Source organism: Streptomyces sp. NBC_00237, assembly GCF_026342435.1.
Taxonomy (GTDB): domain Bacteria; phylum Actinomycetota; class Actinomycetes; order Streptomycetales; family Streptomycetaceae; genus Streptomyces.
In genome coordinates this window covers 2089535-2146441 of the sequence record NZ_JAPEMT010000001.1, presented here as the reverse complement: position 1 = coordinate 2146441, position 56907 = coordinate 2089535, and the positions used below count along the sequence as shown (strand labels likewise).

52 protein-coding genes (2 of these 52 only partly in view) are annotated in these 56907 nt (G+C 72.3%); 33 read left to right on the top strand and 19 right to left on the bottom strand.

From position 1 onward, the window contains the following. Window positions 1–1190: the 5' portion of a hypothetical protein gene (locus OG897_RS09490; RefSeq protein WP_266656698.1), read on the bottom strand. It extends 979 nt beyond the left edge of the window; 1190 of the gene's 2169 nt are visible here — the first part of the coding sequence; the start codon lies at window positions 1188–1190; the stop codon falls past the left edge of the window. A 314-nt stretch (window positions 1191–1504) separates the two neighbouring features. On the opposite strand from OG897_RS09490, the gene OG897_RS09485 reads away from it, so the two are divergent. The 6 genes from OG897_RS09485 (at window position 1505) to OG897_RS09460 (ending at window position 11317) form a co-directional block, all read left to right on the top strand. Next, on the top strand, window positions 1505–3040 hold the full coding sequence (locus tag OG897_RS09485) for a leucyl aminopeptidase (protein WP_266654746.1): 1536 nt from the start codon (window positions 1505–1507) through the stop codon (window positions 3038–3040). Window positions 3041–3331: 291 nt separating this feature from the next. Continuing rightward, window positions 3332–4720, top strand: a complete 1389-nt coding sequence (gene lpdA / locus OG897_RS09480; protein WP_266654744.1) for a dihydrolipoyl dehydrogenase — start codon at window positions 3332–3334, stop codon at window positions 4718–4720. 64 nt (window positions 4721–4784) lie between these two features. Further along, window positions 4785–6572, top strand: coding sequence for a 2-oxoglutarate dehydrogenase, E2 component, dihydrolipoamide succinyltransferase (sucB, locus tag OG897_RS09475; RefSeq protein ID WP_266654742.1), 1788 nt, complete (start codon window positions 4785–4787; stop codon window positions 6570–6572). A gap of 157 nt (window positions 6573–6729) precedes the next feature. Then, a complete protein-coding gene (locus OG897_RS09470) occupies window positions 6730–7353 on the top strand; it encodes a GntR family transcriptional regulator (protein ID WP_189821807.1) in 624 nt (207 codons plus the stop codon). 235 nt (window positions 7354–7588) lie between these two features. Further along, window positions 7589–10261 (top strand): pyruvate dehydrogenase (acetyl-transferring), homodimeric type, encoded by a 2673-nt coding sequence (gene aceE / locus OG897_RS09465; protein WP_266654739.1) that lies wholly within the window; start codon window positions 7589–7591, stop codon window positions 10259–10261. An 84-nt stretch (window positions 10262–10345) separates the two neighbouring features. Then, a complete protein-coding gene (locus OG897_RS09460; protein ID WP_266654738.1) occupies window positions 10346–11317 on the top strand; it encodes a YafY family protein in 972 nt (323 codons plus the stop codon). 115 nt (window positions 11318–11432) lie between these two features. Here the strand turns inward: OG897_RS09460 and OG897_RS09455 are convergent, their stop codons facing one another. Together OG897_RS09455 and OG897_RS09450 are read right to left on the bottom strand one after the other, a co-directional pair. After that, the gene (locus OG897_RS09455) at window positions 11433–12356 is read right to left on the bottom strand and encodes an SDR family oxidoreductase (RefSeq protein ID WP_266654737.1); all 924 of its coding nucleotides are present in this window, start codon (window positions 12354–12356) and stop codon (window positions 11433–11435) included. A 98-nt stretch (window positions 12357–12454) separates the two neighbouring features. Further along, the gene (locus OG897_RS09450) at window positions 12455–14476 is read right to left on the bottom strand and encodes a hypothetical protein (protein WP_266654736.1); all 2022 of its coding nucleotides are present in this window, start codon (window positions 14474–14476) and stop codon (window positions 12455–12457) included. A gap of 295 nt (window positions 14477–14771) precedes the next feature. Between OG897_RS09450 and OG897_RS09445 the strand changes: the two genes are divergently transcribed. Further along, window positions 14772–15290 (top strand): DUF4240 domain-containing protein, encoded by a 519-nt coding sequence (locus tag OG897_RS09445; RefSeq protein ID WP_266654735.1) that lies wholly within the window; start codon window positions 14772–14774, stop codon window positions 15288–15290. Between the two features lie 154 nt (window positions 15291–15444). Here the strand turns inward: OG897_RS09445 and OG897_RS09440 are convergent, their stop codons facing one another. Both OG897_RS09440 and OG897_RS09435 read right to left on the bottom strand, forming a co-directional pair. Further along, window positions 15445–15582, bottom strand: coding sequence for a hypothetical protein (locus tag OG897_RS09440; RefSeq protein ID WP_266654733.1), 138 nt, complete (start codon window positions 15580–15582; stop codon window positions 15445–15447). Window positions 15583–15728: 146 nt separating this feature from the next. Next, the gene (locus tag OG897_RS09435; RefSeq protein ID WP_266654731.1) at window positions 15729–16505 is read right to left on the bottom strand and encodes an SDR family NAD(P)-dependent oxidoreductase; all 777 of its coding nucleotides are present in this window, start codon (window positions 16503–16505) and stop codon (window positions 15729–15731) included. A gap of 156 nt (window positions 16506–16661) precedes the next feature. Here OG897_RS09435 and OG897_RS09430 point away from each other — a divergent pair, with 156 nt between their 5' ends. Beyond that, window positions 16662–17312 carry a TetR/AcrR family transcriptional regulator gene (locus OG897_RS09430; protein ID WP_266654729.1) on the top strand — a complete coding sequence of 217 codons (651 nt, stop codon included), beginning with the start codon at window positions 16662–16664 and terminating at the stop codon, window positions 17310–17312. Window positions 17313–17338: 26 nt separating this feature from the next. Here OG897_RS09430 and OG897_RS09425 read toward each other — a convergent pair whose 3' ends face one another. Beyond that, window positions 17339–18478, bottom strand: coding sequence for a PP2C family protein-serine/threonine phosphatase (locus tag OG897_RS09425; protein ID WP_266654727.1), 1140 nt, complete (start codon window positions 18476–18478; stop codon window positions 17339–17341). Window positions 18479–18636: 158 nt separating this feature from the next. Then, a complete protein-coding gene (locus OG897_RS09420) occupies window positions 18637–19173 on the bottom strand; it encodes a GNAT family N-acetyltransferase (RefSeq protein WP_266654725.1) in 537 nt (178 codons plus the stop codon). 56 nt (window positions 19174–19229) lie between these two features. Between OG897_RS09420 and OG897_RS09415 the strand changes: the two genes are divergently transcribed. Both OG897_RS09415 and OG897_RS09410 read left to right on the top strand, forming a co-directional pair. Next, the gene (locus tag OG897_RS09415) at window positions 19230–20135 is read left to right on the top strand and encodes a TIGR01777 family oxidoreductase (RefSeq protein ID WP_266654723.1); all 906 of its coding nucleotides are present in this window, start codon (window positions 19230–19232) and stop codon (window positions 20133–20135) included. Window positions 20136–20383: 248 nt separating this feature from the next. Beyond that, window positions 20384–21763, top strand: coding sequence for an NAD(P)/FAD-dependent oxidoreductase (locus OG897_RS09410; RefSeq protein WP_266654721.1), 1380 nt, complete (start codon window positions 20384–20386; stop codon window positions 21761–21763). Between the two features lie 158 nt (window positions 21764–21921). On the opposite strand, the gene OG897_RS09405 is transcribed toward OG897_RS09410, so the two are convergent. Then, window positions 21922–23382 (bottom strand): regulator, encoded by a 1461-nt coding sequence (locus OG897_RS09405; protein WP_266654719.1) that lies wholly within the window; start codon window positions 23380–23382, stop codon window positions 21922–21924. Window positions 23383–23623: 241 nt separating this feature from the next. On the opposite strand from OG897_RS09405, the gene lipB reads away from it, so the two are divergent. The 4 genes from lipB (at window position 23624) to OG897_RS09385 (ending at window position 26677) form a co-directional block, all read left to right on the top strand. After that, window positions 23624–24421: a lipoyl(octanoyl) transferase LipB gene (gene lipB, locus OG897_RS09400; protein ID WP_266654717.1), complete on the top strand. Its 798-nt coding sequence runs from the start codon at window positions 23624–23626 to the stop codon at window positions 24419–24421. Between the two features lie 112 nt (window positions 24422–24533). Continuing rightward, window positions 24534–25499, top strand: coding sequence for a lipoyl synthase (lipA, locus tag OG897_RS09395; protein ID WP_266654715.1), 966 nt, complete (start codon window positions 24534–24536; stop codon window positions 25497–25499). A 265-nt stretch (window positions 25500–25764) separates the two neighbouring features. After that, window positions 25765–25959 (top strand): hypothetical protein, encoded by a 195-nt coding sequence (locus tag OG897_RS09390; RefSeq protein WP_266654713.1) that lies wholly within the window; start codon window positions 25765–25767, stop codon window positions 25957–25959. Between the two features lie 19 nt (window positions 25960–25978). After that, window positions 25979–26677: a DUF4191 domain-containing protein gene (locus OG897_RS09385; RefSeq protein ID WP_266654711.1), complete on the top strand. Its 699-nt coding sequence runs from the start codon at window positions 25979–25981 to the stop codon at window positions 26675–26677. Between the two features lie 90 nt (window positions 26678–26767). On the opposite strand, the gene OG897_RS09380 is transcribed toward OG897_RS09385, so the two are convergent. Beyond that, a complete protein-coding gene (locus OG897_RS09380; protein WP_266654709.1) occupies window positions 26768–27235 on the bottom strand; it encodes an RDD family protein in 468 nt (155 codons plus the stop codon). A 222-nt stretch (window positions 27236–27457) separates the two neighbouring features. Here OG897_RS09380 and glnA point away from each other — a divergent pair, with 222 nt between their 5' ends. Then, entirely contained in the window at window positions 27458–28867 is a 1410-nt protein-coding gene (glnA, locus tag OG897_RS09375) for a type I glutamate--ammonia ligase (protein WP_266654707.1), read from the top strand. 83 nt (window positions 28868–28950) lie between these two features. On the opposite strand, the gene OG897_RS09370 is transcribed toward glnA, so the two are convergent. Beyond that, window positions 28951–30213 carry an MFS transporter gene (locus tag OG897_RS09370; RefSeq protein ID WP_266654704.1) on the bottom strand — a complete coding sequence of 421 codons (1263 nt, stop codon included), beginning with the start codon at window positions 30211–30213 and terminating at the stop codon, window positions 28951–28953. 196 nt (window positions 30214–30409) lie between these two features. On the opposite strand from OG897_RS09370, the gene OG897_RS09365 reads away from it, so the two are divergent. From OG897_RS09365 to OG897_RS09340, 6 genes are read left to right on the top strand one after another with little or no spacing between them, the layout of a single operon-like run. Next, window positions 30410–31435, top strand: a complete 1026-nt coding sequence (locus tag OG897_RS09365) for an ABC transporter substrate-binding protein (protein WP_266654702.1) — start codon at window positions 30410–30412, stop codon at window positions 31433–31435. After that, window positions 31422–32537: an iron ABC transporter permease gene (locus OG897_RS09360; RefSeq protein ID WP_266654700.1), complete on the top strand. Its 1116-nt coding sequence runs from the start codon at window positions 31422–31424 to the stop codon at window positions 32535–32537. The genes OG897_RS09365 and OG897_RS09360 overlap by 14 nt, the downstream gene beginning before the upstream one ends. Beyond that, a complete protein-coding gene (locus tag OG897_RS09355) occupies window positions 32534–33364 on the top strand; it encodes an ABC transporter ATP-binding protein (RefSeq protein WP_266654698.1) in 831 nt (276 codons plus the stop codon). The genes OG897_RS09360 and OG897_RS09355 overlap by 4 nt, the downstream gene beginning before the upstream one ends. Continuing rightward, the gene (locus OG897_RS09350; RefSeq protein WP_266654696.1) at window positions 33355–34170 is read left to right on the top strand and encodes a DUF364 domain-containing protein; all 816 of its coding nucleotides are present in this window, start codon (window positions 33355–33357) and stop codon (window positions 34168–34170) included. Before OG897_RS09355 ends, OG897_RS09350 begins: the two co-directional genes overlap by 10 nt. After that, a complete protein-coding gene (locus OG897_RS09345) occupies window positions 34167–35297 on the top strand; it encodes a GHMP kinase (RefSeq protein ID WP_266654694.1) in 1131 nt (376 codons plus the stop codon). The genes OG897_RS09350 and OG897_RS09345 overlap by 4 nt, the downstream gene beginning before the upstream one ends. Further along, window positions 35218–36228: a pyridoxal-phosphate dependent enzyme gene (locus OG897_RS09340; protein ID WP_266654692.1), complete on the top strand. Its 1011-nt coding sequence runs from the start codon at window positions 35218–35220 to the stop codon at window positions 36226–36228. The genes OG897_RS09345 and OG897_RS09340 overlap by 80 nt, the downstream gene beginning before the upstream one ends. A 127-nt stretch (window positions 36229–36355) precedes the next feature. On the opposite strand, the gene OG897_RS09335 is transcribed toward OG897_RS09340, so the two are convergent. Then, the gene (locus OG897_RS09335) at window positions 36356–36643 is read right to left on the bottom strand and encodes a hypothetical protein (RefSeq protein ID WP_266656696.1); all 288 of its coding nucleotides are present in this window, start codon (window positions 36641–36643) and stop codon (window positions 36356–36358) included. A 173-nt stretch (window positions 36644–36816) separates the two neighbouring features. On the opposite strand from OG897_RS09335, the gene OG897_RS09330 reads away from it, so the two are divergent. Next, entirely contained in the window at window positions 36817–37176 is a 360-nt protein-coding gene (locus OG897_RS09330; protein ID WP_266654690.1) for an arsenate reductase family protein, read from the top strand. Window positions 37177–37179: 3 nt separating this feature from the next. On the opposite strand, the gene OG897_RS09325 is transcribed toward OG897_RS09330, so the two are convergent. After that, window positions 37180–38091 (bottom strand): Gfo/Idh/MocA family protein, encoded by a 912-nt coding sequence (locus tag OG897_RS09325; protein WP_266654688.1) that lies wholly within the window; start codon window positions 38089–38091, stop codon window positions 37180–37182. A gap of 197 nt (window positions 38092–38288) precedes the next feature. Between OG897_RS09325 and glnII the strand changes: the two genes are divergently transcribed. From glnII to OG897_RS09285, 8 genes are all read left to right on the top strand, one after another. Further along, window positions 38289–39308 (top strand): glutamine synthetase, encoded by a 1020-nt coding sequence (gene glnII / locus OG897_RS09320; RefSeq protein WP_266654686.1) that lies wholly within the window; start codon window positions 38289–38291, stop codon window positions 39306–39308. A gap of 183 nt (window positions 39309–39491) precedes the next feature. After that, window positions 39492–40163, top strand: a complete 672-nt coding sequence (locus tag OG897_RS09315) for a hypothetical protein (RefSeq protein ID WP_266654684.1) — start codon at window positions 39492–39494, stop codon at window positions 40161–40163. 86 nt (window positions 40164–40249) lie between these two features. Beyond that, the gene (locus tag OG897_RS09310) at window positions 40250–40372 is read left to right on the top strand and encodes a hypothetical protein (RefSeq protein ID WP_266654682.1); all 123 of its coding nucleotides are present in this window, start codon (window positions 40250–40252) and stop codon (window positions 40370–40372) included. A gap of 131 nt (window positions 40373–40503) precedes the next feature. Continuing rightward, window positions 40504–41199 (top strand): winged helix-turn-helix domain-containing protein, encoded by a 696-nt coding sequence (locus tag OG897_RS09305; protein ID WP_266654680.1) that lies wholly within the window; start codon window positions 40504–40506, stop codon window positions 41197–41199. Between the two features lie 144 nt (window positions 41200–41343). Continuing rightward, on the top strand, window positions 41344–42612 hold the full coding sequence (locus OG897_RS09300; RefSeq protein WP_266654678.1) for a histidine kinase: 1269 nt from the start codon (window positions 41344–41346) through the stop codon (window positions 42610–42612). Further along, window positions 42597–43241: a response regulator transcription factor gene (locus OG897_RS09295; RefSeq protein WP_266654676.1), complete on the top strand. Its 645-nt coding sequence runs from the start codon at window positions 42597–42599 to the stop codon at window positions 43239–43241. The genes OG897_RS09300 and OG897_RS09295 overlap by 16 nt, the downstream gene beginning before the upstream one ends. Window positions 43242–43416: 175 nt before the next feature. Continuing rightward, on the top strand, window positions 43417–44220 hold the full coding sequence (locus tag OG897_RS09290) for a serine protease (protein WP_266654674.1): 804 nt from the start codon (window positions 43417–43419) through the stop codon (window positions 44218–44220). 142 nt (window positions 44221–44362) lie between these two features. Beyond that, window positions 44363–45811: a DUF1996 domain-containing protein gene (locus OG897_RS09285; RefSeq protein ID WP_266654672.1), complete on the top strand. Its 1449-nt coding sequence runs from the start codon at window positions 44363–44365 to the stop codon at window positions 45809–45811. 27 nt (window positions 45812–45838) lie between these two features. On the opposite strand, the gene OG897_RS09280 is transcribed toward OG897_RS09285, so the two are convergent. Then, entirely contained in the window at window positions 45839–46309 is a 471-nt protein-coding gene (locus OG897_RS09280; RefSeq protein WP_266654670.1) for a hypothetical protein, read from the bottom strand. Window positions 46310–46441: 132 nt separating this feature from the next. Between OG897_RS09280 and OG897_RS09275 the strand changes: the two genes are divergently transcribed. The 3 genes from OG897_RS09275 to OG897_RS09265 all read left to right on the top strand — a co-directional run bounded on the left by OG897_RS09275 (window position 46442) and on the right by OG897_RS09265 (window position 49389). Continuing rightward, window positions 46442–47035, top strand: coding sequence for a rhomboid-like protein (locus OG897_RS09275; protein WP_266654668.1), 594 nt, complete (start codon window positions 46442–46444; stop codon window positions 47033–47035). Between the two features lie 78 nt (window positions 47036–47113). Continuing rightward, complete coding sequence (locus OG897_RS09270) at window positions 47114–47947, top strand: tyrosine-protein phosphatase (protein WP_266654666.1); 834 nt, start codon at window positions 47114–47116, stop codon at window positions 47945–47947. 731 nt (window positions 47948–48678) lie between these two features. Beyond that, on the top strand, window positions 48679–49389 hold the full coding sequence (locus tag OG897_RS09265; RefSeq protein WP_266654664.1) for a DUF4230 domain-containing protein: 711 nt from the start codon (window positions 48679–48681) through the stop codon (window positions 49387–49389). Window positions 49390–49432: 43 nt separating this feature from the next. Here the strand turns inward: OG897_RS09265 and OG897_RS09260 are convergent, their stop codons facing one another. The 6 genes from OG897_RS09260 to pulA form a co-directional block, all read right to left on the bottom strand. Beyond that, complete coding sequence (locus OG897_RS09260) at window positions 49433–50161, bottom strand: TetR/AcrR family transcriptional regulator (protein ID WP_266654662.1); 729 nt, start codon at window positions 50159–50161, stop codon at window positions 49433–49435. A gap of 83 nt (window positions 50162–50244) precedes the next feature. After that, the gene (locus OG897_RS09255) at window positions 50245–51360 is read right to left on the bottom strand and encodes a PDR/VanB family oxidoreductase (protein WP_266654660.1); all 1116 of its coding nucleotides are present in this window, start codon (window positions 51358–51360) and stop codon (window positions 50245–50247) included. A 3-nt stretch (window positions 51361–51363) separates the two neighbouring features. Continuing rightward, entirely contained in the window at window positions 51364–52293 is a 930-nt protein-coding gene (locus OG897_RS09250) for a metal-dependent hydrolase (protein ID WP_266654658.1), read from the bottom strand. A gap of 114 nt (window positions 52294–52407) precedes the next feature. Next, window positions 52408–54375: a hypothetical protein gene (locus OG897_RS09245; RefSeq protein ID WP_266654656.1), complete on the bottom strand. Its 1968-nt coding sequence runs from the start codon at window positions 54373–54375 to the stop codon at window positions 52408–52410. A 60-nt stretch (window positions 54376–54435) separates the two neighbouring features. Continuing rightward, window positions 54436–56490 carry an NB-ARC domain-containing protein gene (locus OG897_RS09240; protein WP_266654654.1) on the bottom strand — a complete coding sequence of 685 codons (2055 nt, stop codon included), beginning with the start codon at window positions 56488–56490 and terminating at the stop codon, window positions 54436–54438. A gap of 196 nt (window positions 56491–56686) precedes the next feature. Continuing rightward, on the bottom strand, window positions 56687–56907 hold the 3' portion of the coding sequence (gene pulA, locus OG897_RS09235) for a pullulanase-type alpha-1,6-glucosidase (RefSeq protein ID WP_266654652.1). 5116 nt of this gene lie beyond the right edge of the window; the window shows 221 of its 5337 coding nt (coding positions 5117–5337); its start codon lies beyond the right edge, outside the window; it ends in the stop codon at window positions 56687–56689.

The following is a 56907-nucleotide window of genomic DNA, read 5'->3' as shown; positions in this document are numbered from 1 at the left end:
TTGGAGATCTCGGCGCGGCTCATCCACAGGGTGTTGCCCGCCGCGTCGGTGGCGCACTTCCACGGCACGACGGTGTTGTCCTGCGTGCAGCCGAGGAAGGGGTGCGTGTAGGTGTGGTTGATCCACCGGTACTGGGCGCGGTCGGCGACGAGCCGGTCGGCGAGGGCGTCGACGTTGCCGTTCTCCGCCTTCCACTCCTCGCCCGCTCCGGCGTTGTACACCATGTCGAGCTTGAAGCCGCTCTGCTGCTGCCACTGCGCCGCGTAGGTCGCGTCGGCCGCCGTCATACGGACCGGATTCGCACTCTCTCCCTCACCTCCCGCACAGTCGAAGTCGCCCGGGGTGCAGTTGAGCCCGCTGTTCCACCGAGCGTCGGGGGCGAAGACGTCGTCGACGTGAACGGAGAAGTAGTTGCGGCTCTGCCCCAGGTGTACGCCCTGCGTCAGCCACTCCACGACGCCGCGCGCGAGCACCCGGAACTGCTTCTGGTACTTGTTGTACGCGAACGTCACGACCAGCTCGCGCCGCCCGTCGTTGACGTACTCCCCGACCAGGCTGCCGCGCGTCGCGCCGGTCCCGGTCGGCATGTCCAGATAGCTCGTGTACCCGGCGCGCGGCCGGGCCGCGTATCCGTAGCTCTCCATCACCGACGGCGAGTTGTCCTCGAACTTCAGCGGCCCGTCGAGGTACCCGAAGGGCCCCGCCTTCCCGGCGGCGGTGACGGTCGCGTCCACGCCGTCCAGCTGGCCCGCGTACCCCTCCTGGTCGGTGTAGTCGAGCCCGACGCCCGGATGCGCCCAGGTGTACGCGTCGACCTGGCGGATCCCGAAGCTCTTCTCGTACGCCGTCAGCGCCGCGGACTCCGCGGAACCAGCGCCGAACGGGGCCTCGTTGGGCAGCACCACGCCCTGGAACTTGGCGCGCGGACGCCCGCTCACCGTGTCGCTCAGGAACGCCGCGTCGATCACCGGCCGCCCGGCCTCGCCGAGCTTGACGGTGGTGAACGGCACCCCGGTGTTGCGCAGTTCGTCGGTGACGGCCCCGACGGCTTCCCCGCCGTCGTCCACCACCAGCACCCTCAGATCGACCCTCGGCAGCTCGGCGGCGACCGCGCCGGCGGGCGGCAGTGCCAGTACCGTGCCGAGCAGTCCCGCGCTGAGCAGGACCGCTCCCGCTCTGCCTGCGCGCATCGCGCCCCACGTGTTGTTTCCGTACGCCACGGCGTACTCCCCTCCCCCTAGAAGGCTCTCCGTCTACAGCATCTCCATGGACACCGGACGGGAGATATGTGCAAGCCATGCGAAGCAATCCCCTGATCCCTTGCATGCGCTGTGAAGAGTGTGACGCACGGTTTACGCTCCGCGCTCCTAAAACCTCGGAGAGACACCACTGATGAGTGAACCGGTCTCCGCAGTGATCGAAGTGCCCAACCGCGCGTAGGCTCGTCCGATAGGCGCACATTCCCGCCACCACCAGGAACCCAGGAAAGCGAGATTTCACCACCGTGACTGCTCTCACTCTCAGCACCTCCGGTGCCGCGACGCTGCGCGCCGACGCGCTCGTCGTCGGCATCGCCAAGGGACCCAAGGGCCCGGTCGTCACCGCAGGCGCGGAGGCCGTGGACAAGGCGTTCGACGGCAAGCTGGCCTCCGTCCTGGAGACCCTGGGCGCTTCGGGTGCCGAGGGTGACGTGACGAAGCTGCCCGTACTCTCCGGCCTCAAGACGCCGCTCGTCGTGGCCGTGGGCCTCGGCCCGGTTCCGGAGAAGGACGACGCGTTCGCCGCCGAGTCGCTGCGCCGCGCGGCGGGCAACGCCGCCCGTGCCCTGCACGGCGTCAAGAAGGCCGGTTTCGCGCTGCCGATCGAGTCCGTCGAGGACGCGGAGGCCATCGCGGAGGGCGCCCTGCTCGGCGCGTACAGCTTCACCGCGTACCAGGACCAGGCGGGCACCGACGACAAGGCCGCCAAGAAGGACGCCAAGCTGCCGCTGGGCGAGGTCGCCCTGCTCGGCGCCAAGCCGCGTGACAAGGCGTTCAAGGCCGCGGCCGAGCGGGCGACCGCGCTGGCCGAGGAGATCAACCGGGCCCGCGACCTGGTGAACACCCCGCCGAACGACCTGTACCCCGAGTCGTTCGCGGCCGTGGCGCAGGCCGCCGCCAAGGAGCACGGCCTCAAGATCCAGGTCCTCGACGAGAAGGCGCTGGCCAAGGGCAACTACGGCGGCATCCTCGGCGTCGGCCAGGGCGCGGCGCACGGCCCCCGTCTGGTGAAGATCTCGTACACGCACGCCAAGGCGGAGAAGTCGCTCGCCTTCGTCGGCAAGGGCATCACGTACGACTCGGGCGGCATCTCGCTGAAGCCCGCGGGTCACAACGAGACGATGAAGTGCGACATGGCCGGTGCCGCCGCCGTGTTCGCGGCCGTCGTCACGGTCGCCCGCCTCGGCCTGAAGGTGAACGTCACCGGCTGGCTGGCGCTCGCCGAGAACATGCCCTCGGGTACCGCGACGCGTCCGGGTGACGTGCTGCGCATGTACTCCGGCAAGACCGTCGAGGTGCTCAACACCGACGCCGAGGGCCGTCTCGTCCTGGCCGACGCGCTGACCCGCGCCTCGGAGGAGAACCCGGACGCGATCGTCGACGTCGCCACGCTGACCGGCGCGATGATGATGGCGCTGGGCAACCGCACCTTCGGCATCATGGGCAACGACGAGTCCTTCCGCACCGCGATCCACGAGATCGCGGAGGAGGTCGGCGAGCAGTCCTGGCCGATGCCGCTCCCCTCGGAGCTGCGCAAGGGCATGAACTCCGACACCGCCGACATCGCCAACATGGGCGAGCGGATGGGCGGCGGCCTGGTCGCCGGTCTGTTCCTCCAGGAGTTCGTCGGCGAGGACATCGCCTGGGCGCACCTGGACATCGCGGGCCCGGCCTTCCACGAGGCCGCGCCGTTCGGCTACACCCACAAGGGCGGCACCGGCTCCTCGATCCGCACCCTGGTCAAGCTGGCGGAGCGCACCGCCGACGGCGACCTCGGTTAGTCACACCCCGCTACGGCCCCGGGCTCCGCGCCCGGGGTCGTACGTGCGTGTACGTACGGTTTCGCCCTCAACGAAATATTTGTACGTACGTACGCGTTGGTAACCCCCGAGGCGCGTGGTGAGCCCCGTCTCGGAACCCGGCCCGGCGTCCCGCCATCCGTGAACAAGTGCGAAGATGGTTTACCGGCAGGACAGGGCCCCCACCACAGGGCCGAACAACAAGCGGCCGTACACCCCCGCCGCCCGGTCATCGATGACCGGCGACCGGCGCACATGCATGGAGGACGTGACGTGGCGAACGACGCCAGCACCGTTTTCGACCTAGTGATCCTCGGCGGTGGCAGTGGCGGTTACGCCGCGGCGCTGCGCGGAGCCCAGCTGGGCCTCGACGTCGCACTGATCGAGAAGAACAAGCTCGGCGGCACCTGCCTGCACAACGGCTGCATCCCGACGAAGGCCCTGCTGCACGCGGGCGAGATCGCCGACCAGGCGCGCGAGTCCGCGCAGTTCGGCGTGAAGGCGACCTTCGAGGGCATCGACATCGCGGGCGTGCACAAGTACAAGGACGAGGTCATCTCGGGCCTGTACAAGGGCCTCCAGGGCCTGGTCGCCTCCCGCAAGGTGACGTACATCGAGGGTGAGGGGCGGCTCTCCTCCCCGACCTCCGTCGACGTGAACGGCCAGCGTGTCCAGGGCCGCCACGTCCTGCTGGCGACCGGCTCCGTGCCGAAGTCGCTGCCGGGTCTGGAGATCGACGGCAACCGCATCCTCTCCTCGGACCACGCGCTCACCCTGGACCGCGTCCCGGAGTCGGCGATCATCCTGGGCGGCGGCGTCATCGGCGTCGAGTTCGCCTCGGCGTGGAAGTCCTTCGGCTCCGAGATCACGGTCATCGAGGGTCTCAAGCACCTCGTGCCGGTCGAGGACGAGAACAGCTCCAAGCTCCTTGAGCGCGCGTTCCGCAAGCGGGGCATCAAGTTCAACCTGGGCACCTTCTTCCAGAGCGCCGAGTACACCGAGAACGGTGTCAAGGTGACGCTGGCCGACGGCAAGACCTTCGAGGCGGAGGTGCTGCTGGTCGCGATCGGCCGAGGCCCGGTCTCGCAGGGCCTCGGCTACGAGGAGCAGGGCGTCGCGATGGACCGCGGCTACGTCCTCGTCGACGAGTACATGCGCACGAACGTCGAGACCATCTCGGCCGTCGGCGACCTCGTCCCGACCCTCCAGCTCGCGCACGTCGGCTTCGCCGAGGGCATGCTGGTGGCGGAGCGTCTGGCCGGTCTGAAGACCGTTCCGATCGACTACGACGGCGTGCCGAAGGTGACGTACTGCCACCCCGAGGTCGCCTCCGTGGGCATCACCGAGGCCAAGGCCAAGGAGATCTACGGCGCGGACAAGGTCGTCGCCCTGAAGTACAACCTGGCCGGCAACGGCAAGAGCAAGATCCTGAAGACCGCGGGCGAGATCAAGCTCGTCCAGGTCAAGGACGGTGCCGTGGTCGGCGTCCACATGGTCGGTGACCGGATGGGCGAGCAGGTCGGCGAAGCGCAGCTCATCTACAACTGGGAGGCCCTGCCGGCCGAGGTCGCGCAGCTCATCCACGCGCACCCGACCCAGAACGAGGCCCTCGGCGAGGCCCACCTGGCCCTGGCCGGCAAGCCGCTGCACTCCCACGACTAATAGCTTTAGTCATGGGCGCGACGACCACTTCCCCGCACCACATCCGATAGGAGCAACTGAAACCATGTCGGTTTCCGTAACCCTGCCGGCGCTCGGCGAGAGCGTCACCGAGGGCACTGTCACCCGCTGGCTCAAGGCCGAGGGCGAGCGCGTCGAGGCCGACGAGCCGTTGCTTGAGGTCTCGACCGACAAGGTCGACACCGAGATCCCGGCCCCGGCCGCGGGCATCCTGGCCTCCATCAAGGTCGCCGAGGACGAGACCGTCGAGATCGGCGCCGAGCTGGCGATCATCGACGACGGTTCCGGCGCTCCGGCTGCCGCCGAAGAGGCCCCTGCCGCCGCCGAAGAGGCTCCGGCCGCTCCGGCTCCCGTCGCCGAGGCGCCTGCCGCTCCGGCTCCGGCCGCCGAGGCCCCGGCTGCCGCTCCGGCCGCTGCCGGCTCCGCCGAAGGCACCGACGTCACCCTCCCCGCGCTCGGCGAGAGCGTCACCGAGGGCACCGTCACCCGCTGGCTGAAGGAGGTCGGCGAGGAGGTCACCGAGGACGAGCCGCTGCTCGAGGTCTCGACCGACAAGGTCGACACCGAGATCCCGGCCCCCGTCTCCGGCGTTCTCCTGGAGATCGTCGTCGCCGAGGACGAGACCGCCGAGGTCGGCGCGAAGCTCGCCGTCATCGGCGCGAAGGGCGCGGCCCCGGCCGCCGCCCCGGCTGCTCCGGCCGCGCCTGCCGCCGCTGCTCCGGCCCCGGCCGCCCCGGCCGCTCCCGCCCCGGCTCCGGCCGCCCCCGCGGCCCCGGCTGCTCCGGCCGCCCCGGCTCCGGTCCAGGCCGCGCCCGCCGCTGCCGCCCCGGCTCCGGCTGCCGCGCCCGCGCCCGCTCCCGCCGCCCCGCAGGCCCCGGCTCCGGCCGCGACCTCCGGTGACGACGGCGCGTACGTGACCCCGCTGGTCCGCAAGCTGGCGTCCGAGAACGGCGTCGACCTGGGCCAGGTCAAGGGCACCGGCGTCGGCGGTCGCATCCGCAAGCAGGACGTCGTGGCCGCCGCCGAGGCCGCCAAGGCCCCCGCACCGGCCGCCGCAGCCCCGGCTGCTCCGGCCGCCGCGTCCAAGGCTCCGGCCCTGGAGGTCTCGCCGCTGCGCGGCCAGACCGTGAAGATGACCCGCATGCGCAAGGTCATCGGCGACAACATGATGAAGGCCCTGCACTCGCAGGCCCAGCTCACCTCGGTCGTCGAGGTGGACATCACCAAGCTGATGAAGCTCCGCGCCGCCGCGAAGGACTCCTTCGCCGCCCGCGAGGGCGTCAAGCTCTCCCCGATGCCGTTCTTCGTGAAGGCGGCGGCCCAGGCGCTGAAGGCCCACCCGGTCGTCAACGCCCGGATCAACGAGGACGAGGGCACCATCACCTACTTCGACTCGGAGAACGTCGGCATCGCCGTGGACTCCGAGAAGGGCCTGATGACCCCGGTCATCAAGGGTGCCGGTGACCTCAACCTGGCGGGCATCTCCAAGAAGACCGCCGAGCTCGCGGGCAAGGTCCGCGGCAACAAGATCACCCCGGACGAGCTGTCCGGTGCGACCTTCACGATCAGCAACACCGGCTCGCGCGGTGCGCTGTTCGACACGGTCATCGTGCCGCCGAACCAGGTCGCCATCCTGGGCATCGGCGCCACCGTCAAGCGTCCCGTGGTCATCAACCACCCGGACCTGGGCGAGACCATCGCGATCCGCGACATGACCTACCTGTCGCTGTCGTACGACCACCGCCTGGTGGACGGCGCCGACGCGGCCCGTTACCTGACGGCCGTCAAGGCGATCCTGGAAGCGGGCGAGTTCGAGGTCGAGCTCGGTCTGTAACAACGTGGCGGCCCCGCGAGGGGCCGAGGATCGCGACGAGGTCGAATGCGGCCTCTGAGGCTCCCCAGCAGTACGTGTGCGCCCCCGCCCGGGTTTCCGGGCGGGGGCGTCGCCGTATGGTCTTCCCAGCGCGTCGGTATTTCCTGAAGGAGCACCCATGAACCCGCCCGTCGTCCACTCGCTCCGCGAACAGATCCGCGAGCACATCGTGGAGGGGATCGTCAGCGGGCGCTGGAAGCCGGGCGAGCGCATCGTGGAGCGCCGCATCGCCACCGAGTTGCAGGTCAGCCAGACGCCCGTACGGGAGGCCCTGCGCGAGCTGGAGACGCTGCGGCTGATCGAGTCGGCCCCCAACAAGGGCGTACGCGTACGCAACCTCACGGCCGCCGACCTGGAGGAGAGCTATCCGGTACGGGCGGGCCTGGAGCAGATCGCCGCCGAGCTGGCCGCCCCCGTGCTCGCCGACGACGTATCGGCCCTGGAACCGCACGTGGTGGCCCTGTACGCGGCCGACCGGGCGGTCGACGGGACCGCGCAGGTGCGGCACACGGTGGGCTTCCACCGGGAGCTGGTGCGGGCGGCGGGCAACGGCGTGCTGCTGCACACCTGGGAGGGCCTGGGCATCGAGGTCTTCACCGCGCTGTCGATCAGGTGGCTGGGGACCGTGCAGAAGTCGTACGCGGAGGAGCACGAGGATCTCGTCGAGGCGTTCCGTCGGCGTGATCCCCGGATCGGTGAACTGGTGAAGGCACACGTGCTCGGATGTGCACCCCGAGCCTGAATTGCCCCTTATGCACCTTTCATCACTGACACTTCGTGCCCTTTTCCGTGGCACGGAATGCCTACTTTGTGCTGCGGAAGGATTTTTTCGGCTCAAACTTTGATCGATCATCGATCAGTCCTTACAGTCGACGGCGGACCTCATCAAGGTCCCGTCAAAAAGCACCACCGGGTCCCGTCCTGCCAGACACAGACCCCCCTCTCTCTCCACCCCCTCCTTCCCGGAAGGCGGCGTCATGACCGACCCCGTACGCAAGGCTCCGAGCGAGCTCGACCAGCTCCCGGACCGCGACACCGAAGAGACCGCCGAATGGGCGGCCTCCCTCGACGCCGTCGCCAAGGCCGCAGGCTCCAACCGGGCCGAATACCTGATGCGTCGCACCCTCCAGCACGCCGAGGCCGCCGGTCTCGCGCTGCCCAAGCTGCTGGAGACGGACTACGTCAACACCATCCCGACCTCCTCCGAGCCCGCCTTCGACGGCGACCTGGAGATGGAGAGCCGGATCACCGCGTGGAACCGCTGGAACGCGGCGGCCATGGTGACCCGCGGCTCGCGCTTCGGCGTCGGCGGTCACATAGCCACCTTCGCTTCGGCCGCCTGGTTGTACGAGACCGGCTTCAACCACTTCTTCCGCGGCAAGGAGGGTGACGGCTCCGGCGACCAGCTCTACATCCAGGGCCACGCCTCCCCCGGCATCTACGCCCGCGCCTTCCTCGACGGCCGCCTCTCCGAGCAGCACCTCGACAACTTCCGGCAGGAGGCGGGCGGCGACGGCCTCCCCTCCTACCCGCACCCGCGCCGTCTCCCCTGGCTGTGGGAGTTCCCCACCGTCTCCATGGGTCTCGGCCCCCTCTCCGCGGTCTACCAGGCGCGCTTCAACCGCTACCTGGAGAACCGCAACATCAAGGACACGTCGAACTCCCACGTGTGGGCGTTCCTCGGCGACGGCGAGATGGACGAGCCCGAGGCGACGGCGGCCCTCACGCTGGCCGCCCGTGAGGGTCTCGACAACCTGACCTTCGTCATCAACTGCAACCTCCAGCGCCTGGACGGCCCGGTCCGCGCCAACTTCCGCGTCGTGCAGGAGCTGGAGGGCGCCTTCCGCGGCGCCGGCTGGAACGTCGTCAAGTCGCTGTGGGGCACCGCCTGGGACGAGCTGTTCCAGCTCGACACCACGGGTGCGCTGCTGCGCCGTCTGCGGGCCGTCCCGGACGCCCAGTTCCAGACGTACGCGACGCGTGACGTGGCGTACATCCGCGAGCACTTCTTCGGCGCCGAGCCCGCGCTCCAGCAGCTCGCGGCCGTGCTGAGCGACGCGAAGATCGCCGAGTGCTTCCACACCTCGCGCGGCGGCCACGAGGCCCGCAAGGTGTACGCGGCGTACAAGGCGGCCGTCGAGCACAAGGGCCAGCCGACCGTGATCCTGGCCCAGACGGTCAAGGGCTACACGCTCGGCCCGACCTTCGAGTCGCGCAACGCCAACCACCAGATGAAGAAGCTCACCGGCAAGGAGTTCCGCGCCATGCGCGACCTGCTTGAGCTTCCGATTCCGGACGCGAAGCTGGACGACTCCCTCGTCCCGTACGGCCACCCGGGCGCCGACTCCCCCGAGGTGCGCTACCTCCAGGAGCGCCGCGCGGCCCTCGGCGGCCCCGCCCCGGCCCGTCGCGTGCACCCGGTCGCACCCCTCCCGCAGCCCGCCGAGAAGTCCTTCGCCGCGCTGAAGAAGGGCTCCAAGCAGGGCATGGCCACCACCATGGCGTTCGTCCGCCTGGTGAAGGACCTGATGCGGGACAAGGAGACCGGCAAGCGCTGGGTGCCGATCGTCCCCGACGAGGCGCGCACCTTCGGCATGGAGGCGCTCTTCCCCTCCGCCGGCATCTACTCGCCGCTCGGCCAGACGTACGACCCGGTCGACCGCGACCAGCTCATGTACTACAAGGAGGCCAAGGACGGTCAGGTCCTCAACGAGGGCATCACCGAAGCCGGGGCCATGGCGGACTTCATCGCCGCGTCGACCGCGTACTCCACGCACGGCGAGACGATGATCCCGTTCTACATCTTCTACTCGATGTTCGGCTGGCAGCGGACCGGCGACCAGATGTGGCAGCTCGCCGACCAGCTCGGCAAGGGCTTCATCGTCGGCGCGACCGCCGGTCGTACGACGCTGACGGGTGAGGGCCTCCAGCACGCGGACGGCCACTCGCACCTGATCGCCGCCACCAACCCGGCGTCGCTGAACTACGACCCGGCGTTCGCGTACGAGGTCGCGGTGATCGTCCAGGACGGTCTGAAGCGGATGTACGGCGAGAAGCCGGAAGACGTCTTCTACTACCTGACGGTCTACAACGAGCCGATGCCGCAGCCCGCGATGCCCGAGGGCGTCGAGGAGGGCATCGTCAAGGGCCTCTACAAGTTCAAGGACGCCCCGGCGGCCACCTCGCCGGACGCCCCGCGCGCCCAGCTGCTGGCCTCCGGCACCGCGATCCACTGGATCCTGGAGGCGCAGGAGCTCCTGGCGGCCGACTGGAACGTCTTCGCCGACGTCTGGTCCGCCACCTCGTGGGGCGAGCTGCGCCGCGACGCGCTGGAGGCCGACGAGGCCGCGCTGAAGGGCGAGTTCCGCACCCCGTACGTGACCAAGGTGCTGGCCGACGCGCCGGGCCCGGTCGTCGCGGTCAGCGACTGGATGCGTCAGGTCCCGGACCAGATCAGCCAGTGGGTCGAGCAGGACTACACCTCGCTGGGCACGGACGGCTTCGGTCTCTCCGACACCCGTGAGGCGGCCCGCCGTCACTTCGGCGTCGACGCGCAGTCGATCGTCGTGGCGACGCTGGCGCAGCTGGCGAAGAAGGGCTCCGTCCCGGCTTCGGCGGTCAAGGAGGCGCGGGAGCGCTACGGCCTGTAGGGCTTCACTCTGTACGGCCGGTGCCTCGCACGCCTTCGGGTGTGCGGGGCACCGGCCGTTTCGCGTTCCCGCATGATGTGGGGCATGCGTGCTGCCCGGTTGATCAAGATGGTGCTGCTGCTCCAGTCCCGGCCGATGATGACGGCCGCCGAACTGGCGCAGGAGCTGGAGGTGTCCGAGCGGACCATCACACGGGACGCCCAGGCGCTCTCCGAGGCGGGCGTGCCCGTGTACGCGGACCGGGGCCGGGCGGGCGGCTACCGCCTGATCGGCGGCTACCGCACGCGCCTGACGGGCCTCGGGCGCAGTGAGGCGGAGGCGCTCTTCCTGTCCGGGCTGCCGGGCGCGCTGCGGGAGATGGGGCTTCAGGACGCGGCGTCGGCGGCCCGCCTGAAGGTGTCGGCGGCGCTGATGCCGTCGCTCCGGGACGCGTCGGCGAATGCCGCGCAGCGCTTCCACCTGGACGCGCCCGGCTGGTACCAGGAGCCGGTGACACCGGAGTCGCTGCCCGCCGTGGCGGAGGCGGTGTGGGGCGACCTCGTCGTCGAGGCGCGGTACCAGAGACGGTCCAACCGCACGGTCGAACGCCGTCTGGAGCCGTACGGCCTGGTCCTCAAGGGAGGCATCTGGTACGTCTGCGCACGGGCGGAGTCGGGGGACTTCCGGGTGTACCGGCTGGACCGCTTCACGGCGGTGACGGTGACCTCTTCGGGCTTCATCCGGGACGAGGACTTCGACCTGCCTGCCTTCTGGGAGTCCCGGGCGGCGGAGTTCTCCCGCTCGCTCCTGCGGATGGAGGCGGAGCTGCGGCTCTCCCCGGCGGGGGTGCGGGGGCTGCCGCGCGTCATGGACCCTCCGGTCGCCCGCGAGGCGCTGGCCGTGGCGGGACCGCCGGACGTGGAGGGGTGGGTGCGGGTCACCGTGCCGATGGAGTCGGTGGAGGTCGCCACCTCCCAACTCCTCCCGCTGGGCGCGGAGGCGGAGGCACTGGGCCCGCCGGAACTGCGGTCGGCGCTGGCCGATGCGACGAGGGGACTGTACCGGCTGTACGGGTGAGGGCCTGTACGGGTGAGGGCGCCGGTGGGGCTCAGCCGGTGTCGGGCGCGGGGAGCTGCGCGACCAGCCACGACGGTCCCGCACGGGACCGAGACCGCCCCGCCCCCGGCAGGGCTCAGCGGTATTCGTCCACCGACACCCCCTCCTCCCCCGCGCCGACCCGCGCCAAGTACCCCCACGCGTCCGGCTGCGACCCGTCCGCGTCCCGCACCCCGTACGCCACCGCCAGGTCCCTGCTGGACAGCGACCGGCCGTTCCACCGCCCCCGCCCGCCGTCCGCCGCCAGCCGTGCGATCCCCCGTCCCACGTACACCGGCGACTCCGCGATCGCGAAGGTCGGCTCCTTCTCGATCGCGTCGCGCCAGTTCGCCTCCGTCACTCCGAAGTGGTCGAGCATCTGCTCGGAGCGCAGGAAGCCGGGGGTGACGGACACCGCCGTCCCGCCCACGTCCGCCAGGTCGTGGGACAGGTTCGACGCCATCCGGATCGGCGCGTTCTTGGCGAGGTCGTAGTAGAAGTTCTCCCGGAACCCCTTGTTCGACTCGGCGGTGCCGTCGGTGATCTCGACGACGAGCCCGCCCTCGTGACGCACCAGCAGCGGCAGCGCGCAACTGCTGGTGATGATGTGGGACGTGACGCCGAGGTCGAGCATCCTCAGCCCGTGTTCGAGCCCCGTCTCCCACATCTTCTTGCCGAACTCGATCAGGTGCTCCCCGCCCCAGATGTCGTTGACGAGGACGTCGAGCCGCCCTCGCTCCCGGTCGATCCGCTCGACCAGCGCCCGTACCTGCTCCACCTCCAGGTGGTCCGTCGGCACGGCGACGCCCTCGCCGCCCGCCGCCGTCACCAGTTCGGCGGTCTCCTCGATGGTCTCGGTCGTCCGGCCGACCTCGCTGACCTTCGTGCGGGTGGTGCGCCCGGTGACGTACACCGTCGCGCCGAGCGCACCCAGCTCCACGGCGATGGCGCGGCCCGCGCCCCGGGTCGCGCCCGCCACCAGGGCGATGCGGCCGGTCAGGTTCGGCTGGTCGGCATTCATGTGCGGCTCCTTCGTCGTCCCGGACGTCCCGTACGAAAGAGAATGCCGTCCATACCCGACAGCCACTGTCTGGATTTACGGCGCGGCTCAGGGCTTCTTCAGTGCAGGCCCTCCAGCGTCGAGCCGTCCGCCATCTTCGCCTTCAGTTCCGCCCGTGCCCCCTGGGGCGCCCGCACCGCCATCGTCGGCCCGTCGGCGTCGGCCTTGACCCCGCCCGTGGCCTCGATGGAGAGCACCTTGCGGCTGCCCGCCGCGAGGAGGTACCAGGTGCCCGACTTCGGGGCCCGCCAGCCCGCCCCCGCCAGCACGTGCTGGCCGAACCGGCTGCACGACGCCGTGTCCTCGGCGGTGGCGACCGCCGTGCCGAGGGCGGTCGGGGCGGTGGACGGCAGGTGGAGCTGGACCATGACCCGGCCGGGTCCGCGCCACGTGTCGGCCCGGGTGCAGACCCAGTCCGCCCGGCCGCCCGCCTCGGGCAGCGTCTGCTGCGCGTACACCCAGTTGTTGACCGCGCGCACCCCGAAGCCGCGCATCGAGGGGAGGTGGCAGGCGCTGTGCGCCCAGGTCTGGAGGGCGGCGGTGCTCGTCGCCTCGCGGGGCTGGCGCGCGGGGGCGCCGCTGCCGGGCGGCGGGGTGTAGGTGAGGTGGACGGGGGCGAGGTCGCCCAGGTCGGTGAGGAGGAAGGCGTGCTTCTCGACGATCAGCTCGGAGGAGCGGAGCTGGAGGACCGGCCAGGAGTCGCACGTACCGCCCGCTCCCGGGCGTCGGACGGGGTCCGTCACACCGTCGCCGCGCACGCCCAGCTTGCCGCCCGGGGAGTTCGGCTTGAGGAGGTCGCGGGTGGTGGTCTCGTCGATCCAGGGGGCGAGCAGGAAGCGGGTGCCGGCACCGTCCCTCGTCACCACCAGGGCCGCGCCCGTCACCACGTCCGCGTCGTCGGTACGGGCGAAGTCGAGCGCCGGGGGCTCCTCGCTGTCGGCGGGCTCGGCGTAGCGGACCGTACGGTCGCCGTCGTTGAGGAGGACCACGGCCGTGCCGTCGACGTCTCCCGCGTACAGCAGACGGGGCGGGGCCGTGGGCGGCTGGGTGCCCGCACCGGGCGTGCTGGAGATCCGTACCGTACGGGCCGGACTCGCCCACACCTTCAGTGCGCGGTCGAGCAGCGGGAGGTCGTCGCGGCGCTCGCCCCGGGCGGGCCAGACGGTGAAGTCGACGCGGGAGGTGTCCGCCCATGCGTCGTCGGCGGAACGCACCAGGTTGCGGGGATCCAGGACGCGCCCCGCTATGGAGGCGTTGACGGTGCCGGTGGCGGCCGTGCGCTCCGGCGGGCCGGGGGCGTCGCCGAGCACGACGGGCAGGACTCCGGCGGCGACGGCCGCGACGACGAGTGCCGCTCCTGCGGTACGGACGCGATGGCGGCGGCGCAGGAGGTCGGTGGGGCGCGTGTGCACGAAGCAGGGGTCGAACTCGCCGGAGAGGAGGGGGTGTCGTACCCCCTCGCCCGGCTCGCCGAGCACCTGCCGTCCGATCCGTTCGGCGGTGCGCAGGGCGAGGGCGGGCTCGGCGACACCTGCCTCGGCGAGGCGCTGCCGGGTCTCCTCCTCGCCCAGGCCCTCCACCCGGTGCAGGGCGAGGGCGGCGCGGGTGGCGGAGTCGACACCCGACAGGGCCTGTTCCAGGGCGAGTTCGTCGGCGCCGCCGGCGGCGGGGAAGAGGCGCAGGCCCCACACGGTGGGGAGGAGGGGGCGCAGGCGCTCGGGCCCGGGTCCGCGCCGGGGCCACCAGCCCGGCCGCTTCCCGTACACCAGCGCTTCGCGCAGCACCCGGGCGCGCAGCGTGACGTACGCACTCTCCACGGGTGCGGTGCGCTGGGCGGGGAGGGCGGGCGGGGCGGGTGCGGCGGCGGTGCGACCGACCCGGGTCCGGACGGACGGGAGGGCGCGCTGCACGAGTCCGTGGGCGGCGAGGACCCGGCGGTGGCGTCCGAGGGAGGGCGGAAGGGTGATAAAGGCGAGTCTGACGAGGCGCGGATAGTGCTCGACCAGCGCGGCTTCGGCCCGCGCCACGCTCAGCGGGGCCCCGTGGGCCCCGACGGGTTCCGTACGGTCTTGCGTGTCCATGGCGAGGGCAGCTCCCTTGAGGGTGCGAGTGGGTGAGAGTGCGTGCGTCGCTTGCCCTTCAAACGAGTGAATCATCGGACGGTCACACGGGACGTGGACCTGCGGGAACGGGGAGCGCGGGGTGGGTCCGGAAGAACGCCGACAGCCGGACCCGTGTACGTGCACGAAGCACGCGTACGGGTCGGGGTGAGCGGCGCCGGGGGTCGCGCGGGTAACGAGCGCGGGTAACGAGAAGGCCCTCATCCGGGCGCTCCGCGTGCGCCGCACCCCCGCAAGCCCGATGCTGGAGCACGTGATGGACGAGACGGAATTCTGGGAGATCGTCGACAGGACCCGCGCGGCCGCCGAGGGCGACCCCGAGGACCATGCCGACCTGCTGGTCGAGCGGTTGCTCCAGTTGGACCCCGACGCCGTGCTCGACTTCGCCAGACACTTCGAGGTGCGCTACAACCGCGCGTACCGGTGGGATCTGTGGGGGGCCGCGGTCGTCATGATGGGCGGCGCGAGCGACGACGCGTTCGACTACTTCCGGTGCTGGCTGATCGGCCAGGGCCGGGAGGTCTTCGAGGGCGCCCTGCACGAGCCGGACGACCTGGCCGGGCTCCTGGACGACTTCGACGACGAGATCGACGGGGACGGGGAGGAGCTGGGGTACGCGGCGGACGAGGCGTACGAGCAGCTGACGGGGTCGGTGGCACCGGACCTGGGGGTGCCCGCGCAGGCGGCGGAGCCCGAGGGCACGGCCCTCGACCTGGACGACGACGGTGCTCTGGCGGATCGTTTCCCTCAGCTGTGGGAGAGGTTCGGCGACTAGCGGCTATTCCAGCCCGTCCGACTCCAGCACGCCCGGCTCCAGCACGCCCGACTCCAGCACGCCCGGCTCCAGCCCTTCCGGCGCTTGAGGACGCGCGGGCGAAGCCCGTGCGGGGGCCGAGGGGCGTAGCCCCCATCCGTAACCCCAGTTCCACTCAGCCCAGGTTGAGGGCAGGGCTGGAGCGGCTCGGCACCCTGCCCGTCCGGCCAGGGAGCACCGCATCCAGCATCTCGGGCTGAGGGACGGCCCAGGAGGCCCCACCCGGGGCGGGAGTGGATGCGGTGCTGGTCATGGGGCTCAGCGCTTTCAGCTCGGTGTTCGACGAGACGTCCGGCTCGGTGGTCGTCGCGGGAGGGCGCCCGGCCGGACGCACCGGCCGGAGAGCGGGCGGGGGTGTGCTGGGCCGGGCCCCGGCCCAGCACACTCCTTCGGCCCCGCTCAGTAGTGCGTGCCGCCGTCGATGCGGATCTCCGTGCCCGTGATGAACGCCCCGTCCTGCGAGCCGAGCATCGCCACGACGCCCGCGACGGTCTCCGGTCCCGCGAAGCCCTGGCCGAGGGCGGGGGCCAGCTTCATGAAGAGCGTCATGTCGGCGTCCTCGGGCAGGCCCGGGCCCTTGCCGCTGGTCATGTCGGAGGCGATCGAGCCCGGTGCGACGGCGACGACGCGCAGGCCCTGCTTGCTGTACTCGGCGGCCAGGGCGTGGGTCATCGACTGGATGCCGCCCTTGCTGGCCGCGTACGCCGACATGTACGGGTGGGCGAAGGAGGCGGAGGTCGAGGAGAAGTTCACTATCACCGGCTTGTCGCCCGCCAGCAGGGCCGGTATCGCCTCGCGGATCATCAGGAAGGTGCCGGTCAGGTTGACCGCGATGATCTTGTTGAAGAAGTCGAGCGTGGTCTCGTGCGTGTGCGAGGAGCGCAGGATTCCGGCCGCGTTGACCAGGACGTCCAGGCCGCCCAGGGCTTCCACGGCTCCGGCGACCCCGGCCTTGACTGCGGCTTCGTCGGAGATGTCCAGCACCTCGGTGCTCAGGCGCCGCGCCGCCTCGACGGAGGTGGCGGCGGCCTGCTCGGCGGTCTCCTTCAGCCCCGCCTCGTTGACGTCGACGGCGAACACGCGGCCGCCCTCGGCGAGTACGCGGTGCACGGTCGCCCGGCCGATGCCCGATCCGGCACCGCTGATCAGAACGCGACGGCCCTCGTAACGCTGCATGGTCTTCCTCTTCCGCAGTCTTCGGTCCTCGTCCCCCTCCGGATCGGATTCCTTCGGGATCACTCTTCACGTTACGCCCAAGTGGCACGATTTGTCACTAGGTCATTTCGTGCACCCCCGCCGGTGTGCGGACCTTCCTGGGCGTACGCTGCCCAGGTGAGCACCGAGCCCCAGCAGCCCAAGACACCACAGCCCAAGCCCTCCCTCACCGAGCGCCGCAAGGCCGCCACCCAGCTCGACATCGCGCGCGCCGCCGCCGAACTGTTCGCGGAGCACGGTCCCGACGGCACCACCGCCGAGGCCATCGCCACCCGCGCGGGGGTCGCGCTGCGCACCTTCTACCGGTACTTCCGCAGCAAGCAGGACGCCGTCGCCCCGCTGCTGTCCGGCGGCGGCGACCAGTGGCTGGCCCTGCTCGCCTCGGCGGAGCCGGGCTCCGGGGTGCTGAGCAACCTGGAGCGGGCCGTCACCGAAGTCCTCTCCACCCCCGACCCGCGGGCCGCCGAACAGCTCGACTGGACCCGGGGACTGCTGCGCGCCGCCGACCGGGACCCGGCGCTGCGGGCCGTCTGGTACCGGGTGAACCAGGAGGGCGAGGAGAAGCTGCTCCCGGTGCTGACCGCGCTCGCCGGACCGGGGGCCGACCCCCTGGAGGTACGGCTCGCCGGGGCCGCCGCGACGGCTGCCATCCGTACGGCACTGGAGGAATGGGCGCGTACCGACGCCCCCGCACAGGGCCCGGGATCGCCCGCCGAGCTCGCCGCCCGGTGCCTGAAGGAGCTGACCCGGGGCATGAGCCTGTCCTGACCCCCCTCCCGGACCACGGCACGCTCTCAGGCGGCGGGGCCGCTCCCCCTCGCCGCCTCCGGCCCGTCCGGGCAGTTGTCCGAGTCCGGCTCCACCAGCAGCAGTGCGACGTCGTCCTCCACGTTCTTCGCGAACCGCACCAGGTCGCGCTGGACCGCCTCCGCCAGGTCGGCCAGCTCCCCCTCGGACGGGTCGAGTGCCGCGAGGCGCTCCCGCAGGGGATAGAAGGCGCCCTCGGCGTTCCGCGCCTCCGTGATGCCGTCGGTGTGGGCCAGGATGCGGTCGCAGGGCTCCAGCGGCACGACGGTGACCTGGGGCGGGCCGAACCCGGTCAGCCCGAGGCCCAGCGGCGGCGCGGGGTCGAGCCGCAGCTCGCTGACCCGGCCGTCCCGCAGCAGCAGCGGCGGCGGGTGCCCGCAGGAGACCACCCGCACCGAAAGGCCGTCCTCGGCGAACTCCATGAGCACGGCGGTCGCGAACAGCTCGGCGTGCTCCACCGCCGCCGAGTCGACCACCAGCCGCCGGTCCAGCCGCGCGGCCACCGCGGGCAGGTCGGCGTCGTCGAGCGCGGCCTCCCGGAAGGCCCCGAGGAGGGCGGAGACCGTGGCGACCGCGCCGGGCCCGTGCCCCTCCACGTCGGCGACGACGGCACGCACCCCGTTCGGCCCCGCCCGCACGTCGTACAGGTCGCCGCTCACCAGCGCACCCAGTTCCGCCGCCCGGTAGAGGCCGAAGCAGTGCACCCGGCCCACCACGGCGGGCAGCGGCGGCAGCACCGCGAACTGCGCCACCTCCGCGGCCGTCCCCACGGTCACCAGCAGGGCTTCCCTGCGCGTGCGCGACCAGGACACCACCACACTCGTCACGCAGAGCAGCACCAGGGAGAGCAGCACCCCGTCCTGGTGCGCGAAGTCGCCGGTGTCGTACTGCGCGTAGAACAGCACCGCCGCCCCCATGAGCGCGGTGCTCACCGGCCCGTACAGCAGGGCGGCGAGCGGCGGCAGGGCGGCGACGAAGTAGCTCAGCTCCACGTCGTCCGGGGTGATCCGGTCGGCCAGCGCCAGCAGCACCAGCACCACCAGGGGAAGCAGCCGCAGCCACAGCGGGGCCTTCTCGCCCCTCTGCCACCGGGGAACCTGTCCCTGGCGGGCGCGGACCGAGCTCATCGCGCTTCGGCTCCTCGGGGCAGACGACAAGGGCTGCGTGCGAGCACCCGCACGGCGCTCCGTGCGCGTACCCCTGTCGATCACTATGCCCGCAGTGCCCCTTTCGCGCCGTTCGGACCCGGGAGTCCGCTCCCTCCCCGGCCGCCGCGCACGGGGCCTCAGTCGGTGAGCGCCCGCCCCATCAGCACGTCGTCCAGGTACTCCCCGCGCAGGAAGAACTCCTGCGGGAGCACCCCTTCCACCGCGAACCCCTCCGCCTCGTACAGGGCGCGTGCGGGGGTGTTGTGGCAGAGCACCCGCAGGGTGATCCGGCGGCCTCCCCTGCGCAGCACCTCCGCGCAGGCCGCCCGCACCAGGGTGCGGCCGATGCCCCGGCCGCGTGCCTCTTCGGCGACCGCGAAACCGTTGATCTGGAGGACGTGCGCGTTGCAGGCGAGCGGGGTGGGCGGCACGAGCCGCACATAGCCGAGCAGGCGGCCGTCCTCCTCGGCGACCAGGACGTCCTCGGGGAAGTGCCGTTCGTCGAAGTACGGCCCATACGGCGGCTCCGGCGGGGGTGTCACGGCGCTCAGCGGCGACCAGGTGTCCCTGTCCAGGGCACCCAGTGCCAGGTCGTCCGCGAAAGTGGCGGCCCGTACGGTCACCGTGTCGACGGGGGTCACGGGAGTGTCGGGGCTTTCATGCGTCTCCGGCATGGCGACACTGTGCCACGCGGCGCGCACCTGCCCCTCCCCGGGGCAGGATGGTCGTCATGGACGCCATGCGGATCGCAGTCACGGGCTCTACGGGCCTCATCGGTACGGCACTTGTGCGCTCGCTGCGCGCGGACGGGCACGAGGTCGTACGCCTGGTGCGACGGCCCGCCAGGACCGGGGGCGAGGTGACGTGGGACCCGAAGAGGAGTTACGTCGACGCCCGGGGCCTCGTCGGGTGCGAGGCGGTGGTGCACCTGGCGGGCGCGGGCATCGGCGACCACAGGTGGACGGACGCGTACAAGCGGGAGCTGCGCGAGAGCAGGCTGCTGGGCACCTCCGCGCTCACCGAGGCGATCGCCTCGCTGGACGTACCGCCCCGGGTCCTGGTCAGCGGCTCCGCGCTGGGCTTCTACGGGGAGACGGGCGACCGGCGGGTCGACGAGGAAGCCCCTCCCGGCGACGGGTTCCTGCCGTCGCTGTGCGTGGACTGGGAGGAGGCCGCCGCACCGGCGCAGGAGGCGGGCATCCGGACGGTGTTCGCGCGGACCGGTCTGGTAGTGGCGCGCGGCGGCGGGGCCTGGGGAAAGCTCTTCCCGATCTTCAGGGCGGGCCTGGGCGGGCGGCTCGGCGACGGCAGCCAGTACTGGAGCTTCATCGCACTGCACGACGAGGTGGCGGCGCTGCGGCACCTGATCGACACCGAGTCGCTGTCGGGGCCGGTGAACCTGACCGCACCCGAGCCGGTCACCAACAAGGAGGTGACGGCGGCGATGGGGCGGGTGCTGCACCGGCCGACCCTCTTCCCCGTACCGAAGGTGGCACTGCGTGTCGCGCTCGGGGAGCTGGCGGGGGACGTGCTGGGCAGTCAGCGGGTGGTGCCGACCCGCTTGCTGGAGTCGGGGTTCTCGTTCGCGTTCCCGACGGTGGACGACGCGATCGGGGCGGCGCTGCGGCCGGAGTAGGCGCGGCGCTACGACCGGAGCAGGCGCGGCGCCGTGGCCCGAGCAGGCGCGGCGCTACGACCGGAGCAGGCGCGGCACCGCGGCCCGCGCAGGTTCCGTGCGACCGCCGTGCATCGGTGCACGGGAGGTGCGCGCCTGCCGGAGAAGCTGTGCCGACTTCTACGCTGCACGTCCAGTACGGGTATCCCGTACGGCTGTCGAGGGCATAGGCCCTGCACCACAGCCGCGCCGACCTCGGGGAGGGGCACGTGCGTAACCCAGCGCACCACGCGGACGTCGTCATCGTAGGAGCAGGGGTCGCCGGACTCTGTGCCGCCCACCAGCTCATACGGGCCGGTGTAACAGTCAGTGTCCTGGAGGCCGCCCCTTACGTCGGGGGGCGGATGTCCACCGAGCGGATCGACGGATTCCGGCTCGACCGGATCGGCCAGGTGCTCAGCAGCGCCTACCCCGAGCTGCTCCGCACCCCGGGTCTCGAAGACCTCGCCCTGCGCCCGTTCGCCCCGGGAGTCCTGGTGCACAGCGGAGGCCGCCACTACCGGGCGGGCGAGGTCGCGGGAGTACGGGGCTCGGGGGTACGGGGCGCGAGGGGCGCACTCACCGCAGCGCGCGCCCTCGCGAGCGCCCCCAGGAACGGAACCTCGCTCGGGCTCACCGCCGCCGCCCCCACGTCGCCCACCTCCCGCCCCCTCGGCGGCGCCCTCGACCAGGCCCGGCTGAGCGCCGCGCTGGCCCGCTTCGCCACCACCCCCGTCGACAAGCTCCTCGCCCGGCCCGAACTCCCCGCGCTGGACGCCCTCTTCAGCCGGGGCCTGCCGTCCCGCACGGTCGACGGCTTCCTGCGCCCGCTCCTGTCCGCCCTGCTTTCCGACCCCGACCTCACCACGTCCAGCCGGTGCGCCGACCTCGCCCTGCGCGGCTTCGCCAGCGGTCGGCTCTGCCTGCCCGAGGGCGGCGCCGACACCCTGCCGCAGCTCCTCGTCGCCGCTCTGCCGCCGGGCACCGTCCGTACCGGAGTGCACGTCACGGGCGCTTCCATCTCCTCCGTCACCACCAAGGAGGACGGCGAACTGGGCTGCCGCTCCCTGCTCCTGGCCACCGGGGCGCGTGCCGCCGCCGAGCTGCTGCCCGGCCTGCGCGTGCCCGACTTCCACCCGGTGACCGTGCTGCACCACACCGCCGCCACGGCTCCCGCGACCGGCTCGGCCCTGGTCCTGGAGGCCGACCGGAGCGGCCCCGTGTCGCACACCGCCGTCGTCAGCGCGGTCGATCCCACGCGTGCGCCCGACGGCAGGGTGCTGATCTCCTCCACGGTCCTCGGCAGTCCCCCGCCGGACCTGGACGACGGGGTCCGCTCCCACCTGTCGAGGCTGTACGGCACGTCCACCGACGACTGGGAACTCCTGGCCGTCCACCACGAGCCGGACGCCGTGCCCGCGATGCCCGCACCCCACGACGTGCGCCGCCCCGTCCGGCTGCTCTCCGGTCTGTACGTGTGCGGAGACCACCGGGAGACGAGCACCGTGCAGGGCGCACTGCACTCGGGCCGCCGCGCGGCGCAGGAGATCCTGCGCGACTTCGGCATCCGCCCCGGCTACGCGGCGGAGGAGCTGCGCGAGGCGGCCTGAGTCCCCTCTCATACTCATACAACTCGATGCGACCACCGCACCCCGCCCCGCGCCCCGGCCGAGGTCCAGGTGGGAGGAGCGGCCCGGAACTGACGCCCTGAAGGCCCGGGGGCCTGGTCGTCGACGCGACCCGGCCCCGGCACCCGTACACCAGGACGTCAGCCCAACGCGGCGACCCGGTCCCGGTACCCCCGCACCGCCGCCGCGTCGCGGTACGGCTCCAGCCGCCGCTCGAACTCCCGCACGTACTCCGTGGCCCGCGCCGACCGCATCTCGGATGCCTGCTGCGCCGCCTCCGCGCCCAGCGCGCACGCCTGGTCCAGCTCCCCGAGCCCGAGCCGCGCCTGCGCGAGCACCACCCGGCAGAACAGCCGACTGCGCGCGTATCCGTGCGGCCTGAGCTGCAAGGACTTCTCCGCGTGCTGCGCCGCAGCCCGGTACTGCTGCAAGTCCCGGTGGCAGTGCCCGAACTCGTCGGCGAGCTGCGCCTCGTCGAAGAACTTCGCCCAGTGCGGCACGTCGTCCCCTGGCCTGGACGCCTCCATCGCCCGCTCCGCCCGCACCAGCGACGACGTGCAGGCCCGCACCTCGCCGAGCACTCCGTGTCCGCGCGCCTCCACTGCGTGCAGCAGCGCCTGGACGACCGACGGCGCGGACGAGCCGACGCCCTGCTGGGCGACCCGCGCGAGCTGCACCGCCTCCCGCCCGTGCCCGAGGTAGACGGCCTGCCTGCTCATGGTGACCAGCACGTAGCTGCCGTACGCCCGGTCGCCCGCCGCCTGCGCGAGCCGCAGCGCCTGCACGAAGTACCGCTGGGCCAGCCCGTGCGCGGCGATGTCGTACGACGTCCAGCCCGCCAGCCGGGTCAGATCGGCGGCGGCCGAGAAGAGCCGCCGCCCGATCGCCTCGCCGTAGGTGCCGCGCAGCATCGGTTCCGCCTCGTGCTCCAGATAGCGCACGAGGGCCTGCCGGGCGTGCCCGCCGCCGTAGGCGTGGTCCAGCGTGCGGAAGAGCTCGGCCACCGAGCGCAGGGCCGCGATGTCGCCCGAGGTGACCCGCTGGCCGGGGCCCCGGTCGGTCTGGCGCTGCCGGGGCAGCACGGCGGGGCGTCCGCCCTGGGCGGGGACCCGGGCCGCCGCCGCACCGTTCACCGGCGGGGCCTCGCCCCGCCCGACCCGGTCGTCGGCCCGCCCGATCAGCCAGTCCCGGCTGGGCACGACGAGCCCCGCCGGAGTGAAGGCGATCTTGCGCAGCTCGGCGTGGCTGCCGGAGTCCTTGCGCCACAGGCCGCTCACGATGTCGACGGCCTCTTCGGGCGTGGCCGCGAATTCGAGCCCCGCATAGACCGGAGCGCACGCGTCCAGTCCCAGGTCCTGCGCGGAGAGCCGTCTGCCCAGCCTCCTGGTGAACACTTCGGCGATGAGTGCGGGCGTGGTGCCGCGCGGCTGCTGGCCGCGCAGCCAGCGGGTGACCGAGGTCTTGTCGTACCGAAGATCGAGCCCGTGTTCCAGTCCCAGCTGATCGACCCGTCGGGCCAGACCCGCGTTGGAGAATCCCGCCTCCGCGATGAGCGCGGCGAGCTGTCGGTTGGGAATGCGCTGCGGAGGTCGTTCCGTCATCAGCTCTGAGCTCTCCTGCCTTCCGGGCCCCGGGTGGCAGCCCTGCATGGGACGGCGCGAATTTAGCGATCCTGGGCCCCGTAACCGGCCTCTGCGCCTCTACTTCATCCGATCGTGTGACGATTCAGGGGGAGCGCTGACGGAGATCCCGTCTCCCGCCCCGGCCCCCTCCCTGCCCCGGGGGCGTCGTCCCGGCCGCCGTACAGTGGCTGAGGGCGTGGCGATACGAAGGAGACACACCGTGAGTGAGCTGCGGTTCGTCCGACTGGGATTCGGCGAAGAGGCCGTCGAGTACCAGGAGGCATGGCAGAAGCAGCGTGAGGTGCACGCCGCCCGCTTCGCCGACGAGGTGCCGGACACCTGTCTGCTCCTTGAGCACCCTCCCGTCTACACGGCGGGCAGGCGCACCGAGGACAGCGAGCGCCCCCTGGACGGCACTCCCGTCGTGGACGTGGACCGGGGCGGCAAGATCACCTGGCACGGTCCTGGGCAGCTCGTCGGCTACCCGATCCAGAAGCTGCCGCGTCCGGTGGACGTGGTCGCGCACGTGCGGCGTCTTGAGGAGGCCCTGATCCGCGCGTGTGCGGAGCTGGGCCTGGGGACCACCCGGATCGAGGGCCGCAGCGGCGTCTGGGTGCTCGGGGACCCCGTCGAGCAGCGTCCGGCGATCGGCGGGCTCTCGCTCGACTTCGACCCTCGGCTGTCGGACCCGGAGTTCGACGCGCGGCTCAACGGTCCCGAGTACGCCCCCTCGAACGCCGGTCAGCGGCGCGAGGACCGCAAGCTCGCCGCGATCGGCATCCGCGTCGCCAAGGGCGTCACGATGCACGGCTTCTCGCTGAACGTGAACCCGGACAACACCTGGTTCGACCGGATCGTGCCGTGCGGCATCCGCGACGCGGGCGTCGCCTCGCTGGCGAACGAGCTGGGGCGCGACGTGACGATCGAGGAGGTCCTGCCGGTGGTGGAGAAGCACCTGAACGCGGTGATGGCGGAGTCGGTGCTCACGCCCCGCGCCGTCGAGAAAACGGCCGTCTAGGGAATGCCCCTGTCCGGGTCCAGGTTGTCCGGACGTAGTGCCATGCAAATATCGGGCGTACCCTGGTGTTCGCCGATGAATCGAAGCCATTACGGCAAGAGGGAGTGCGGACGTGTCCGCTGTCGCACCCGACGGACGCAAGATGCTGCGCCTGGAGGTCCGGAACAGTCAGACCCCCATCGAGCGCAAGCCCGAGTGGATCAAGACCCGGGCGAAGATGGGTCCCGAGTACACCAAGATGCAGGCCCTGGTGAAGGGCGAAGGACTGCACACGGTGTGCCAGGAGGCCGGCTGTCCCAACATCTACGAGTGCTGGGAGGACCGCGAGGCGACCTTCCTCATCGGCGGTGACCAGTGCACGAGGCGCTGTGACTTCTGCCAGATCGACACGGGCAAGCCCGAGGCGCTGGACCGTGACGAGCCGCGCCGCGTGGGCGAGTCCGTGGTCACCATGGACCTGAACTACGCCACCATCACGGGCGTCGCGCGCGACGACCTGGAGGACGGCGGCGCCTGGCTGTACGCGGAGACCGTGCGCCAGATCCACCAGCAGACGGCCGGCCGTGAGGCCGGGCGTACGAAGGTGGAGCTGCTGGCTCCCGACTTCAACGCGGTCCCCGAGCTGCTGGACGTCGTCTTCGAGTCCCGCCCCGAGGTCTTCGCGCACAACGTGGAGACGGTGCCGCGCATCTTCAAGCGCATCCGCCCCGGCTTCCGTTACGAGCGTTCGCTGGACGTCATCACCAAGGCGCGCGCGGCCGGTCTGATCACCAAGTCGAACCTGATCCTGGGCATGGGCGAGACCCGTGAAGAGGTCAGCGAGGCGCTGAAGGACCTGCACGAGGCGGGCTGCGAGCTCATCACGATCACGCAGTACCTGCGCCCCTCGCCGCGGCACCACCCCGTCGAGCGCTGGGTGAAGCCGATGGAGTTCGTCGAGCTGAAGGACGAGGCCGACGCGATCGGCTACTCCGGTGTGATGTCCGGGCCGCTGGTCCGTTCCTCGTACCGCGCGGGCCGTCTCTACGGCCAGGCGATGGAGCGTCGCGGGGCACTGGAGCCCACGCCCGCCGTGTGAATCGGCGCACAAGTAGTTACTGAGCAGTAATAGCCGTGACGACGCGGCCCGTACGGTCCCCGCAGGTAAGGGGCGGTGTACGGGCCGCGTCAACGTTTTCGCCCCTACCGTCAAGGTTTCATCGCCGTTTGACCGGTCGGTCACGTGCTGGTAACACCAATCAGTGACCCTGGCTTTACGCACCGCAGTTCCTCGGCACCTCAGTACCGCAGCACCGCAGCACCACCGATTGCCCATTCGCCGTTGCTACGAGGGGGACCCCCGAATGCAGGCCGTACGCGCCAACGCCCTCCCGTCCGTGACCGACGCGCTCCGCGCCGTCGAGTCCCTGCTGATGGGCACCGGACAGCGCACCGCGCGCCGGAACGCCTGGACCGCCGTACTGGAGGACCGCCGCCGGGCGAAGGACCGCATCGAGACGCAGCACGTGCTGGAGGCCGTGTCCGCTCGTACGTCCTAGGCAACGTAAACTTTCTCGCATGGCGAGGAAGGAACGCGCAGCGAACGCGGACACTGCGAACCCGGGGCGACTCAAGCAGATTGCCCTGACGTACAAGATGACCCGGCGGCAGGACCCCAAGGTGGGTCTTATCGTCTTCGGCTTGGGCATCGTCGTTTTCGGCGTCCTGCTGGGCCTCGGCTTCTTGATCGGTCACCCGGTCTACCTGGGCATCCTCGGCTTCCTGCTGGCCTTCCTCGCGATGGCGATCGTCTTCGGACGGCGTGCCGAGCGCGCTGCCTTCGGGCAGATGGAAGGACAGCCGGGGGCCGCTGCTGCCGTACTGGACAACGTCGGCCGAGGCTGGACGACGACCCCCGCGGTCGCGATGAACCGCAACCAGGACGTCGTGCACCGGGCGGTCGGCAAGGCCGGAATCGTCCTGGTGGCCGAGGGCAACCCGAACCGGCTGAAGACGCTGCTGGGCGCCGAGAAGAAGAAGATGGCGCGCATCGTCGGCCCGGACGTCCCGGTGACCGACCTCCAGGTGGGCAACGGCGAGGGCCAGATCCCGCTGAAGAAGGTGCGCACCACGATGCTGAAGCTGCCGCGCACGCTGACCGGTCCGCAGGTGACCGCGACCAACGACCGGCTGCGCGCGATGGGCGACCTGATGAGCAACATGCCGCTCCCGAAGGGCCCCATGCCGAAGGGCATGAAGATGCCGAAGGGCCGCTGACCCCTCTCCTCCCGTTCCTTCTACGCAAGCGACGGCCCCGGAACCTCCTGAGGTTCCGGGGCCGTCCTGCTGTCCGCGTACGCTCTTGGGCTACATCCGCACCTGGACGGCACGGGCCAGCCGGTCGTGCAGGCCGCGTCCGTCGCGGTCCCAGATCAGCGCCGGGATCGCCAGGCACAGCAGCACGCCGCGCGCCACGGCCCAGCCGAAGCCGAGGCGACCGCCGTGCTCGGAGATCACCCGCACCTTGAAGAGGCGCTTGCCGGGCGTGCAGCCGATGGTGCCGACGGTCAGGACGCTCAGTACGAGGAAGACGAGAAGCGCGGCGTTGCCCGCTGTCTGGGTGTCACCGCGGGCGAAGAAGGCGTTCGCGATGAGCAGGCACAGAATCCAGTCGACGAAGAGCGCGCCGAAGCGGCGGCCCAGCGGGGCCACCGAACCGGGCCCCTCGGGGGGCAGCCCGAGGCGCTTGCCACGGTGCCCGAAGTCGGCGCCCATCTCTTCGGCGGCCGCGCGCGGCCCGGAGAGCCACGATCCGATTGCTTGCCTGTTGTCCACCCCACCACGGTACTGCGCCCCCCTTCGTCCCGGTCCGGCCGGGGCGGGCTCGACGGGGAGCGGTGGGCGGGCTGGTTAACTTGGGCGAAACAAACGGGTCATGCTGGAGAAATCCCGGCTGCCTATGGTCGACGCCAGCGTGTGCCACCGCACTGGCCCGCAGAAGACCCGCAGAAGACGCGGCAACCCCGTCCGGCCCCGGGCGGGAGTAGGAGGAGCTGGATGTTCGGGAACGCCGACGACGCCAAGAAGTTCATCGCCGACAACGACGTGAAGTTCGTCGACGTCAGGTTCTGCGACCTGCCGGGTGTGATGCAGCACTTCACGATCCCCGCCGCGGCCTTCGACCCGGACGAGGAGCTGGCGTTCGACGGCTCGTCCATCCGCGGCTTCCAGGCCATCCACGAGTCGGACATGGCGCTGCGCGCGGACCTGTCGACGGCGCGGATCGACCCCTTCCGCCGCGACAAGACGCTCAACATCAACTTCTTCATCCACGACCCGATCACGGGCGAGCAGTACAGCCGTGACCCGCGCAACGTCGCCAAGAAGGCGGAGGCGTACCTGGCCTCCACCGGCTTCGCGGACACCGCGTACTTCGGTCCCGAGGCCGAGTTCTACGTCTTCGACAACGTCCGCTTCCAGACGTCGGCGAACGAGAGCTTCTACCACATCGACTCCGAAGCGGGCGCCTGGAACACCGGTTCCACCGAGAACAACCGCGGCTACAAGGTCAAGTACAAGGGCGGCTACTTCCCGACCCCGCCGGTCGACCACTTCGCCGACCTGCGTGCCGAGATCTCCCTGGAGCTGGACAAGAACGGCCTCCAGGTCGAGCGCCAGCACCACGAGGTCGGCACCGCAGGACAGGCCGAGATCAACTACAAGTTCAACACGCTGCTCGCCGCGGCCGACGACCTGATGCTCTTCAAGTACGTCGTGAAGAACGTCGCCTGGAAGAACGGCAAGACCGCGACCTTCATGCCGAAGCCGATCTTCGGCGACAACGGCTCGGGCATGCACGTCCACCAGTCGCTGTGGCAGAACGGCATCCCGCTCTTCTACGACGAGCAGGGTTACGCCGGTCTCTCGGACATGGCCCGCTACTACATCGGCGGCATCCTCAAGCACGCCCCGTCGCTGCTGGCCTTCACCAACCCGACGGTGAACTCCTACCACCGGCTGGTCCCGGGCTTCGAGGCGCCGGTCAACATGGTGTACTCGCAGCGCAACCGCTCCGCCGCGATGCGCATCCCGATCACGGGCTCCAACCCGAAGGCCAAGCGCGTCGAGTTCCGCGCCCCGGACCCGTCGTCGAACCCGTACCTCGCCTTCGCGGCCCTGCTGATGGCCGGTCTGGACGGCGTGAAGAACAAGATCGAGCCCCCGGAGCCGATCGACAAGGACCTCTACGAGCTGGCTCCCGAGGAGCACGCCACCGTCCAGCAGGTCCCGACCTCGCTGCCGGCCGTCCTGGACGCCCTGGAGGCCGACCACGAGTACCTTCTCGCCGGTGGTGTCTTCACCCCCGACCTGATCGAGACGTGGATCGACTACAAGCGCACGCAGGAGATCGCCCCGATCCAGCTGCGCCCGCACCCGCACGAGTTCGAGCTGTACTTCGACCTCTAAACCCGGTCGGGTCCACTCCCCCGGAGCCCCGTCACCGCCCTGTCGCAGGGTGGTGGCGGGGCTCCGTCGTATACGGAGAACGGTCACGCCGTACGGGAGAAGTGGCGGGCGCCCCGGGCCAGGGTGGCCGCCGCCGGGGCCAGGAAGCAGAGGGCGGCGCAGGTCAGCAGGACCGGGGCCGGGCCGAAGGCGGTGATCGCGGGGGCGATCAGGGCGAGGCCGAGGGGGGCCAGCCCGTACGAGAGGAGGAAGTCGAGGGAGGAGACCCGGGCCAGCTTGTCGGGGGCGACCTCGCGCTGGGTGGCGGTGAACCAGGGGACGTTGAAGAGCTCGACGCCGATTCCCGCCAGGACGTACGCGGCGACGACGAAGGCCGGGTGCACGGGCAGGGCGAGGGCGAGCGGTGCGAAGCCGTAGCAGGCGAGGCCCAGCAGGGCGGTGCGGCCCTGGGCGCGGGGCCGCCAGCGGGCCATCAGGAGGGCTCCGCCGAGCGCGCCGAGCGTGTACGCGGTCATCGCGGCGGCCAGGACGGCTTCGGTGCCGTAGCGGTCGCGGCTGATCAGGGGCAGGGCGACGCCGGTGGCGGAGTAGCCGGTGGCGATGACGGTGGTGAGTGCGCCGAGCCCGGCCAGGAACCAGGGGTGGCGGCGGGCCTCCCGCAGGCCCTCGACGAACTCGCCGTACAGGGAAGGACGTTGGGCCGGTTCGGCGGCGTGCGCGGGTGCGCCCCGGCCGGGGACGAGGGCGGCGACCAGCCAGAGCAGCCCGATGCCCAGGAGCAGCGTCGCCGTGTCGAGCCAGAGGGCGAGCAGGGCGGTCAGGGCGGGCCCGGTGAGCGTGGTGGCGCGCACGGAGAGGGTCGTCGCGGCGTTGGCCTGCTGGCGCAGGGCCGGGTCGACGATCTCGGCGGTCAGCGCCTGGAAGGCGGGGCGGCAGGCCCCCTGACCCGCGCCCGCGAGGACGGCGGCGAGCACCATCAGCGGCAGGGAGCGGCCGAGCCCGAGGGCCAGCAGGGGGGCCGCGAGGGCGGCGGCGAGGGCCGCCACCAGGACGACGCCGCGCCGGGTGTGGCGGTCGGCGAGCACGCCGCCGACCGCCACGGCTATCAGGAATCCGGCGGTGCGGGCGGCCAGCAGCAGCCCCAGGACGGGTGCGGTGAGGGTGCGGTCCAGGACCGCGAGGCCGAGCACGAAGGGCAGGGCCCAGGTGGCGAGACCGGAGGCGGTGGTGCCGGTCCACAGACGCAGGAAGCGGGCGTCACGGAGGACGGAGCGGGCGGGGGGACGGTCGGCCCGGGGCTGCGGGGGCAGGGGACCCGGCTTCGGTTCGGGGTGGGCGGTCGTCACGGGTGGTCGGCTCCTGGAATTTCGAGAATCACTGGACTCCCTTGCGAGCGAGTCCAGTTGGGCAGGTTCGGCGGCAGTCTCCCGCCGCCGGGTCTAGCTTAATGAAAATGATTACCGTTACAGTAGCGCTCGTTCCGGTCCCCGTCAGCACCTCGGCGCGGGCGGAATCTCCTGCTCCCGTTTTCCGGAGGACCTCATGTCCCGTTCTGTCCGGGCCGGCGCCGTCGCGCTGGCCGTCTGCTTCGCCGCCGGGTGTGCCGGTCCGCCCGCGTCCGTACCGGAGAAGGCCGCCGCCGGTGCAGCCGCTTCCGGCGGAAAGGTCGAGGTGGAGAGCTGCGGGCGGCAGCTGTCGTTCGCCGGGGCGCCCCGGCGGGCGGTCACGCTCGACCAGTCGGCGACGGAAGTCCTGCTGGAACTCGGGCTCCAGGACCGGATGGCCGGGACGTCCAACCTCAAGACGAAGATCGCCCCGCAGTACCGGGAGGCGTACGGGAAGGTCCCCGTACTCAGTCCGAAGCTGCTCGGCGGCGAGCAACTGCGGGCCGCCGCACCGGACGTGGTCGTGGCGTCCTTCGCCGACCACTTCACCAAGGACCGCTCCGGCACCCGGGAGGAACTCGCGGCGCTCGGGCTGCCCACCTTCCTGAGCGCGGTGGACTGCCCGAAGGAGAACCCGGCCGGGAAGTCCCCCTTCGACCTCCTGCTGGACGACTACCGGAACCTGGGCGAGGTCTTCGGGGTCGAGGAGCGGGCCGACAAGCTCGTACGGGAGCAGCGGGCCGCGCTCGACAAGGCGAAGAAGGACGGGGCCGGGGTGCGGGGAGCGCCGCGCGTGGTGTGGGTGTACTCCGTGTACGGGGACGCCCCGTACGTGGCGGGGAAGACCGCGATGCCGAGCGAGATGAGCCGGATCGCGGGCGCGCGCAACGCCTTCGACGACCTCGACGAGGACTGGCCGTCCGTCACCTGGGAGCAGATCGCCGACCGCGACCCGGACTTCCTGGTGATCGGCGACCTCTCGGAGCGCGGGAAGCCGGGCGACAGCGCGGCGGACAAGCTGAAGGCGATACGCGGCAACCCGGTGATGGCCCAACTGGACGCCGTACGGAAGAACCGGTTCGTCACGGTCCCCGGCACGGAGATGGACCCGTCCGTGCGGACGGTGGACGCGCTGCCCCGGCTGACCGCCGGGATGAGGGCGCTCGGTCATGGCGGGCGCTGACGAACCCGGCCCGGCCGTGGACCTGTTGGAGCCCGGCGTGCGGGTGACGGATACAGAGGCCCACGTGCCGCCGTCCGTACGGCGGGGCGGCGTGCGGACGGTCGTCCTGTTCGCGGGCGGATGCGCGGTGCTGCTGGTGTCGCTGGCCGTGTCGGTGCGGATCGGGACGGCGCAGGTCGGATACGGGGACCTGGCGCGCAGCGTCGCGGCCCGGCTGGGCATCGGGGTGGAAGGACCGCCGGTGCCCCGGCTGCTCGACTCGCTCGTCTGGGACCTGCGGGTCCCCCGGGTGCTGCTGGCCGCGCTGGTCGGGGCGGCGCTCTCCGTGTGCGGGGCGGTGCTCCAGGCCGTGACGCGCAACGCGCTGGCCGATCCGTATCTGCTCGGGGTGTCGTCGGGGGCCTCGGCCGGGGCGGCGGTGGTGGTCGTGCTGGGGTTCGGGGCGCAGGCGCTCGGAGTGACGGGCGGCGCTTTCGTGGGGGCGCTGGTGTCGTTCGGGCTCCTGATGCTGCTGCTGCGGCGCAGCGGGCTCGATTCGGTGCGGATCGTCCTGACGGGCGTGGTGGTGGCGCAGCTCTTCGCCGCGCTGACGTCGCTGGTGCTGATGGCGTCGGGCGACGCGGACGTCATCCGGGCCGTGACGCAGTGGCTGCTGGGGTCGATGGCATCGGCGCGCTGGGACGCCGTGCTGGTCTGCGCCTCGGTGACCGCTGTGGGGGGTGCGGTGGTGTGGGCCTGTTCCGGTTCGCTGGACGGGTTCTCCTTCGGGGCGGACACGGCGTCGTCGCTGGGCGTCGACGTGCGGGCGACCCGGTGGGTGCTGCTGGTGGTGACGTCGCTGATGGCGGCGGTCGCGGTGGCGGCCGTCGGGGCGATCGGCTTCGTGGGGCTGATCGTGCCGCACGTCGTGCGGTTCCTGGTGGGGCCGCTGCATCGGGTGCTGCTGCCGTTCTCGGCGGTGGCCGGTGCGGTGTTCCTGGTGTGGACGGACGCCCTGTCCCGGGTGGCGTTCGCCCCGCAGGAGGTGCCGGTGGGGGTCTTCACCGCGTTGATCGGGGTGCCGTTGTTCCTGCTGGTGCTGCGTCGGAGGGGGGAGCTGTGAGGATCGCCGCCGAGGGGCTGACCTGGTCGGTGGGCGGACGGGACGTCGTACGCGAGGTGTCCCTGGAGGCCGCGCCGGGCGAGACGGTCGGCCTGGTCGGGCCGAACGGCTCGGGCAAGTCCTCGCTGCTGCGCTGCCTGGCCGGGCTGCGTACGCCGGACGCGGGAGCGGTGACGTACGACGGCCAGGACGTACGGGGATGGAGCGCGCGGCAGCTCGCGCGCCGGGTCGCCTTCGTGGAGCAGGCCGTGGACGTGCAGAGCGAGTTGCGGGTCGCGGAGGTGGTGGGGCTCGGCCGCACCCCGTTCCGCAGCAGGTGGGCGGGGGCCGACGCGACGGACCGCGCGGTGGTGGCGGCGGCGCTGGAGCGCGTCGGGCTGGCCGGCCTCGCGCACCGGGAGTGGAAGGCGCTCTCCGGCGGCGAGCGGCAGCGGGCGCACCTGGCGCGGGCGCTGGCCCAGCGGCCGAGGGCGGTCCTCCTCGACGAGCCGACCAACCACCTCGACGTGAAGCACCAGTTGGCGCTGATGGAGCTGCTGTCGGCGAGCCGCCAGACCGTACTGGTGGCCCTGCACGACCTGTCGCTCGCCGCCCGGTTCTGCGACCGGCTGCTTCTGCTGCACCACGGGCGGCTCGTCGCGGCCGGGCCGCCCGCCGCGGTGCTGACACCGGGGCTGCTGGCCGAGGTCTTCGAGGTGGACGCGGAGGTGGGCCCGGACGCACTGGGGCACCTCGCCGTCGCCTACCGGGGGCCGCTGCGGGCACGTACCGCACTTCATTCACCGACTCATTCGGCAACAAGGGAGCAGGACGTTTCATGGACGTGATCAGGAGCGGCGGTGTCGACGCACTCGCCGACGCGGTGCTGGCAGGCGAACAGGGCCCGGATCCGAGGGAGTTGACGGCGACCAGCGTGTTCTGGGCGCACCACGGGACGCGGCTCGCGGGCGGCACGGTCACCTACCTCAACCAGTACGTGCTCGTACGGGTCGGAGACGCCTTCGGGGCCTGCGCCTTCGAGGCGGGCGAGGTGGACGCGGGGGTGTGCGGGGCGCTGTCGGGCAGTTCGCTGGAGGCGCTGCTGCGGGACCCGGCGAGGCCGGTGCGGATCGCGGCGCTCGACGCGTATCTGGCGGCGGTCCGCCCGCACCGCTTCTCGGGCGCGGAGCCGGTGACGCTCCCGGCCGGGCCGCCGGAGGTGCGGGCGGTGGCCAGGGACGCGGCCGTGGCCGGGCTCCTCGACATCGCCGAGGGGGCGAGGGTGGCCCTGATCGGGGTGGTCAATCCGCTGGTCGCGGCGATCAGGGAGCGCGGCGGGGTGCCGCTGCCGTGCGACTTGAACCTGCGGACGACGCAGTGGGGCGACCCGGTGACCCGGGACATGGCCGAGGTGCTGGAGGCGGCGGACGCCGTGGTGGCGACCGGGATGACCTTGAGCAACGGTTCGTTCGACGCGGTCCTGGCCCGCTGCCGGGCGCGGGGGGTGCCTTTGGTGGTGTACGCGCAGACCGGGAGCGCGGTGGCCCGCGCCTTTCTGGGGGCGGGGGTGAGCGCGCTGTCCGCGGAGCCCTTCCCGTTCTCGCAGTTCAGCGCGGAGCCGACCGTCCTGTACCGGTACCGGGGTACGGCGTGAGCGGGCGTGTCCGTACGGACTCCGGGCCCTTCCGTACGGGATTCGGGCGGGCCTCCTGCCATCACGGGGAGATCCTCCAGGGCGTCTTCCGGGACGCGCGGGGGCGCGGCTGCGCGGGCCTGGTGACGCTGCCGGTGCACGGTCCTGGCAGCCGGGCGGTGTTCGTGCCCGCGCCCGGCGCCCGCCCCGGTGAGGTCACGGTGCGGCCCGCCGGACGGGAGAAGGCGCGGCGCGCGGCGGCCCTGATGGTGCGGGAGTGCGTGCGCACCCCGGGGGTGCGGGCCTGCGGGGGCGAGGTGAGGATCGCGGGCGGGCTGCCGGTGGGCCTCGGCCTGGGGTCCTCCAGCAGCGACGTCGTCGCCGCGCTGCGCGCGGTCGCGGACGCCTTCGGAGTGCACCCGTCGCCCGGCACGCTCGCCCGGCTCGCGGTGCGGGCCGAGCGGGCCTGCGACCCGTTGATGCTGGACGGGCGGCCGGTGCTGTTCGCGCAGCGGGAGGGCCGGGTGCTGGAGGTGTTCGGCGAGGTGCTGCCGCCGGTCGTCGTGGTCGGCTGCGCGCTGGGCGGGGGCGCTCCGGTGGACACCCTGTCCCTGCCCGCACCGCGCACCGCGTGTACCGCCGAGCTGGACACGTACGGCGAACTGCGCGAGCTGCTGCGGCGGGCGGTGCGCACGGGCGATCCGGTGCTGCTCGGCCGGGTCGCCACGGAGAGCGCCCGGCTCGGCCAACGCAGCTTCCACCGGCCGGAGTTCGCCGCCCTCCAGGAGGCGGCCCGGCGCGTCGGCGCGGTCGGTGTGCAGATCGCGCACAGCGGCAGTGTGGCGGGGCTGCTGCTCGACGCCCGGGGGTTCGGGGCGGTCCCGGCGGGCCCGGAACCCGAGGACGCCGGGGCGCTGGGATGCGGCTGGCCGGGGCAGGTCCGTACGGCCGTCCGCGTACTGGGCGATCTCGGCATGCCCGCCGCCCGGGTCTTCACGACGCACCGCACGCCCGCCCCTTCCCCTTCCCCTTCCGTCCCCTCTCACATCGCCTTCGAGGAGTCGTCGCATGGACACGCACATAGCGGAATCGATCGGCCGACCGGATCTGGTCCGGCTCGACGAGGGGCTGCTCTGCCTGCGCTTTGAGACCATGAAGGTCGTCTCCGCGCTGGCCGCGGTGCGTCATCTGCTCGACACCGGAAGGGTCCGGCGCGGCGACACCCTGCTGGACAGTTCCAGCGGCATCTACGCGTACGCCCTGGCGCTGGCCTGCCACCGCTACGGCATGCGGTGCCACATCGTCGGCTCCACGACGGTGGACAGCACGCTCCGCACCCAACTGGGCATCCTGGGCGCGGAGTTGGAGCAGATGGAGCCCTGTGACGACCTGAAGCTCGACCAGAAGCGGCGGGTGGCCAGGATCGGCGAGATCCTGCGCGCACACCCCGAGTACCACTGGATGCGGCAGTACCACGACGACATCCACCACCTCGGCTACCGGGCCGTCGCCGACCTCGTCCGCCGGGAGACGGACGTGCGGCGGCTCACCGTGGTGGGCGGCGTGGGGTCGGGGGCGTCGACGGGGGCGCTGGCCCGGTTCCTGCGCGAGGACGCTCCCGGGGTGCGGCTCGTCGGCGTCCAGCCGTACGGCAGCGTCACCTTCGGCAGCGGGCACGTGGCCGACCCGGAGATCATCATCGCCGGGATCGGCAGCTCGATCCCCTTCGGGAACGTGACGCACACGCAGTACGACACGGTGCACTGGATGTCCTTCGGCACGGCCCTTTCGGGCAGCGTCGACCTGCTGCGGCGGCACGCGGTGTTCGCCGGGCTCTCGACCGGGGCCGGATACCTCGCGGCGCGCTGGGAACAGGGCCTGGCACCGGAGCGCACGACGCTGTTCCTGGCGGCGGACACCGGGCACCGCTACGCCGAGACGGTCTTCGCCCGGCACGGCGAGGCACACCGGATCGAGGAACTGGCGCCGCGCACGGTCGCGGGCACGGAGGAACTGGCGCTGCCGTGGTCGCGGATGGACTGGGCGGGGGCGGGGGCGCCCGAGGGGGCGGCGGTCTGAGGGACGGCCGCCGTCGCGCCTGTGCCCGTACGGCACGCCTTCGTCCGTACGGCATGCCGCCCCGGCCCGTGTGCGACGGGCCGGGGCGGCACAGCACCTGTGGTCTTCGCCCCCGGGGCGGCCGGGCTCAGCCCAGCTCGTCCCTGATGAGCTCGCGGACCATCCGGCACGTCGTGTTCGACGGCGGGTGGATGCCGACGCGGGCGGCAGTGGCGCGGATCTTGCGGTTGGTGGCCTTCTCCGGGACGTAGACGCCGGTGTCCATCAGGGCTATCGCCAGCCGCATGGCCTTCAGGCGGCGGTTGTGGGAGATGTACCACTCGCGCGGCCGGCCGGCCGGGAGGGGCTTCTTCCGCAGGGGTTTCGGCGGGGTGCCCTGACGGGTCTTCGACGTGAGGGGGCGGGCGTTGGTCATCAGTACGGCAGCGGTCACGGGCATCCTCCTGAGGCGTTCACGGACCCTCTCGGACGCTTCTCATTTTACCGGGCACCACTGACAATCGCCCCTGGCCAGGGGCGGTTTGGGGGTTCGGGATGCCGGGCGGGTGGTGCCGTGTGCGGGGTGGGGTCACGGGTACCGTCGGGGTCATGGAGATCTGGATCAATCCCGCGTGTTCCAAGTGCCGGTCGGCCGTGCGGCTGCTGGACGAGGAGGGGGCTTCGTACACGGTGCGGCGCTACCTCGACGACGTACCCGAGGCAGCGGAGATCCGGGAGGTGCTGGGGCGGCTGGGTCTGGAGCCGTGGGACATCACGCGGACCCAGGAGGCCGAGGCGAAGGAGCTCGGGGTGAAGGACTGGCCGAGGGACGCGGACGCGCGGGAGCGGTGGATCGCGGCGCTCGCCGCGCACCCTCGGCTGATCCAGCGGCCGATCATCACGGCGGACGACGGTACGGCCGTGGTGGGGCGTACGGAGGAGGCGGTGCGGGAGGCTCTGGGGCGCTGAGCCTTACGGCTCGGGGTGGAGGCGCGCGTCCGTCTGGGCCAGGAGTTCCGTGACGCGGAGGCCGAAGCGGGCGTCGCAGGGGTGGGGGACGCCGGTGCGCACGGATTCCAGGAGGGCGTCGACGGCCGAGGCGAAGGAGTCGGTGGCCGGGCCCCACTGGGCGGGGAGGGAGTGGACGCCGGTGGCGCCCCGGAGTTCGACGTCGACACCGGCGGCGGCCTGCGGGGCGCTCAGGCTGAGGGTGGTGGTGCTGGAGGCCCCCGAGGTGTGGCGCAGGGTGAGGTGGACGGTGTCGGCGGGGCCCGCGGCGGCCGTCAGTTCCGTGACGTCGCCGAGGACGGGGAGGAGCACGGAGAGGGCGTGCGGGCCCACGTCCCACAGGGCGCCCTTCTCGCCCCGCCACGGGGAGGCCGCGTACGGGCTGGCCGAACCCGGGGAGAAGAGCGCGCCGAACCAGTGCGCGCGGGCGGTGAACCAGCCGTCGGCGGCGGCCTGTTCGGCGATCCAGGGGGCTACGCCCCGGGCGAAGCGCAGGGTGAAGAAGACGACCGATGCGACGCCCGCCTCCTGTGCCGCGTCGGCGACCCGGCGGGCTCCTTCGGGGGTGGTGGCGACCGGCTTGTCGAGGAGGAGGTGGCGACCCGCCTGCGCGGCGCGGACGGCGAGGGGGGCCTGGACGTCCGGTGGCAGGGCGACGGCGACCGCGTCGCAGTCGGCGAGGAGTGCGTCGAGGTCGTCGTACGCGGTGGTGGCGTGCGTACGGGCCAGGGCTTCGGCCGCTTCGGGGCGGCGGCCCCAGACGCCCTGGAAGTGGACGCCGGGATGGGCGGCGAGGGCGGGGGCGTGGGTGCGGGCGGCCCAGGGGCCGGTGCCGAGGAGGCCGATGCGCAGGGGGGCGGGGAGAGACGGGGTCATGGGGTCCAGTCTGCACAGGGGTGGGGTGAGAGGCAGGTCACGTGAGGGGGAAGGGGAGGTAACACGGGGTTCACATACGGGCAACGGACGGGAAATCGGGGGTTGCCAGGCTGCCGACCATCACCGCAGCAGCCCGGGGCATCCCGCACCGTTGGCCCGCGGCCGCGCAGCAGCAGAACCCGTAAAGGATGGCGTCCGTGACGTTCAAGGCCGAGTACATCTGGATCGACGGCACCGAGCCGACCGCCAAGCTCCGCTCGAAGACGAAGATCCTGAGTGACGGCGCGGCACTGCCGCTCTGGGGCTTCGACGGGTCGAGCACGAACCAGGCCCAGGGGCACGCCTCGGACCTCGTCCTGAGCCCGGTGTTCTCCTGCCCGGACCCCATCCGAGGCGGCAACGACATCCTCGTCATGTGCGAGGTGCTCAACATCGACATGACGCCGCACCCCTCCAACATGCGCGCCGAACTGCGCCCGCTCGCCGAGCAGTTCGAGTCGCAGAAGCCGATCTTCGGGATCGAGCAGGAGTACACCTTCTTCGAGGGCGAGCGCCCGCTCGGCTTCCCGGCGGGCGGCTTCCCGGCCGCGCAGGGCGGCTACTACTGCGGTGTCGGCGCCGACGAGATCTTCGGGCGCGAGATCGTCGAGAAGCACCTCGACCACTGTCTGGCGGCCGGGCTCGGGATCTCCGGGATCAACGCCGAGGTCATGCCGGGCCAGTGGGAGTTCCAGGTCGGCCCGTTGTCTCCGCTGGAGGTCTCCGACCAGCTGTGGGTGGCGCGCTGGCTGCTGTACCGCACCGCCGAGGACTTCGGGGTGAGCGCCACCCTGGACCCGAAGCCGGCGAAGGGCGACTGGAACGGCGCGGGCGCGCACACCAACTTCTCCACGAAGGCGATGCGCGAGGGCTACGACGCGATCATCACGGCGTGCGAGTCGCTGGGTGAGGGCTCCAAGCCCATGGACCACGTCAAGAACTACGGCGCGGGCATCGACGACCGCCTCACCGGCCTGCACGAGACCGCCCCGTGGAACGAGTACAGCTACGGCGTCTCCGACCGGGGCGCGTCGGTCCGCATCCCGTGGCAGGTCGCGCAGGAGAAGAAGGGCTACATCGAGGACCGGCGTCCGAACGCCAACGTCGACCCGTACGTCGTCACCCGCCTGATCGTCGAGACGTGCTGCACGGCGCTGGAGAAGGCCGGGCAGGTCTGAGCAGGGCTGAGGAGCAGGGCCGAGCAGGTCTCAGCCAGGGCTGAGCAGGTCTCGGCAGATCCGGCACGAGGCCGCCCGGGCGGCTGAGGCGGAGTACGGGGAGGGGGCGGTTCGCCGGAGTGGTCCGGTGAACCGCCCCCTCCCCGTACGTGCGTTGTCAGTGGCGTGTGTCAGTCTCGTCCCATGTCCGACATCCTCGACATCAGCGTCACGACCGCGTCCCCGTCCACGTCCGGGCCCGGCTCCTCGGCGGAGTGGGAGCGGCAGGACCGCACCCCGCCCCCGGCCGAGCCGATACCGGCCCTGCCGCCCGAGCTCGCCGAGGCCGTCGAGCGGTACGTCACGGAGCTGGTGGACTGCGGATACCTGGACCGCGTCGGAATCGCCCGTGCCGTGCAGGAGACGTACGGCGGCGAGGTGTCGTACCCGCAGACCTGGCCGGTGGTGGACCGGCGGTGGTTCGGGCGGCTGGCCGAGCAGCGGGCGTGGGAGGGGCGGACGGACCCGGAGCGGGTCACGGAGGCGTTCGCCGTGCTGGAGCGCTCCGGCATCACCGCCCGGGAGCACTTCACGTGCTGCCGTTCCTGCGGGCTCGCCGAGATCGGGGACCGGGCGGCGCGGGGCGCACGGGGCTTTGTGTTCTTCCCCACGCAGGGCACGGCGGCCGCCGCTGCCGGTGGCGGACTCCCCCTGTACTACGGCGGGTTCGCGCAGTCGGCGGAGGTGACGGCGTCCGTCGGCCGGGAGGTCGTGGCAGCACTGGGCGGAGCGGGCCTGGAAGTGGAGTGGGACGGGTCGCCCGAGTCGTCGCTCCTGCTGCCCGAAGTGGTGTGGCGCAAGCGGTTGGTGGGGTGAGTGACCGGGGTGTGGAGGCGGTGCGCAGGAAGAAGTGGGGGTCGCGGGACTCCACCCTCTGGCGTGCACATGCTTCAATAGACCCCATGACCGGCTTCCAGAACTCCACCGCTACGGGTCGCTTCGACCTGGAGCCGTTCTGGCCTTCCCGTCAGCACCACGACTTCGACCGGGTCTGTTGTCGCGCGACGAACGCGCGGCCCCTCTAAAGCCGTTCCGCACCGGGTCTCCCCCGGTGCCGGTCGTACGGCCTTCGGTCCGCGCGCACTCCTGAGGTAAGCACCACACCGCCGCGCGGCTCTCCGCGGCGGTCTCCTCCGCGCGAAAGAGCTGACCTGCCATGGCGAACTCCCGCACCACCACCCGTACGTACTCCGCTTCCTCCGCCGTGTCCTCGGTGACCGCGAACCTGGCCCAGCGGCGCGGCGTCCACGAACCGCTGCGCCCCTCCGGGCACCGGCTGCGGGCGGTCGACCGGGACGAGGTGGCCCCCGCGTCCGCCCTCGTCTCCGCCCCGATCCGGCCCGCCTACGACGTCGCCGACTACCTTCCCCCGGGGGCCACGTGGCTGCCCGCCCCCCAGCACACGCTGCCCGCGCTGCCGGGCCGCCCGCCGATGGTGGGCTACCTGGTGCTCGTACCGGCCGACCAGACCCCCGTACAGCAGCAGTCCCACCAGCCGCAGCCCGTGCTGGTGCAGGAGCGAGCGGCCGAGCCGCGGCAGCCGGTGCCCGCGCCCGTGCCGGACGTGCGGCACGGGGCCGTGCGCATCGACGGCTCGCGGCGGATCGTCGAGGTCGACGGGCGGGTCCTGGACCTGACGTACCTGGAGTTCGAGCTGCTCGCGCACCTGGTGGCGCACCCCCACCGGGTGCACACGCGCGACCAGTTGGTGACCACGGTGTGGGGGTACGGCCACGTCGGCGACGGCCGCACCGTGGACGTGCACATCGCCCGGCTGCGCCGCAAGCTCGGCACGGAGCACCGGCGGAGCATCCAGACGGTGCGCCGGGTGGGCTACAAGTACGCGCCGTAAGCGGCGGGCCGTGGGCCCGGCCGCCCGGTGGTGCTGGGTACACCCCCCACCGGGTGGAGGGGCCCATGACCACGGCCCCCTCCACCCGGGAGACTATGGGGGTGCTCGACGTACGGGCGTCGACCGGGGAGGGACCAGACCACCATGCATGCCTCACAGCGGATACGCGCGTCGATGGTGGCGGGCAGACGCGCTCTCGGGCTGTCGCTGATCACGACCGCCGTCTCGATCACCCTCTTCGCCCTCAGCATCATCTCGATCGTCCTCATCCCGCTCGGCCTCGGCATCCTCACCACGCCGTACGTGCTGGGCGAGGTCCGCAGGTGGGCGGAGAAGCGGCGGGAGCTGTCGGGCCGGTGGGCGGACCTGCCGATCGCCTCCCCCTACCGGCCGCTGCCCGCCGACGTGCGCTCCGGCGTCACCGGGGCCGTCGAGCGGATCACGCTGCTGCTGAAGGACCCGGCGACCTGGCGGGACATCCAGTGGCTGCTCGTCGACGCGGTCGCCGGGTTCGCCACCGCGCTCCTGCCCCCGCTGACGCTCTACTACTGGGTCTACGGGCTGGTGCTCGCGGCGGGTCTGTGGCGGGTGTTCGAGCGCAACGGCGCTGAGTGGTTCCTCTTCATCCGGGTCGACAGCCAGTTCACCGGGCTCCTCGCCCTCGCCCTCGGCCTCGTCATCCTCGCCCTCGGCCTGCGGTACAACCCCGCCCTGCTCCGGGCCCACTTCCACCTCTGCGCCTCCTTCCTCGCGCCGACGAAGGAAGCCGCGCTCGCCCGGCGCGTGGACAAGCTGACCGTGACCCGGCACGACGCCCTGGACACCTCGGCGGCCGAACTGCGCCGCATCGAGCGGGACCTGCACGACGGCGCGCAGGCCCGCCTGGTCGCCATGGGCATGAACCTCGGCACCATCGAGGCGCTGGTCGAGAAGGACCCCGCGCAGGCGAAGAAGCTGATCGGCATGGCCCGCGCGTCGTCCGCCGAGGCCCTGACCGAACTGCGTGACCTGGTACGGGGCATCCACCCGCCGGTGCTGGCGGAGCGCGGACTGGGCGACGCGGTACGGGCGCTGGCGCTGCGGCTGCCGATCGGCACCGAGGTCGAGGTGGACCTGCCGGGACGGGTGGACGCACCGGTCGAGTCGGCGGCGTACTTCGCGATCAGCGAGCTCCTCACCAACGCGGTCAAGCACGCGGGCGCGGACCGCATCTGGGTCGACCTGCACGGCGCGGACGGCATGCTGCGCGCGTCGGTCACCGACAACGGGCAGGGCGGGGCCCGGATCGGGGCGGGCTCGGGGCTGAGCGGGGTCGAGCGCCGACTCGGTACATTCGACGGTGTTCTGGCCGTCAGCAGTCCCGCAGGCGGTCCCACCATGGTGACCATGGAGATTCCTTGCGAGTCCTTCTAGCCGAAGACCTCTTTCTGCTCCGCGACGGCCTGGTCAGGATGCTCGAAGCGTTCGACTTCGAAGTCCTGGCCGCCGTCGAGACCGGCCCGGAACTGACCCGGGCCTTCGAGGAGCTGGAGCCGGACGTCGCCGTCGTCGACGTCCGGCTTCCGCCGTCCCACACCGACGAGGGACTCCAGTGCGCACTGGCGGCGCGACGGGCGAGGCCGGGACTGCCCGTACTGGTGCTGTCCCAGCACGTGGAGCAGTTGTACGCGCGGGAGTTGCTCGCGGACGGGAACGGGGGGATCGGGTACCTGCTGAAGGACCGGGTCTTCGACGCGGAACAGTTCATCGACGCGGTGCGCCGGGTGGCAGGCGGCGGTACGGCGATGGACCCGCAGGTCATCCAGCAGTTGCTGTCGCGGCGGGCGCAGGACAGACCGATAGCCCAGCTCACCCCCCGTGAGAAGGAGGTCATGGAGCTGATGGCGCAGGGCAGGTCGAACGCGGCGATCGCGGCGCAGCTCTTCGTGACGGAGCGGGCGGTGGCGAAGCACACCTCGAACATCTTCGGAAAGCTCGACCTGACGGTGTCCGACGACGACAACCGGCGCGTGCTTGCCGTGCTGGCGTACCTGGACCGGTAGGCCCGGCCGGGCGGAAGGCCCGTACACGCCGGTCTTGTACCTGCCGGGCCCTTACCCGCCGGGCTGAAGACCCGTACGCGTGTACCCGGGACCTGCATAGTCACGACTTTCCCGGGACACATGCATAACCTGTGGTCCAGTGGCCGGATGCGAGCGGGTGAGGGAGATTGCCGACGTGCGTGAGCAGTGGATGTCGAGGTCCCGGAGCGTGGCCGTGGCCGGGAGCCTGGCACTGATGACGCTGGTCAGCGCGTGTGGCGGGCCGGTGGCCTCCGCACCCCGGCTGGATCCGGGCACCTCGCCCGTACCGCAGAAATCGGCCGCCGTCATCGACTACCCCCCGTTCATCGGTGTCCTCGTCGACGGCAAGGAGCACTGGTGCACGGCCAGCGTGGTGGACAGCCCCAAGGGCAACATCGTCGCCACGGCCGCCCACTGCGTGTACGAGGTGGACAGCTCCGAGCCCCGGACGATCTCCTTCGCCCCCGGCTTCTCCGGGCAGGGCGCGGGCAAGCAGCCGTACGGGAGCTGGAAGGTGCGGTCCGTGCAGGTCGACGAGCGGTGGCAGGAGCAGGAGGACGATCCGTACGACTTCGCCTTCCTCGCCCTGGAACCGGACGAGCAGGGCCGCAACGTGCAGGAGGTCGTCGGGGCCGCAGGGCTCGACTGGGAGTCCGGGACCGAGCGCCAGGTGACCGTGGTCGGCTACCCCGACCCCGACCACAACCCCGACAACCGGCCCGTCACCTGCACCACCGACAGCACCGCCGACAAGGACCTGCCCGGCATGGTGCGCATGGAGTGCGCCGGTTTCTGGAACGGCACCAGCGGCAGCCCCTGGCTGACCGGCTACCGGGGCCCGGACCGCCCCGGCAGGCTGATCGGCGTGCTGAGCGGCGGCGACACCGACGCGGAGTCGACGGCCGCGCTCTTCGGACCTCCGGCGAAGGCGCTTTATCAGCGGGCGCTGAAGGAGTGAGGGTGTTTCCGGGGAGATCCCCGGAGTAAGAGGGGATTCCGGGAAAAGCGTGGGGTGCGTGAGGGACGGTTGAACGCGCCGTCCCTCTTTTACGTATGGGACTTCGCCCGGTACCGGAAGCAATACCCCGAAGGAAACCTCCATGGGCCACAAACAACACAAGCGTTCTACCTTGGCGAACAGGACGATCGCGGCAACCGCCGCGCTCGTCCTCGGGGGCGGCGGCCTGATCGCCCTGAACGTGACCGCCTCCGCGAACGAGGACCCCGCCGCGTCGTCGGCCGCCGCCGGACCACGCATGGCGACGATCAACTGCCCGGACGTGTCGAACGCGCTGCCCGACGTTCCGCAGGGCGCGCGGCAGGAGGTCGACCGGGAACTGGCGGACATGGACAGCCAGCTCACGGAGGCGTACCGCGCGTTCGCGGAGGCAGGGAACGGAGAGGCCGGGAACGGAGAGGCCGCCGACCAGGACGCGGTGCTGGGCCCACTGAAAGACCGGCGGGCGGCCTCGCTCGCCCGGATCGGCGACGCCGTCGAGCGCCAGCCAGGGGCGGACCGCCCGCAGGGCCTGGACGCGCTGGCCCCGTGCACGATGCAGCGGGCGGAGGAGCGGAAGACCGGGTCCGGGGAGCCCCCGGCGCCCGACTCGGCCGAAGGAGACGACGGGACAGGGGACACCGCGCCCGACGGGGCCCGGCGGGGCAACGGCCCCGACCGGTCCGACTTCGTCGACATCCGTTCCGTACGCCCCAACGCCCCGCAGGTGCGCAATCGTCGGGGCGCTTCCCGGGGCACCTTCAGCACGTTCTGCGGGCGCAACGAAAACGGCAAATTCAATCCCGACAACGTCATCGTCGCTCCCGGTGTGAGCAATGGTGCCCACCACATGCACGATTACGTCGGAAATCAGGCCACGGACGCCTTCGCGAGTGACGACGTCCTCGCTTCGGGCCGCACCACCTGCCGGAATCCCGGCGACCGGTCGACGTATTACTGGCCGGTCCTGCGTCTCCAGAACGGAAATTCCGAGGACGATTCCGAGGCGGACGGCGGCGGAAAGGACCAGAACGTCGGAGAGATCCAGACACCGCGACAGGTCACCCTCGATTTCGTCGGCAACCCGACGGGGAAGGTCACCGCGATGCCGCGCTTCCTGCGGATCATCACGGGTGACGCGAAGGCGTTCACGAACGGCACGACGAACGCCAACGCGTCGTGGAGCTGCACCGGCTTCGAGAACCGTCAGCTGAAGGACGCTTACCCGATCTGCCCGCGCGGCAGCCAGGTGGTCCGCACCTTCCGGTTCCAGAGCTGCTGGGACGGGCGCAACGCCGACAGCGCCAACCACCGCACCCATGTTGCCTTCGCGCGCCCCGACGGATCGTGCGGGCTGGGCTTCTCGCCGATTCCGCAGCTGGTGCAGCGGGTGGTGTACGCGGTGCCCCGGGGGCCGGGGTTCGCCGTGGACTCCTTCCCGGAGCAGTTGCACAAGCCGGTCACCGACCACGGGGACTTCATCAACGTGTTCGACGAGAAGGTGATGCGGCGGATGGTGAGCTGCATCAACGGCGGAGAGCGCTGCCGCTGACCGGACTGGCGGGGGCCACGAGGGACTTCACCCCTCGTGGCCCCCACTGCTCCCTCCATGACTCGCTCCACTGCTCCCTCCATGGCTCCCTCCATGACTCGCTCCGGGAGTCGCCGCATGCCCCGCCGACCGCTCGACGCTCCCGCCGAGCCGGTCCCGCAGCGCGGTGAGCGTCGGCTCGTCGCCGACCGCGACCCACTGACGGCCGACGAGGTAGGTGCCGCCGTAGTCGTTCGCCTGGTCCAGCCACTCCTGGCGGCCACGGTCGGACGCGAAGGTCGCCAGCACGTAACGCGCTTGACCCGTACGGCAGTTGGCCTGCCGGATCTCCGCCGCGTCCGTGCCGATGTCGGGTACGCAGCCCGCGCGGGCGGCGATCTCCTCCAGGGTGCCGGTGGCCTCGGCGGGCGGCGGCTGCTTCCCGCACCCGGTCAGCGCGGTCGTTGCGGTCGTTGCGAGGAGGAGGCAGGTCAGCATCGTGGCCGTTCGCTTGCGCATCGGCCCATCGTGGCGCGGGACCGGTGATCGGCGAGGCGAAACCCTGCTTCCCGTACCGGCACGGACACCGGCCGTACTCACGAACGCCGCCTTCTGACACACCCGTTAACCGGGGTGCGCGATCATGCCCCCATGCACCTCTCGGACCTGCCCGTCCTGGCCCCCGCGTACGTCGGCGGAGTACAGCTCGGCGCGCACGCCGCGCGCCGTCACCTGCCCGAGCCCGGCTCCCACCACGACTTCCTGCGCTCCTGCTCCACCAACGTCGACCAGCTCGAAGCGGGCCGCTGGGAGACCCTGCTGACCAGCGCGCTCGTCGTCGAGGAGCCGATGCCGCTGCCGTACGCGCTGCTGCTCCTGGCGGTCCTCGGGTACGCCGAGTACGCGTACGGGGCCTGGTGGACGGCCGGGGTCTTCCTCCTCGGCCACACCTCGGCCACGGTCCTCGTGTACGGAGGACTGCGCGCGACCGGTGCGGACGCGGCGACCCGCTCGGCGGTGGACGTCGGGACGAGCTACGGGTTCAACGCGGTGCTGGGCGCACTGACGGCGGCGGTGCCGAGGGGCCCGCTGCGCCTGGCGGCACGGGCGGGACTCCTGGCACTGGGCGCGCGCCCGCTCCTCAACAAGGACCGCCCCACCTTCACGGACGTCGGCCACTTCGCGGCGCTCGCGCTGGGGATGGGGGCGGGATCGGTGCTGGTCGGGGGCCGTCGAGCCGGTTGAGGACGGGGCACGTACGGTGGGCGGAGAACGCCCGTTCGGCCCGCTGCACGCGCACCTCAGCCCAGGAGTCACCCCGCCATGACCGCACTCGCGTCGACCACCGTCGCCAACCTCCGCGACCTCGGCGGGCTCCCCCTCGCCGACGGCCGTACCGTACGTCCAGGACTGGTCCTGCGGGCCGGGCAGCTGGACCGGATGGACCCGGCGGCGGACCCGGTGGTGGCCGCGCTCGGCATCGAGACGATCGTGGACTTCCGCAGTGCCGCCGAGCGGGCGGACCACCCGGACCGGGTGCCGCAGGGGGCCCGCCTCGTCGTCGCCGACGCGCTCGCCGACACGATCGCGGCGGCGGTGGCACACGGGAACGCCGACGACAAGCCTGCGGCGGCCCAGCTGAAGAACGTGCTGTCGGACCCGGCGATGGCCGAGGAGCACCTCGGCGGGGGCCGGGCACAGGCCCTCTTCGCGGACACCTACCGGGCGCTGGTGTCCTCGGACTCGGCGCGCGCCGCGTACCGCGCCTTCCTGCTCGAACTGACCGCGCCGGACGCGGGTCCGCTGCTCTTCCACTGCACGGCGGGCAAGGACCGGACGGGGTGGGGGGCGACGATCGTACTGACCCTGCTGGGGGCTTCGGCGGAGACGGTGGAGTCGGAGTACCTGGCGGTGAACCCGGCGGTCCGGGCCGCTTTCGAGCCGATGATCGCGGGGTTCGTGGCGAAGGGGGGCGATCCGGAGATCGCGCAGGCCATCATCGGGGTCGCACCCGAGTATTTGAAGGCGGCGCTGGCGGAGGTGGACGCTCGGCACGGCTCGATGGAGGCGTACGTACGGGACGGCCTCGGCATCCCGGACGAGGGGGTGGCCCGGCTGCGCGAGCGGCTGACGCGGGGGGGCTCTGTGCCCCTTTAGGGGTGCGGGCTGTGTCACTGTGCGGCTCGGCCGCGCGTGCACTCCCGGCTCCGCCGGGGCTGGGGGGTGTGCCCCTTCAGGGGCGCGGGGCTGTATCACTGTGCGGCTCCGCCGCGCGTGCGCTCCCGGCTCCGCTGGGTCTGGGAGGGGTGCGCCCCGTTAGGGGCGCGGGGAACTGCGCGCCCAGCCCCAACGCGCCCGCACGTCCGACCCCCAAGCCTCGCGAGTTTAGGTGAAGGATGGTGTCTCCCCTGCTCGAACGAAGTTGAGAGCTTGGGGAAGGGTCTGGGGCAGCCCGCCGCAGGCGCACCGGGGTGCGGCGCACCCATAGGGCGAGGTAACAGCGGGCGGCACCGGGGCGGGCCCGGAGCGAGGGGGGCCGCCCCCTTGCCCGCCCGTCCCGCCCCCGGGGGGCGGCCCCGCCGCCCAAGGAGGCGAGGGAAGCGGAGGGCGGAGCCCAAGGGGCCCAGGCGGAGGCGGGGCGCGAAGGGGCAAGGCAGGGCGGAGCCCGAGGGGGATGGGCGGAGGCGGAGCCCAAAGGGGCGAGGCGAGGAGGCCCGAAGGGGTGAGGCGGGGCGGAGCCCGAAGGGGATGGGCGGGGGTGGAGCCCGAAGGGGTGAGGTGGGGTGGAGCCCGAAGGGGTGAGGTGGGGTGGAGCCTGAGGGGAGGTGGAGGGTGGGAGGGCGAGGGGGGCGGTGCGTGAGGGGGCTGTGGAGGGGCATTCGGAAACCATGGACCGCACCGAAGCGCGCACGGAGGCCGGGGACACCGCAAGTCCCCGCTCCCCCTCCCCGCCGCGACCCCGCCGCCGCGTCCCCCTCTGGATCACGATCCCGGGCGTCCTCCTCGCCCTCTTCGCCGTCCTCCTCCTCGGCACCCGCCTCTTCCTCATCCCCGGCCTCGGCGACCTCTTCGGCACCGAGACCAAGGACCGCACCGGCCCGGCCGTCCTCAAGTCCCTCCAGGACATGAGCAGTTACGAGGCGGCGGCCGGAAACTTCCAGGTGGTCGTCGACCTGGAGAAGGACGCCAAGTTCCTGCCCGACGCCATCCGAGGCACCCGCACCCTGTACGTCGGCGCGGGCACCGTCGGCGCCAGTGTCGCCCTGGGCGGCCTCGGCAAGAACGACGTCACCGTCAACGAGGACCGCACCGCCGCCACCATCCGGCTCCCGCACGCCACCCTCGGCAAACCGGCCCTCGACCCGGACCGCTCGTACGCCGTGTCCAAGCAGCGCGGCCTCCTCGACCGCCTCGGCGACTTCTTCTCGGACAACCCGAACGACGAGCAGGCCGTCCACAAGCTGGCCGCACAGCGCATCGGCGAGGCCGCCCAGGAGAGCGAACTCGCCGCCCGCGCCGAGAAGAACACGACGAGCATGCTCCAGGGCCTCCTGCGCTCCCTGGGCTTCCAGGACGTCAGCGTCACGTACAAGGAGTGACGGACGCTCCACCATCACGTCCACCATCACGCACAAGCGGCGGCTACTCCACAGCGGTCCGGGGCCCCGGCACCACCGGCAGGGCCCCCGCCAGCCCCGTCAGCCGCCCCATCAGTTCCCCGAACGGCCCGTCCGCCGGTTCGTCCGCCAGTATCCGCAGGACGATCTGAGCCATCGACGGGTCGTACGCCGCGCCGACCGCCATCAGTGCGGCGAAATCGTGGACGAGCTGCAACTCCAGCTCGCCGCGCGGGATTTCCCGCCCGTCGAGCCACAGCAGCGCCGTCGATTCGGCGAGCGACACCCAGGACCGTACGACCAGCGCGAGCCGGGCGGGCGGCTCGCCCACGCCCAGGTGGTCGAGGATCTGCTCGTACGCCGCCTGCCGCACCTCGTCGATCATCGCGTTCGTCGTCGAGGACCCGACCGCGGGTCCGCCGCGCATCAACGCCGAGAAACCGGGCCCGTGTTCGTCGACGAACCCGAAGAACCGGCCCATCACCCTCAGCAACCGGGCGCCCAACGGCCCTTCACGCGGCTCGTCGAAGCGCGCGGCGAGCTCGTCGGCGGCACGCCGCAGGGCCGCCTCGTACAGGCTCTGCTTGCCGGGGAAGTAGTGGTAGACGAGCGGCCGGGAGATTCCCGCGGCGGCGGCTATCTCGTCTATCGAGACCTCGTCGGGCGAGCGGTGGCTGAACAACTCCAGCGCCACACCGATCAGTTGCTGCCTGCGCTCTTCGACGCCCATCCTGCGGCGCACCCCGGTCGTCATTCCACCAGACTAACCTTCGGCCCCCGCCCGGGGGACCCCCAGGGGCCGGTAAGGATCTTCACCCGGCCCCGGCCCCCCTCCTGCTACAGGTCCAGCACCAGCCGCTCCCCGCGCGCCCGCGAGACGCAGATCAGCAGCGAGTCGTCACGCTCCGAATCCGTCAGCAGCTCGTCCCTGTGCTCGATCTCGCCCTCGACGACCCGCTGCTGGCAGGTGCCGCAGAACCCCTGCTCACAGGAGTACGAGACGTTCGGCACGACCGGCTTGAGCGCCGCGAGCACCGACTGGCCGGCGGCCACCTGGACGACGGTCCCGCTCCTGCGCAGCTCCACCTCGAAAGCGCCGGAGCCCCCGGCGCTCGCGCCCGGCGCGAACCTCTCCACGTGCAACGAACAGTGCTCCGGCAGCGATCCCTCCACCGCTCCCAACAGCCCCTCGGGGCCACACGCGTACACAGCGGTCCCCTGCGGCACATCGGCCCACAGCCCGCCGAGATCCGGCAGCCCGTCCTCGTCCTCGGCGACGATCCGCACCCGCTCGGGCCCGCCGAGGTTCTCGACCTCCGCCAGGAACGGCATCGTGGCCCGGCTCCGCCCCCCGTACAGCAGCCGCCAGTCAGCGCCCGCCGCCTGTGCCGCCCGCAGCATGGGCAGCAGCGGGGTGATGCCGATCCCGCCCGCGACGAAGACGTACGACGCCGAAGAGACCAGCGCGAAGCGGTTGCGCGGCCCTCGGACCTCGATCTCCGAGCCCTCGTGGAGCTGCTCGTGCACCTCCCGCGAGCCGCCCCGCCCGCCCTCCTCCTCGCAGATCAGCCGCGTCGCGACGGTGTACGAGGCCCGGTCGGACGGATCGCCGCACAGCGAGTACTGCCGCACGAGCCCCGAAGGCAGCACCAGGTCCAGGTGCGCGCCGGGCTCCCAGCGCGGCAGGTCGCCCGCGTCCATGGCCTCCAGATGCAGCCGTACGACGCCTTCGGCGGGCTCGTCGCGCCCGCTGACCAGGACGCGGATGGAGCCGGACCGGCCCCGCTGCCCCGATATGGGTTCCTCCAGCGCGGGCAGGGGCCACAGCGGCGACCGCCGCACGCGGCCGCGCAGGGCCCGCCGGGCGACGACCGCGAGCGAGGCGGCTGTGGCCGCGATCAGATACGTACGAGCACGGGACGTACGAACACGGGGCATACGAGCACGGGACATGGTTCAGGAACCTCCGGAAGTGCGGGCCTCTGCGGTGCGGGCTTCGGCGGCCGTGGCGGCGGGGGACGAGGCGAGGTAGGCGACGGCCTGGGCGGTGCTGCCCTCCTGGGAGGGGTGGTAACTCCTGCTCAGGTAGCGGGGGATGGACCTGGCCATCGCGCCGGGGGCCGGGAGCAGCCCCCGCCGCCCGTCCCGTACGAAGTCCGAGACGCGGGCCCGGCCCGTCCCGTTCAGCGTCGGGTCGTTCTCCATGAAGAAGCGGGCGCCGCGCTGCCACAGGAAGACCAGGGCGGTGAAGGCGGTGGCCCAGGTGCGGGCCCTGCGCCGGTAGCTGCCGTCGACGTGCTCGAACAACTCGAAGGCCACCGAGCGGTGTTCGACCTCCTCGGCCCCGTGCCAGCGCAGCAGGTCGAGCATGGTCGGGTCGGCGCCGCGCCGGTCGAGCTCGTCGGCGTTGAGGACCCAGTCGCCGAGGAAGGCGGTGTAGTGCTCGATGGCCGCGATGATCGCGATCCGCTCGAGGAGCCACCACCGGCGCGCCCTGCCGGGCGGCAGCGTCCGGTCCCCGAGCAGCTTCTCGAAGAGCCAGTCGACCTGCGCGGTGTACGGGGTGGGGTCGAGCCCCTGCGCCTTGAGGTGCGGCAGGACGTCGTCGTGGGCCTGGGAGTGCATGGCCTCCTGGCCGATGAACCCGATGACGTCCCCCCGCAGCCGCTCGTCGGTGATCAGCGGCAGCGCCTGCCGGTAGACGTGCACGAACCAGCGCTCCCCCGCCGGGAGCAGCAGGTGCAGGACGTTGATGGTGTGGGTGGCGAAGGGCTGCCCCGGGAGCCAGTGGAGCGGGGTGTCCGCCCAGTCGAAGGACACGTGGCGGGCCTTCAGCGGCGTCCACTCCGACGCCACCGGGACCGGCCCCTGCTGCGTATTAGACATGGCGTCAATGTACTGACGGGTACGACCTTGGCAACAGGTCTGTGCAGTCAGAACTTTGACGCCACACGACCAACACCACCCGCAGCCGCCCCCTGACGGCCTCGGCCGAGGCGGTCAGCGCAGCGAGGCGACCTTCGTGCCGTCCGCCAGCGTGCCGTTGAGCTGCGCCTGCGCCCCCTTCTTGGCGGGGACGGCCAGGACGTTGCCGTCCGCCGACCCGGTCACCCCGCCGCTCACCGCGACCGACCGGAACGCCTCGTTCCCCGCCGCCAGCAGGTACCACTTGTCGCTCTTGGACTTCCACAGCACCCCGGCGAGCACCTGGGGGGCCTTCGCCCCGCAGGCCGCCGAGTCCTCCGCCCTCGCGGCGACCGCACCGGGTGCGGGCGGCCCGGCCTGCGGCGGCTGGAACTGCGCCAGCACCCGGCTCCCGGACCCCTGCCAGGTCTCGGCGCGGGTACACACCCACTGCGCGGTGCCGCCGCCCTCGGGAAGGCTCTGGGAGGCGTACGACCACACCTGGACGCTCCGCACGCCCTGCGCCCGCACGGTCGGCAGCTGACACGCGGCGCGTGCCCAACTCGCCCTGTCCGCGGTGGACTTGATGTCGGCGGGAGCGGCGGGCGTACCGGCCGTCAGCCGTGCCGGGACCAGCTCTCCGAGGTCGGTGAGCGTACGGACCCCGGTCGTGTCCCGCACCTCCACGGCGTCCCAGCTCGTGCAGTCCCGGGCCATCGAGGACGCGGCCACGGGCCCGGTGACGCCGTCGGGCCCCCGCTTGAGGGCGCGGGGCGGGGCGGCCGGGTCGAGCAGGTCGCGCACCGAGGTCCGGTCCGCCCACGGAGCCGTCAGATACCGCACCTGGGTGTCCGTGCGCGAGACGACGACGGCGTTGGCGGTGGCCTCCTGCGCCCCGTCGACCCGCGCGAAGTCCAGGGCCGCGTCCTCGCTCCCGTCCAGGGGCTCCGCGTACCGCACGAGCCGCAGCCCGTCGTACAGGACGACGACGCGCGCCCCGTCGAGTTCGCCCGCGTACAGGAGCTGGGGCGCGCCCGCAGCGGGCCCGGTGGCGGTGTACGGGGTCGCGGAGATCCGTACGGCGTCGCCGGGGGCCGCCCACACCCCGAGCGCCCGGCGCAGCAGCTCGCTGTCGTCGGCGAGGGAGCCCCGGACCGGCCAGGCGGAGAAGTCGGTACGGTCGGACACCTTCCAGGCGGCGGCTGCCGCGACCGTCAACTGCCCCGGGTCCAGAGCCTCTTCCTCGGCCACGTCCCGCGCGCTCGACCCGCTCTCCCGCGACCCGCCGAGGACCACCGTGCCCACCACCAGGGCGGCGAGGGCCGCGACGCCGATACGGGCGTGCTGGCGGCGGCGCATGAGGTCGGTGGGGCGGGCCTGGAGGGAGCACGGGTCGAACTCGGCGGACTCCAGGAGCGGGGACGGCTCGACGGTGTCCGCCTCCGCGAGCGCGGCATCGGGCTCCGCGACCCCGGCGGCCCGCAGCACACTCCGTACGCCTGCCGCGTCCAGCCCCTCCAGACCGCGCAGTACGTACGCGGCACGCCCGGCACCGGACAGGGCGGCGAGCCGCTGGTCCAGCGCGAGCTCGTCGGCGCCCCCCGACTTCGGGAACAGCCGCACCCCCCACACCTGCGGGAGCACGGGCGGCAGTTGGGCCCTCTTCGGCCATGCCTTCCACCGCAGCGGGGGCTCGGCCTCCAGCGCCTGCCGCAGCACCTGCTGCCGCACGAACGCGTGCCCACCGCCGCCGCGCCCGCCCGAGGCGTCCCCCTCCGTGCGGCGGGGCCCGGGAATCCGGGCGACGGCCTCGGGGGTACGGCCGGTGCGGCCCCGGGGAAGGGAACGCTGGACGAGGGAGTGAGCGGTCAGCACCCGGCGGTTGCGCCCGAGGTGCGGCGGGAGCACCAGGTAGGCGAGGCGCACGAGTCTCGGGTAGTGCTCGACGAGAGCGGCCTCGGCCTGCGCGACGCCGACGGCGACGGTGGGGTCTGCCGGGGGCGGGGCGGCGGGGGCGTCGGTGGGCTTGCGGGGGCGGCTGAGAACATCCTGAGGGCGGCGCACGTTACGCAGAACGAGCGATTCGTGCGATGGTCACCCACGACTTCCGGGCCGGGTCCCGTGTCACGGATGCGGGCCGAGCAGGGCGAGGGCCACGGCGGTGTCCTGCTCGGCGGCGACGCCCTCCGCGTAGGCGTGCTCGTAGGCGGCGTCACCGATCAGCGACCGGGCCCGCCGCTCGCACTCCGCCCGTACGGGCTCGAGTTCGGGGGTGCCGCGCTGGGGGTGGCCTACCTGCCCCCAGTAGGTGAAACCGGTCCCGTACACCCTGGCCGCCTGTTCCCCCTCCCCCTGGGCGGCGAGCGCGGCGGCCAGCACGTCGAGGCCGAGCGCGATGCCGAAGCTGTCCCTGATCCGGTACTTGGAGTCGACCATGGCACGCGCGTGCGCGGCGGCGGTGTCGGGCCGCCCCTGGAGGAGGGCGATGAGCGCGAGCTGGTAGTCCGCGTACGCCCGCGTCCAGCACTCGCCCTGCTCGGCGCAGATCCGCCGCAGTTCGGCCGCGGCCTCCTCGGCCTCGGCGAGCAGGCCCATGCCGGTGAGGGCGAAGACCCGGACGAGACGGCAGCGGAGCTGGGAGGGCGAGGAGAAGGCGTCGCCGGGGCGGGCGACGAGGCACCGGTCGGCGACGGTGTGGGCGGCTCGCGGACGCCCCATCATCAGATACGTGATCCCCAGCAGATAGGCGGCACTGAGCATGTCCTCCGGGTCCTTGGCCTGCCACGCCGCCACCGCGCACTGCTCCCCGAGCCAGCGGGCGGCCTCGTGGTCCCCCTGGAGCATGGTGGTGACGCCGAGGGCCCACAGGGCGCGGGAGCGGTGCGGGCCGGGGACGCTCTGGGTCTCCAGCACGCGGGTGAGGTAGGTGCGGGCCTCGTGGAGGTGCCCGCAGCAGCTCCAGAAGAAGCCGACCCGCCCGGCCATCTCCAGGGCGGCCACCGGGTCGGCCTCCAGGAGGTGGTCGAGTGCGGCGCACAGGTCGGCGTGCGCGTCGCCGATCCGCCGGTACCAGGCGGCCTGTTCCGCCCCGAGCCAGCCCTCGTCGGCGCGGCGGACGAGGTCGGCGTGGAAGGCGGCGTGCCGGGCCTCGGCCCCGGGGGCCTCCCCCAGCTCCCGCAGCCACATCGCCCCGTACTCCCGCAGCGTGTCGAGCATGCGGCAGGACCCGTCGGGCCGCTGCCGTACGACGGACTTGCGGACGAGCCCGCGCAGGGCGCGCCCGACGGTGTCCGCGTCGAGCGGCCCGCCGGCGCAGATCTCGGCGGCCTCCAACTCGCCGAAGTCCCCCCGGAAGACGGACAGCCGGGCCCAGAGCAGCCGCTCCAGCGGGGTGCAGAGCTCGTGGCTCCAGCCAATGGCGGTGCGCAGGGCGCGGTGCCGCTGCGGCCAGGTGCCGTCCTGGGCCAGGACGTCGAGCCGGGCCCCGGCGCGGGCGGTGAGCCGCTGCGCGACGTCCTGCACGGTGCGGTCCTCGGCGAGCTGGGCGCAGGCGAGTTCGAGGGCGAGGGGGAGCCCTTCGAGGTGGGTGCAGATGGCGTGGACCGCGGTGTCGACGGAGGGGTCGTCGAGGGCCAGCCCCGGTACGGCCCGGCGGGCCCGGTCGCGGAAGAGGTCGGCGGCGCCGTCCGGCCCGTCCAGGGGAAGGGGCGGTACGTCGACGACGGCCTCGCTCCTGCTCCCGAGGGCCTGTCGGCTGGTGGCGAGGATCGTCAACCGGGGGACGGTGGTGAGGAGTTCGCCGACCAGGTGGGCGACGGGGGCGGCGAGGCGCTCGCAGCAGTCGAGGACGAGGAGGACCCTTTTGAGCTGAAGCCACTCGCAGAGGGCTTCGGCGGGCATGCGGAGGGTGTGGTCGGCGAAGTCGACGGCGTCGGAGACGGAGGCGACGAGGAGGGCCTCGTCGCGGAGGGGCGAGAGGTCGGCCCACCAGACGCCGTCGGGGTGCCGGGCTCCCCGTTGCTCCTGCTGGGCGGCGCGCAGGGCGAGGCGGGTCTTGCCGACGCCCGGGGGGCCGGTGAGGGTGACGAGGCGGTGCGTGGTGAGGAGGTGGGCGACGCGGGCCAGATCGGCGCGGCGGCCCACGAAGGTCGTGGCTTCCTCGGGGAGGTGTCCCAACACGGTGTCATTCTGGACCACTTGGTGGGGGCGGGGGTTCCGGGGGTCGGGCTCCCGGGGTAAGTGCGGGCCCCGGGGGTGGGGCGGGGGCGCTCCGGGGTGGGCCCGGAGCGAGGGGTGCCGCCCCCTTGCCCGCCCGTTCCGCCCCCGGGGCGGCCCCGCCGCCCAAGGGGGCTGGGCGGCGGGGCTCAGGATCGCCTCAGCGAGCCTTGAAGACGGCCACCGTCCGGCCCGGGACGGTGAAGGTTCCCGAGGCTGCGTCGTAGGAGGCACCCTTGACCACGGGGTCGGAGCCCCCCGCCTGCACCGGGTGCAGTCCGTAAGCAGTGCCCGAAGCTCCGGCCACCACCTGCTGCTGCGGACCCGGCGTGGCGTTGAACACCACCACCAGCCCCCCGAGCCGCATGGTCACCACCCCGG

Coding starts and splice junctions, on each gene's coding strand:
- sucB (WP_266654742.1), top strand. CDS start 4,785: ATGTCGGTTTCCGTAACCCTGCCGGCGCTCGGCGAGAGCGTCACCGAG.
- OG897_RS09470 (WP_189821807.1), top strand. CDS start 6,730: ATGAACCCGCCCGTCGTCCACTCGCTCCGCGAACAGATCCGCGAGCAC.
- aceE (WP_266654739.1), top strand. CDS start 7,589: ATGACCGACCCCGTACGCAAGGCTCCGAGCGAGCTCGACCAGCTCCCG.
- OG897_RS09460 (WP_266654738.1), top strand. CDS start 10,346: ATGCGTGCTGCCCGGTTGATCAAGATGGTGCTGCTGCTCCAGTCCCGG.
- OG897_RS09455 (WP_266654737.1), bottom strand. CDS start 12,356: ATGAATGCCGACCAGCCGAACCTGACCGGCCGCATCGCCCTGGTGGCG.
- OG897_RS09450 (WP_266654736.1), bottom strand. CDS start 14,476: ATGGACACGCAAGACCGTACGGAACCCGTCGGGGCCCACGGGGCCCCG.
- OG897_RS09445 (WP_266654735.1), top strand. CDS start 14,772: ATGGACGAGACGGAATTCTGGGAGATCGTCGACAGGACCCGCGCGGCC.
- OG897_RS09440 (WP_266654733.1), bottom strand. CDS start 15,582: ATGACCAGCACCGCATCCACTCCCGCCCCGGGTGGGGCCTCCTGGGCC.
- OG897_RS09435 (WP_266654731.1), bottom strand. CDS start 16,505: ATGCAGCGTTACGAGGGCCGTCGCGTTCTGATCAGCGGTGCCGGATCG.
- OG897_RS09425 (WP_266654727.1), bottom strand. CDS start 18,478: ATGAGCTCGGTCCGCGCCCGCCAGGGACAGGTTCCCCGGTGGCAGAGG.
- OG897_RS09420 (WP_266654725.1), bottom strand. CDS start 19,173: ATGCCGGAGACGCATGAAAGCCCCGACACTCCCGTGACCCCCGTCGAC.
- OG897_RS09415 (WP_266654723.1), top strand. CDS start 19,230: ATGGACGCCATGCGGATCGCAGTCACGGGCTCTACGGGCCTCATCGGT.
- OG897_RS09405 (WP_266654719.1), bottom strand. CDS start 23,382: ATGACGGAACGACCTCCGCAGCGCATTCCCAACCGACAGCTCGCCGCG.
- OG897_RS09390 (WP_266654713.1), top strand. CDS start 25,765: ATGCAGGCCGTACGCGCCAACGCCCTCCCGTCCGTGACCGACGCGCTC.
- OG897_RS09385 (WP_266654711.1), top strand. CDS start 25,979: ATGGCGAGGAAGGAACGCGCAGCGAACGCGGACACTGCGAACCCGGGG.
- glnA (WP_266654707.1), top strand. CDS start 27,458: ATGTTCGGGAACGCCGACGACGCCAAGAAGTTCATCGCCGACAACGAC.
- OG897_RS09365 (WP_266654702.1), top strand. CDS start 30,410: ATGTCCCGTTCTGTCCGGGCCGGCGCCGTCGCGCTGGCCGTCTGCTTC.
- OG897_RS09360 (WP_266654700.1), top strand. CDS start 31,422: ATGGCGGGCGCTGACGAACCCGGCCCGGCCGTGGACCTGTTGGAGCCC.
- OG897_RS09350 (WP_266654696.1), top strand. CDS start 33,355: ATGGACGTGATCAGGAGCGGCGGTGTCGACGCACTCGCCGACGCGGTG.
- OG897_RS09340 (WP_266654692.1), top strand. CDS start 35,218: ATGGACACGCACATAGCGGAATCGATCGGCCGACCGGATCTGGTCCGG.
- OG897_RS09335 (WP_266656696.1), bottom strand. CDS start 36,643: ATGACCAACGCCCGCCCCCTCACGTCGAAGACCCGTCAGGGCACCCCG.
- OG897_RS09330 (WP_266654690.1), top strand. CDS start 36,817: ATGGAGATCTGGATCAATCCCGCGTGTTCCAAGTGCCGGTCGGCCGTG.
- OG897_RS09325 (WP_266654688.1), bottom strand. CDS start 38,091: ATGACCCCGTCTCTCCCCGCCCCCCTGCGCATCGGCCTCCTCGGCACC.
- OG897_RS09315 (WP_266654684.1), top strand. CDS start 39,492: ATGTCCGACATCCTCGACATCAGCGTCACGACCGCGTCCCCGTCCACG.
- OG897_RS09310 (WP_266654682.1), top strand. CDS start 40,250: ATGACCGGCTTCCAGAACTCCACCGCTACGGGTCGCTTCGACCTGGAG.
- OG897_RS09305 (WP_266654680.1), top strand. CDS start 40,504: ATGGCGAACTCCCGCACCACCACCCGTACGTACTCCGCTTCCTCCGCC.
- OG897_RS09300 (WP_266654678.1), top strand. CDS start 41,344: ATGCATGCCTCACAGCGGATACGCGCGTCGATGGTGGCGGGCAGACGC.
- OG897_RS09285 (WP_266654672.1), top strand. CDS start 44,363: ATGGGCCACAAACAACACAAGCGTTCTACCTTGGCGAACAGGACGATC.
- OG897_RS09280 (WP_266654670.1), bottom strand. CDS start 46,309: ATGCGCAAGCGAACGGCCACGATGCTGACCTGCCTCCTCCTCGCAACG.
- OG897_RS09275 (WP_266654668.1), top strand. CDS start 46,442: ATGCACCTCTCGGACCTGCCCGTCCTGGCCCCCGCGTACGTCGGCGGA.
- OG897_RS09270 (WP_266654666.1), top strand. CDS start 47,114: ATGACCGCACTCGCGTCGACCACCGTCGCCAACCTCCGCGACCTCGGC.
- OG897_RS09265 (WP_266654664.1), top strand. CDS start 48,679: ATGGACCGCACCGAAGCGCGCACGGAGGCCGGGGACACCGCAAGTCCC.
- OG897_RS09260 (WP_266654662.1), bottom strand. CDS start 50,161: ATGACGACCGGGGTGCGCCGCAGGATGGGCGTCGAAGAGCGCAGGCAG.
- OG897_RS09255 (WP_266654660.1), bottom strand. CDS start 51,360: ATGTCCCGTGCTCGTATGCCCCGTGTTCGTACGTCCCGTGCTCGTACG.
- OG897_RS09250 (WP_266654658.1), bottom strand. CDS start 52,293: ATGTCTAATACGCAGCAGGGGCCGGTCCCGGTGGCGTCGGAGTGGACG.